56 protein-coding genes (2 of these 56 running past the window's edge) are annotated in these 57,671 nt (G+C 32.2%); 40 read left to right on the plus strand and 16 right to left on the minus strand.

Annotated features, from left to right (window positions below; all coding sequences use genetic code 11):
• The 4 genes from ACP15M_RS12100 to ACP15M_RS12115 all read left to right on the plus strand — a co-directional run.
• Window positions 1-523 carry the 3' portion of a PQQ-binding-like beta-propeller repeat protein gene (locus ACP15M_RS12100; RefSeq protein ID WP_425077470.1) on the plus strand. It extends 1,355 nt beyond the left edge of the window, so 523 of the gene's 1,878 nt are visible here — the last part of the coding sequence; its start codon lies off the left edge, out of view; it ends in the stop codon at window positions 521-523.
• Window positions 524-726: 203 nt separating this feature from the next.
• The gene (locus tag ACP15M_RS12105; RefSeq protein ID WP_425077471.1) at window positions 727-2,670 is read left to right on the plus strand and encodes a tetratricopeptide repeat-containing sensor histidine kinase; all 1,944 of its coding nucleotides are present in this window, start codon (window positions 727-729) and stop codon (window positions 2,668-2,670) included.
• 48 nt (window positions 2,671-2,718) lie between these two features.
• Window positions 2,719-4,527, plus strand: a complete 1,809-nt coding sequence (locus ACP15M_RS12110) for a tetratricopeptide repeat-containing sensor histidine kinase (RefSeq protein ID WP_425077472.1) — start codon at window positions 2,719-2,721, stop codon at window positions 4,525-4,527.
• A 91-nt stretch (window positions 4,528-4,618) separates the two neighbouring features.
• Window positions 4,619-5,269: a response regulator gene (locus ACP15M_RS12115; protein ID WP_425077473.1), complete on the plus strand. Its 651-nt coding sequence runs from the start codon at window positions 4,619-4,621 to the stop codon at window positions 5,267-5,269.
• Here ACP15M_RS12115 and coaD read toward each other — a convergent pair.
• Window positions 5,262-5,717, minus strand: a complete 456-nt coding sequence (gene coaD, locus ACP15M_RS12120; protein ID WP_425077474.1) for a pantetheine-phosphate adenylyltransferase — start codon at window positions 5,715-5,717, stop codon at window positions 5,262-5,264. The two genes, ACP15M_RS12115 and coaD, sit on opposite strands and share 8 nt — an antisense overlap.
• Before the next feature lie 44 nt (window positions 5,718-5,761).
• Window positions 5,762-6,736: a D-alanine--D-alanine ligase gene (locus tag ACP15M_RS12125; protein WP_425077475.1), complete on the minus strand. Its 975-nt coding sequence runs from the start codon at window positions 6,734-6,736 to the stop codon at window positions 5,762-5,764.
• A gap of 158 nt (window positions 6,737-6,894) precedes the next feature.
• Here ACP15M_RS12125 and ACP15M_RS12130 point away from each other — a divergent pair, with 158 nt between their 5' ends.
• The 7 genes from ACP15M_RS12130 to yaaA all read left to right on the plus strand — a co-directional run bounded on the left by ACP15M_RS12130 (window position 6,895) and on the right by yaaA (window position 12,152).
• Window positions 6,895-7,455 (plus strand): PASTA domain-containing protein, encoded by a 561-nt coding sequence (locus ACP15M_RS12130; RefSeq protein WP_425077476.1) that lies wholly within the window; start codon window positions 6,895-6,897, stop codon window positions 7,453-7,455.
• A 2-nt stretch (window positions 7,456-7,457) separates the two neighbouring features.
• Window positions 7,458-8,492 (plus strand): RluA family pseudouridine synthase, encoded by a 1,035-nt coding sequence (locus ACP15M_RS12135; protein ID WP_425077477.1) that lies wholly within the window; start codon window positions 7,458-7,460, stop codon window positions 8,490-8,492.
• 251 nt (window positions 8,493-8,743) lie between these two features.
• Entirely contained in the window at window positions 8,744-9,076 is a 333-nt protein-coding gene (locus tag ACP15M_RS12140) for an ArsR/SmtB family transcription factor (RefSeq protein WP_425077478.1), read from the plus strand.
• Between the two features lie 48 nt (window positions 9,077-9,124).
• Window positions 9,125-9,592, plus strand: coding sequence for a DUF6428 family protein (locus tag ACP15M_RS12145; protein ID WP_425077479.1), 468 nt, complete (start codon window positions 9,125-9,127; stop codon window positions 9,590-9,592).
• A gap of 18 nt (window positions 9,593-9,610) precedes the next feature.
• On the plus strand, window positions 9,611-10,243 hold the full coding sequence (locus ACP15M_RS12150) for a low molecular weight phosphatase family protein (RefSeq protein WP_425077610.1): 633 nt from the start codon (window positions 9,611-9,613) through the stop codon (window positions 10,241-10,243).
• A gap of 3 nt (window positions 10,244-10,246) precedes the next feature.
• Window positions 10,247-11,299 (plus strand): ACR3 family arsenite efflux transporter, encoded by a 1,053-nt coding sequence (arsB, locus tag ACP15M_RS12155; RefSeq protein WP_425077480.1) that lies wholly within the window; start codon window positions 10,247-10,249, stop codon window positions 11,297-11,299.
• 94 nt (window positions 11,300-11,393) lie between these two features.
• Window positions 11,394-12,152: a peroxide stress protein YaaA gene (yaaA, locus tag ACP15M_RS12160; protein ID WP_425077481.1), complete on the plus strand. Its 759-nt coding sequence runs from the start codon at window positions 11,394-11,396 to the stop codon at window positions 12,150-12,152.
• On the opposite strand, the gene ACP15M_RS12165 is transcribed toward yaaA, so the two are convergent.
• Window positions 12,153-12,278 (minus strand): 30S ribosomal protein THX, encoded by a 126-nt coding sequence (locus ACP15M_RS12165; RefSeq protein ID WP_425077611.1) that lies wholly within the window; start codon window positions 12,276-12,278, stop codon window positions 12,153-12,155. It abuts the gene before it with no gap.
• Between the two features lie 85 nt (window positions 12,279-12,363).
• On the opposite strand from ACP15M_RS12165, the gene ACP15M_RS12170 reads away from it, so the two are divergent.
• Window positions 12,364-13,017 (plus strand): uracil-DNA glycosylase family protein, encoded by a 654-nt coding sequence (locus ACP15M_RS12170; RefSeq protein ID WP_425077482.1) that lies wholly within the window; start codon window positions 12,364-12,366, stop codon window positions 13,015-13,017.
• A gap of 9 nt (window positions 13,018-13,026) precedes the next feature.
• Here the strand turns inward: ACP15M_RS12170 and ACP15M_RS12175 are convergent, their stop codons facing one another.
• The 6 genes from ACP15M_RS12175 to htpG all read right to left on the minus strand — a co-directional run bounded on the left by ACP15M_RS12175 (window position 13,027) and on the right by htpG (window position 18,487).
• Window positions 13,027-13,509 (minus strand): DUF1572 domain-containing protein, encoded by a 483-nt coding sequence (locus tag ACP15M_RS12175; protein WP_425077483.1) that lies wholly within the window; start codon window positions 13,507-13,509, stop codon window positions 13,027-13,029.
• 12 nt (window positions 13,510-13,521) lie between these two features.
• Window positions 13,522-14,319, minus strand: coding sequence for a hypothetical protein (locus ACP15M_RS12180; RefSeq protein WP_425077484.1), 798 nt, complete (start codon window positions 14,317-14,319; stop codon window positions 13,522-13,524).
• Between the two features lie 217 nt (window positions 14,320-14,536).
• Entirely contained in the window at window positions 14,537-15,121 is a 585-nt protein-coding gene (locus tag ACP15M_RS12185) for a Crp/Fnr family transcriptional regulator (protein WP_425077485.1), read from the minus strand.
• 135 nt (window positions 15,122-15,256) lie between these two features.
• On the minus strand, window positions 15,257-15,970 hold the full coding sequence (locus ACP15M_RS12190; RefSeq protein ID WP_425077486.1) for a helix-turn-helix transcriptional regulator: 714 nt from the start codon (window positions 15,968-15,970) through the stop codon (window positions 15,257-15,259).
• Between the two features lie 65 nt (window positions 15,971-16,035).
• Window positions 16,036-16,413, minus strand: coding sequence for a VOC family protein (locus ACP15M_RS12195; RefSeq protein WP_425077487.1), 378 nt, complete (start codon window positions 16,411-16,413; stop codon window positions 16,036-16,038).
• A gap of 163 nt (window positions 16,414-16,576) precedes the next feature.
• Window positions 16,577-18,487 (minus strand): molecular chaperone HtpG, encoded by a 1,911-nt coding sequence (htpG, locus tag ACP15M_RS12200; RefSeq protein WP_425077488.1) that lies wholly within the window; start codon window positions 18,485-18,487, stop codon window positions 16,577-16,579.
• Between the two features lie 185 nt (window positions 18,488-18,672).
• On the opposite strand from htpG, the gene ACP15M_RS12205 reads away from it, so the two are divergent.
• Both ACP15M_RS12205 and ACP15M_RS12210 read left to right on the plus strand, forming a co-directional pair.
• A complete protein-coding gene (locus tag ACP15M_RS12205; RefSeq protein WP_425077489.1) occupies window positions 18,673-19,683 on the plus strand; it encodes a 3-oxoacyl-ACP synthase III family protein in 1,011 nt (336 codons plus the stop codon).
• Between the two features lie 9 nt (window positions 19,684-19,692).
• A complete protein-coding gene (locus tag ACP15M_RS12210) occupies window positions 19,693-19,974 on the plus strand; it encodes a hypothetical protein (RefSeq protein WP_425077490.1) in 282 nt (93 codons plus the stop codon).
• Window positions 19,975-20,426: 452 nt separating this feature from the next.
• Here the strand turns inward: ACP15M_RS12210 and ACP15M_RS12215 are convergent, their stop codons facing one another.
• Window positions 20,427-22,913 carry an outer membrane beta-barrel protein gene (locus tag ACP15M_RS12215; protein ID WP_425077491.1) on the minus strand — a complete coding sequence of 829 codons (2,487 nt, stop codon included), beginning with the start codon at window positions 22,911-22,913 and terminating at the stop codon, window positions 20,427-20,429.
• Window positions 22,914-23,084: 171 nt separating this feature from the next.
• On the opposite strand from ACP15M_RS12215, the gene ACP15M_RS12220 reads away from it, so the two are divergent.
• Window positions 23,085-23,447 (plus strand): CoA-binding protein, encoded by a 363-nt coding sequence (locus tag ACP15M_RS12220; RefSeq protein ID WP_425077492.1) that lies wholly within the window; start codon window positions 23,085-23,087, stop codon window positions 23,445-23,447.
• Here the strand turns inward: ACP15M_RS12220 and ACP15M_RS12225 are convergent.
• Window positions 23,444-24,895: a sodium:solute symporter gene (locus tag ACP15M_RS12225; protein WP_425077493.1), complete on the minus strand. Its 1,452-nt coding sequence runs from the start codon at window positions 24,893-24,895 to the stop codon at window positions 23,444-23,446. The two genes, ACP15M_RS12220 and ACP15M_RS12225, sit on opposite strands and share 4 nt — an antisense overlap.
• 161 nt (window positions 24,896-25,056) lie before the next feature.
• Between ACP15M_RS12225 and ACP15M_RS12230 the strand changes: the two genes are divergently transcribed.
• The 4 genes from ACP15M_RS12230 to ACP15M_RS12245 all read left to right on the plus strand — a co-directional run bounded on the left by ACP15M_RS12230 (window position 25,057) and on the right by ACP15M_RS12245 (window position 31,265).
• Window positions 25,057-28,035, plus strand: a complete 2,979-nt coding sequence (locus ACP15M_RS12230; RefSeq protein WP_425077494.1) for a VPS10 domain-containing protein — start codon at window positions 25,057-25,059, stop codon at window positions 28,033-28,035.
• Window positions 28,036-28,118: 83 nt separating this feature from the next.
• Window positions 28,119-28,736 carry a recombination mediator RecR gene (gene recR / locus ACP15M_RS12235; protein WP_425077495.1) on the plus strand — a complete coding sequence of 206 codons (618 nt, stop codon included), beginning with the start codon at window positions 28,119-28,121 and terminating at the stop codon, window positions 28,734-28,736.
• A 7-nt stretch (window positions 28,737-28,743) separates the two neighbouring features.
• Entirely contained in the window at window positions 28,744-29,850 is a 1,107-nt protein-coding gene (locus tag ACP15M_RS12240; RefSeq protein WP_425077496.1) for a glycosyltransferase family 2 protein, read from the plus strand.
• A gap of 80 nt (window positions 29,851-29,930) precedes the next feature.
• Window positions 29,931-31,265, plus strand: coding sequence for a dihydrolipoamide acetyltransferase family protein (locus ACP15M_RS12245; protein WP_425077497.1), 1,335 nt, complete (start codon window positions 29,931-29,933; stop codon window positions 31,263-31,265).
• 91 nt (window positions 31,266-31,356) lie between these two features.
• Here the strand turns inward: ACP15M_RS12245 and ACP15M_RS12250 are convergent, their stop codons facing one another.
• The 3 genes from ACP15M_RS12250 to ACP15M_RS12260 are packed head-to-tail and all read right to left on the minus strand — an operon-like array spanning window position 31,357 to window position 32,551.
• Window positions 31,357-31,608 carry a hypothetical protein gene (locus ACP15M_RS12250; protein ID WP_425077498.1) on the minus strand — a complete coding sequence of 84 codons (252 nt, stop codon included), beginning with the start codon at window positions 31,606-31,608 and terminating at the stop codon, window positions 31,357-31,359.
• Complete coding sequence (locus ACP15M_RS12255) at window positions 31,601-31,999, minus strand: hypothetical protein (protein ID WP_425077499.1); 399 nt, start codon at window positions 31,997-31,999, stop codon at window positions 31,601-31,603. Before ACP15M_RS12255 ends, ACP15M_RS12250 begins: the two co-directional genes overlap by 8 nt.
• 12 nt (window positions 32,000-32,011) lie before the next feature.
• Entirely contained in the window at window positions 32,012-32,551 is a 540-nt protein-coding gene (locus ACP15M_RS12260) for an RNA polymerase sigma factor (RefSeq protein ID WP_425077500.1), read from the minus strand.
• 171 nt (window positions 32,552-32,722) lie between these two features.
• Between ACP15M_RS12260 and ACP15M_RS12265 the strand changes: the two genes are divergently transcribed.
• The 10 genes from ACP15M_RS12265 (at window position 32,723) to ACP15M_RS12310 (ending at window position 39,847) form a co-directional block, all read left to right on the plus strand.
• Entirely contained in the window at window positions 32,723-33,499 is a 777-nt protein-coding gene (locus ACP15M_RS12265) for an exonuclease domain-containing protein (RefSeq protein WP_425077501.1), read from the plus strand.
• A gap of 25 nt (window positions 33,500-33,524) precedes the next feature.
• Window positions 33,525-33,929, plus strand: coding sequence for a hypothetical protein (locus ACP15M_RS12270; RefSeq protein WP_425077502.1), 405 nt, complete (start codon window positions 33,525-33,527; stop codon window positions 33,927-33,929).
• 112 nt (window positions 33,930-34,041) lie between these two features.
• Window positions 34,042-34,653 (plus strand): fumarylacetoacetate hydrolase family protein, encoded by a 612-nt coding sequence (locus ACP15M_RS12275; RefSeq protein ID WP_425077503.1) that lies wholly within the window; start codon window positions 34,042-34,044, stop codon window positions 34,651-34,653.
• Window positions 34,654-34,995: an Hpt domain-containing protein gene (locus ACP15M_RS12280; RefSeq protein WP_425077504.1), complete on the plus strand. Its 342-nt coding sequence runs from the start codon at window positions 34,654-34,656 to the stop codon at window positions 34,993-34,995.
• Window positions 34,995-36,242, plus strand: coding sequence for a competence/damage-inducible protein A (locus ACP15M_RS12285; protein ID WP_425077505.1), 1,248 nt, complete (start codon window positions 34,995-34,997; stop codon window positions 36,240-36,242). Before ACP15M_RS12280 ends, ACP15M_RS12285 begins: the two co-directional genes overlap by 1 nt.
• 171 nt (window positions 36,243-36,413) lie before the next feature.
• Complete coding sequence (rpmB, locus tag ACP15M_RS12290) at window positions 36,414-36,650, plus strand: 50S ribosomal protein L28 (RefSeq protein ID WP_040251681.1); 237 nt, start codon at window positions 36,414-36,416, stop codon at window positions 36,648-36,650.
• Window positions 36,651-36,676: 26 nt separating this feature from the next.
• A complete protein-coding gene (gene rpmG / locus ACP15M_RS12295; protein ID WP_031444791.1) occupies window positions 36,677-36,859 on the plus strand; it encodes a 50S ribosomal protein L33 in 183 nt (60 codons plus the stop codon).
• Window positions 36,860-36,866: 7 nt separating this feature from the next.
• Window positions 36,867-37,019: a DUF4295 domain-containing protein gene (locus ACP15M_RS12300; protein ID WP_008271041.1), complete on the plus strand. Its 153-nt coding sequence runs from the start codon at window positions 36,867-36,869 to the stop codon at window positions 37,017-37,019.
• 145 nt (window positions 37,020-37,164) lie between these two features.
• A complete protein-coding gene (gene ftsY / locus ACP15M_RS12305) occupies window positions 37,165-38,139 on the plus strand; it encodes a signal recognition particle-docking protein FtsY (RefSeq protein ID WP_425077506.1) in 975 nt (324 codons plus the stop codon).
• Between the two features lie 73 nt (window positions 38,140-38,212).
• Window positions 38,213-39,847: an amidase family protein gene (locus tag ACP15M_RS12310; RefSeq protein WP_425077507.1), complete on the plus strand. Its 1,635-nt coding sequence runs from the start codon at window positions 38,213-38,215 to the stop codon at window positions 39,845-39,847.
• A gap of 53 nt (window positions 39,848-39,900) precedes the next feature.
• Here the strand turns inward: ACP15M_RS12310 and ACP15M_RS12315 are convergent, their stop codons facing one another.
• Window positions 39,901-40,884, minus strand: coding sequence for a fibronectin type III domain-containing protein (locus ACP15M_RS12315; RefSeq protein ID WP_425077508.1), 984 nt, complete (start codon window positions 40,882-40,884; stop codon window positions 39,901-39,903).
• Window positions 40,885-41,015: 131 nt separating this feature from the next.
• Between ACP15M_RS12315 and rimO the strand changes: the two genes are divergently transcribed.
• Window positions 41,016-42,317, plus strand: coding sequence for a 30S ribosomal protein S12 methylthiotransferase RimO (gene rimO / locus ACP15M_RS12320; RefSeq protein ID WP_425077509.1), 1,302 nt, complete (start codon window positions 41,016-41,018; stop codon window positions 42,315-42,317).
• Here the strand turns inward: rimO and ACP15M_RS12325 are convergent.
• On the minus strand, window positions 42,314-45,073 hold the full coding sequence (locus tag ACP15M_RS12325) for a putative LPS assembly protein LptD (RefSeq protein WP_425077510.1): 2,760 nt from the start codon (window positions 45,071-45,073) through the stop codon (window positions 42,314-42,316). The genes rimO and ACP15M_RS12325 overlap by 4 nt on opposite strands.
• Window positions 45,074-45,201: 128 nt before the next feature.
• On the opposite strand from ACP15M_RS12325, the gene ACP15M_RS12330 reads away from it, so the two are divergent.
• The 10 genes from ACP15M_RS12330 to bshA all read left to right on the plus strand — a co-directional run.
• The gene (locus ACP15M_RS12330) at window positions 45,202-46,320 is read left to right on the plus strand and encodes an N-acetylmuramoyl-L-alanine amidase family protein (protein WP_425077511.1); all 1,119 of its coding nucleotides are present in this window, start codon (window positions 45,202-45,204) and stop codon (window positions 46,318-46,320) included.
• Between the two features lie 54 nt (window positions 46,321-46,374).
• Window positions 46,375-47,322, plus strand: coding sequence for an MlaD family protein (locus ACP15M_RS12335; RefSeq protein WP_425077512.1), 948 nt, complete (start codon window positions 46,375-46,377; stop codon window positions 47,320-47,322).
• A gap of 12 nt (window positions 47,323-47,334) precedes the next feature.
• The gene (locus tag ACP15M_RS12340) at window positions 47,335-48,648 is read left to right on the plus strand and encodes a 4Fe-4S dicluster domain-containing protein (RefSeq protein WP_425077513.1); all 1,314 of its coding nucleotides are present in this window, start codon (window positions 47,335-47,337) and stop codon (window positions 48,646-48,648) included.
• A 5-nt stretch (window positions 48,649-48,653) separates the two neighbouring features.
• On the plus strand, window positions 48,654-49,445 hold the full coding sequence (locus ACP15M_RS12345) for a (Fe-S)-binding protein (protein ID WP_425077514.1): 792 nt from the start codon (window positions 48,654-48,656) through the stop codon (window positions 49,443-49,445).
• 2 nt (window positions 49,446-49,447) lie between these two features.
• A complete protein-coding gene (locus ACP15M_RS12350; RefSeq protein WP_425077515.1) occupies window positions 49,448-49,642 on the plus strand; it encodes a hypothetical protein in 195 nt (64 codons plus the stop codon).
• 8 nt (window positions 49,643-49,650) lie between these two features.
• Window positions 49,651-50,136 (plus strand): ABC transporter ATPase, encoded by a 486-nt coding sequence (locus ACP15M_RS12355; RefSeq protein WP_425077516.1) that lies wholly within the window; start codon window positions 49,651-49,653, stop codon window positions 50,134-50,136.
• A 258-nt stretch (window positions 50,137-50,394) separates the two neighbouring features.
• Complete coding sequence (locus ACP15M_RS12360) at window positions 50,395-51,948, plus strand: T9SS type A sorting domain-containing protein (protein WP_425077517.1); 1,554 nt, start codon at window positions 50,395-50,397, stop codon at window positions 51,946-51,948.
• Between the two features lie 306 nt (window positions 51,949-52,254).
• Window positions 52,255-53,478 carry a phosphoserine phosphatase SerB gene (gene serB / locus ACP15M_RS12365; RefSeq protein WP_425077518.1) on the plus strand — a complete coding sequence of 408 codons (1,224 nt, stop codon included), beginning with the start codon at window positions 52,255-52,257 and terminating at the stop codon, window positions 53,476-53,478.
• 128 nt (window positions 53,479-53,606) lie between these two features.
• Window positions 53,607-56,564, plus strand: coding sequence for a glycoside hydrolase family 3 N-terminal domain-containing protein (locus tag ACP15M_RS12370; RefSeq protein WP_425077519.1), 2,958 nt, complete (start codon window positions 53,607-53,609; stop codon window positions 56,562-56,564).
• Between the two features lie 135 nt (window positions 56,565-56,699).
• Window positions 56,700-57,671 carry the 5' portion of an N-acetyl-alpha-D-glucosaminyl L-malate synthase BshA gene (gene bshA / locus ACP15M_RS12375; protein ID WP_425077520.1) on the plus strand. Its footprint extends 165 nt past the window's final position, so 972 of the gene's 1,137 nt are visible here — the first part of the coding sequence; it begins with the start codon at window positions 56,700-56,702; the stop codon falls past the right edge of the window.

Raw genomic sequence — 57,671 nt, forward strand, 5'->3', positions numbered from 1 at the left:
AACAGCAGTAGAAGTAAGAGAAGAAGGGATTTTATTAACTTCAGATCAAAACATGATGCTTTTAGATTGGAAAGGCAATGCTTCTTGGCATGAATACCATAGAGCGCCAGGAAAAAGCGCGTTTGGAGCGATACTTGCTGGTGTAACAGCTGTAGCGACTGCAGCTGCTGCTACATCTGCATATCATGCTGCAAATCAAAATAGAAATCGCTTAGGTAATTATACAAGTAGAGGACAGCGATATGCTAATTTAGGTGATGGTATGGCTGCTGCTGCAGGAGCTTCTATAGCAGAAATGCTAAAGCGTTTTAAAGCGACTTCTGCAACTCAAAATGCACAATTTATATTAACTAAACTAGACGATGGAGTAGGATTAGTTAAAGTAAATAAAGATCAAGGTAATGTTGAGAAAGAGATTGTTTTAAAAAATAAAAAACCAGAATACCAAGTCGATGAATTTGGTGGATATCTATATTACAAAGCAAATGACAAGACAATTTACACCTACAATCTTAATAATTAAATCTTGTTGTTGAGATTATGATTAGGCGTAATTTTGTAGGATTACGCTTAATCTTTTTTAATTGCAATTTATCGAAAAAAAGAGAAACCATTCTTATTATGTTATATATTGGTAATGCTATTAATCAATTTTTTAAGAAAGCGTCAGTTTATTATTTTGTCTTACAAAGGCAATTAGTTCTGATGCTTTTTTTATTTCGTAAAATGAAACTTAAATACGCCTTATCAATTCTAGTTGTGTGGTTTTCAAACCTTTCTAGTTCGCAAAATTTAGATAGTTTATTAACTGTAGCTCGTACCACAAAAGACGATTCTACTAAAATTAGAATGTTTAATAAGATTGCATTTAGCTATATTTTTAATGATACAGATAAAGCTATTCGTATTATAAAAGAAGGGAAATCACTTGCTAATAAAGCTGAGTTTAATTTTGGAATAGCTGAACTTACCAATACGCATGGAATCTACATGGACATTACAGGTCAGTCAGATTCTGCAAACTACTATTTTTCTAAAGCACTAAAATTAAGTCGAGAGCATAATTTCAAAAATATTGAAGTTATGTGTATTAATAATTTAGGGATGTTTCATTGGAATAGAGGTGAATTTGATGAAGCACTTCGGTATTTTTTTGATGCACTTAAAATGAATGACATTGATAAAGATGAAAAAGGACGCAGTGTTTATCTAAATAATATTGGTCTTATTTATCAGGAAATGAACCTCAATGAAAAAGCGTTAGAATATCACAGAGAAGCTTTAGAAATTAGAGAGAAGTTCAATTTAGAAAAAGATCAAGTTACCTCATTAAATAATATTGGAATTAACCTTAAAGAACTTGGAAGAATTGATGAAGCTATTCAAACCTATAAAGAAGGATTAGTAATTGCAAAGCATTCTAATAATTTAATAGATTATTATAAGATTTTAGACAATTTGGCTAATGCTTACAATTTGAACGGTGAATTTGATCTAGCAATTTCATATTATTTGAAAGCACTTGATACATCTAGTAACTTTGATGCATCTAATCAAAATAAATTAACAACTTACAGTAATTTAGTATCACTTTATAATGAAATAAATCAACCAAAAGTAGCATTAAAATATGCAGAAAAAGGATTCGATTTAATTAAAAAATATCCACATAACGAAGCCGTATCATATGACTTAAATTTACATACAGCAGAAAGTCATTACATGCTTAGAAATTTTAAAAAAGCTCGTTCATATACCAAACAATTTATAAGTTTAAAGGATTCTATTTTTTCTGAAAAAAATGCACAAGCAGTAGCAGATTTAGAAATTAAATATGATTCAGAAAAAAAGGAAAAAGAAATATTAAAACAGCGTGCAAATTTAGCCGAAAAGGAATTAATCATCCAGAAAAAAAACTACCAAATGTATGGTCTTTTTGGCTTGGCGTTTATTTTAGCATTAATAGGTTACTTGTTTTATAATCAGCAAAAATTAAAAAACAAACAGCTTCAAAAGGAGAATGAACTTAAAGATGCTTTAATAAAAATAGAAACCCAAAATAGACTGCAAGAACAGCGTTTAAGAATCTCAAGAGATTTACATGATAACATTGGCGCACAACTAACCTTTATTATTTCGTCTATTGATAACTTAAAATATGGATTTGATATCAAAGACGAAAAACTAACCGCTAAGCTTAATAAAATAAGCGCTTTTACTTCAGAAACGATTTATGAATTGCGAGATACTATTTGGGCAATGAATAAAAATGAAATCACTTTTGAAGATTTACAAACACGAATTTCAAACTATATTGATAAAGCACATGTGTACGACGGAAATATTAAGTTTTCATTTGTTGTAGACGATAGCGTTAATCTGCAAAGAACACTCACATCTGTTGAAGGAATGAACATACATCGCATCATTCAAGAAGCTATTCATAATAGTTTAAAACACGCTTCTTCAACCAATATTAAAGTCCGAATAACACAGCTTAAAAATCAACTTAAATTCACCATTTCCGATAATGGAAAAGGCTTTCATATAGCAACGGCTAAAAAAGGAAATGGTTTAAATAATATGAATAAACGCGCTAAAAATATTGGAGGTGAACTTGCCATTGTTTCAGAAGAAAACAAAGGCACAGAAGTCATTTTAAAAGTTTAGGGTTCTAATGAAAAGCCGTATCCTAATGTCATTATTATCTAACTATCAATGAAAAATATTTTTACGTTAATTGTCTTCATTGGAAATTTTTGTTTAGCACAAAACTCATCTTATATAGATAGTTTAAAAACTTCAATCTCTAAATATTCAGATGCGCAACAGTTACAGATAATTAACGATGTACCTTATGATAAATACGTAGGAGATATTAAAACATCTGAAAAAATGTTTCATTATGCTTCAGATATCGCTATAAAATTAAATGACAGTTTAGCGCTTGGTGATATGTGTTTTAAGCTGAGTGAAATATATTCCTATAAAGAGAAACCAAAAAAAAGAACAGCATACGCTTTAAAAGCAATTAAAATTTATGAACGTTTAAATAATAATGTAAAAGCTGGTGTAGCGTATGGGCAACTAGGATATAATCTTAAATATAGCGATGTTAATACAGCATTAGATTATATGCGTAAAGGCATAAAACTTTTAGAAAGTGAAGAAAATTTAACAAGCATTGATCCTTTGTATGATAATTATGGAATCATTCAAGCGTTGCAAAAACAATACGATAGTGCTCTTTTTTACAATAATAAATCTCTCAAAATTAAAAAGCATCTAAACGATAGTTTAGGGCTTGGTTTTGGATATGCCACAATTGCTAATGTGTATTCTGAGGTTGGTAAATTTGATTTGGCTAAAGCTTATATAGATAGTTCTTTTGTGATAAGAAGAGCTTTACACGATAATTATGGTATAGCAGCCAATTATACACATACAGCAGATATTTATTTTAATGCTAAACAGTATAAAACCGCTATTGTAAACTATGACAAAAGCCTTAAAATGGCTCAAGAAAACAACTATGTTGCCTTAGAGCGCTATTGTTATCAAATGTTGTCTAATGCTTATGTTGAACTAGAGGATTATAAAAGGGCTTATGATTTTAATACGCAGTTTCAAACACTTAAGGATAGCGTAATAAACATAGAGACTAATGAAAAAGTCCAGCAGTTAAAAATTGAATTTGAAACAGAAAAAAAAGAAAAAGAAATTCTATCGCAACGAGCCGATTTAGCCGAACAAGAATTAGAGTTAAATGAAAAAAACACGCAGCTTTTAGGATTAGGTCTTTTAGCTGTAGTGTTAAGTTTGTTAGGTTATCTATTTTACAATCAACAACGTTTAAAAAACAGACAACTTAAAAAAGAAAACGAGTTAAAAGATGCTTTGCTAAGAATTGAAACCCAAAACAGATTGCAAGAACAACGTCTTCGAATTTCGAGAGATTTGCATGACAATATTGGCGCACAACTCACCTTTATTATTTCATCTCTAGATAATTTGAAATACGGATTTAAATTGCCTGAAAAACTTTCAGAAAAACTTAAAAACATCAGTGAGTTTACTACAACAACTATCTACGAATTACGAGATACCATTTGGGCAATGAATAAAAATGAAATTACTATTGAAGATTTACAGTTGCGAATTTCAAATTTTATTGAAAAAGCAAATATAGCCGCATCACAAATTAAGTTTCAATTCAATTCTAATATTTCAAATGTTGAGCACTTTAAACTAACATCGCTTCAAGGCATGAATGTATACCGAATTATACAGGAAGCCATTAATAATGCCATAAAATATTCCAAAGCAAAACACATTACAATAGATTTTAATTATTCAGATGAACAATTAAAAATTCAAGTTATTGATGATGGAAAAGGCTTCGATATTAAAACAACACAAATGAATAATGGCATTTATAATATGAAAAAAAGGGCTCAAGAGATTAATGGAGAGCTTGTACTGTTATCACAAATAGATAAAGGCACAACAGTAGTTATTAATATTTAAACAGTTATTGATTGTTGTTAAAAATACGTCAAATGACGTATGGTAAACCTTAGAGAATTTTGTAACTTTTTATTCTGAAAAATCTAAACCTATGAGTGTTAAAATTGCTATAGTTGATGACAATACATTTTTGATAAATACAGTTAAAGAAAAGCTTTCTTTTTTTGAAGCGTTTAGCATCAAGTTTACAGCGATGAATGGCTCAGATTTGCTTTCTCAAATTGAAAGCAACCACAATTTAGATTTGATTTTAATGGATATTGAAATGCCAGTTTTAAACGGAATTGAAGCTACTGAAATCGTCAAGCAAAAATATCCTCACATTAAAATTATTATGTTGACTGTATTTGATAATGATGAAAATATTTTTAATGCCATCAAAGCTGGAGCTGATGGTTATTTGCTAAAAGAAATTAACGCAAAAGACCTTCACGATGGAATTTTAGATACTCTAGATGGAGGAGCAGCTATGAATCCTTCAATAGCATTAAAAACGCTAAAACTGCTCAGAAACCCAATGAGTATTGAAAATGAAAAGGATAAGGAAGACATCAAACTTACCAATCGTGAAACTGAAGTTTTAGAGCATTTAAGTAAAGGCTTGAATTATGTTCAAATTGCCGAAAATTTGATACTATCTACAGGAACCGTTAGAAAGCATATTGAAAATATTTACAAAAAATTACAAGTACATAACAAGCTGGAAGCTGTTCAAAAAGCCAAACGAAATAATCTTATTTAAGTCTTACACTATCTGGAACCAATTTAGTGTAATCGCCATCATTTCGTATCACATCTCTTACAATTGAAGATGAAATATACGAGGTGCTTGCAGCTGTAAGTAAAAATACAGTTTCAATAGGAGCAAGGTCTCTGTTGGTATGAGCAATGGCTTTTTCAAATTCAAAATCGGCAGGATTTCGTAAACCTCTCAAAATAAACTCGACATTGTTTTTCTTGCAAAAGTCAACGGTTAAGCCTTTATAAGTTACGACGCTTACTTTAGGTTCATCTTTAAAAGCGTTTTCAATAAATTGTTGACGCTCTTCAAGTGAAAACATGTATTTTTTATCGGCATTAATTCCAATAGCGACAATCACTTCATCAAAAAGCTTTACACTACGTTTAATTATATCGTAGTGACCAAGTGTAATCGGATCGAAAGATCCTGGAAAAATTGCTCGTTTCATAAGGAATAGTTTATGACAAAACTCGTATCAAATATAATTATTAATTATTGGAGTGCTTCTTCAATCGCATTTTCAAACAAATCACTCATACTAATTCCTGCAGCATTTGCTTGTTGAGGTAGAATACTAGCTTCGGTTAAACCAGGAACAGTATTTACTTCAAGTAGATGAGGTACTCCATTTTTAAAAATATATTCGCTTCTGCTAAAGCCTTTTAGTTTTAAGACTTCATATACTTTTTTAGCGAGCGAACGTACTTTGTTAGCTTGTGTTTCGTCTATTCGAGCTGGTGTGATCTCTTGAGATTCGCCTAAATACTTAGCTTTATAATCAAAGAAATCATTGTCTGAAACAATTTCAGTAATTGGTAATACAGTAACTTCACCTTTATAAGTAATTACTCCAACAGAAACTTCAACACCATCTAAATACGATTCAATAATCACTTCGTCATCTTCTTTAAAAGCCACATTTAAAGCATTTTGAAGTTCGTCTTGCTTGTAAACTTTTGTAATTCCAAAACTGCTTCCAGCTCTGTTTGCTTTTACAAAACATGGCAAACCTACTTTTTTAACAATAGCATCTTCATCAATAGCATCTCCTAAATTTACAAAATAGGATTCGGCAGTTTTTATTCCGTAAGGTTTTAATGTACTTAAACAATCACGTTTATTAAAAGTTAAAGCTGCTTGATACATGCCACAACTTGTATGCGGAATGTTTAACAATTCAAAATAACCTTGCATAAAACCATCTTCACCAGGAGAACCATGAATGGCATTAAAGACGCAATCAAATTGAATGGTGTTGCCATCAATATCTACTGAGAAATCATGTCTGTTTACTGGAAACTCTTCATCTAAATCATTAACATAAACCCATTTGTGTTTAAAAACATGTATTCTATAAGCATTGTATTTTGAAGCGTCTAGAGTTTCATAAACCACTTGACCACTTTTTAAGGATATTTCATATTCGCTAGAATATCCTCCCATGATAATGGCAATATTTTTTTTCATAGTAAGTGCTGCAATCGCAGAATTATCATTTTACTTAGATATAAGTGATACAATACAAAAGCAATATTGTAGAACTTTTTCTGTTAAGCTAAAATACCAAATAAACCATTAAGTAAACGTTTTCGTTTTTATATATTTGTCAACAGGTAAATGATATCATGAGTTTAATTCGATTTTTAACAAGCAAAACATTTTTTAAGCAATTAGCATTGGCTGTAGTGGCTTTAATTGTATTTGTATTTATTATGATGTGGTGGTTAAGAAGCACAACTAATCATGGTGAATTTATTGAAGTTCCAGATTTAAAAGGAAAAACAATTGAAACCGTTAAGATTGAATTAAACGACAATGATTTGGTTATGGAAATTCAAGATTCTGCAAACTTCAATCCTAAGTATCCAAAATATTCTGTAATAGAACAATATCCTGAAGCTGGTAGTCAGGTTAAAGAAAATCGTAAAATTTATCTTATTTTAAATCCGTCAGGTTTCAGAAAAGTAGCAGTCCCAAATATTGTTCGTCGTACATTTCGTCAAGCAAAACCAACACTAGAAGCTTTAGGCTTTGAAGTTGGCGAAATTACTTATGCAGACGATATTGGAAAAGACGAAGTACTTTCAATAAAACATCAAGGCGAAACCATAAAAGCAGGAACGATGTTACCATTAACATCTAAAATAGATCTTGTTTTAGGTAACGGAAATAGAGCTTCAAATTAAAAATGACATCGATTCCAATTTCAGAAGACCAGAATGACGACGAGTTATTCGAACATCATTCATTTGTTGTCGATAAAGGACAAGCACCTTTGCGAATCGATAAGTATTTAATGAATCGCATCGAAAATGCAACACGAAATAAAATTCAATCGGCTGCAAAAGATGGAAGCATTTATGTAAATGGTACTCCAGTTAAATCTAATTATAAGGTAAAACCTCTTGATAACATTCGTGTGCTCTTAGAGCATCCTCCTTATGAATACTTACTCACTCCAGAAGACATTCCTTTAGATATTGTTTATGAAGACGATGCCTTGTTGGTAGTTAACAAACCCGCAGGAATGGTTGTGCATCCTGGTCATGGTAATTATTCGGGAACGTTGATTAATGCTTTAATCTACCATTTTGAAAACTTACCTAATAATAGTAGCGACAGACCAGGTTTGGTTCACAGAATAGATAAAGATACAAGCGGATTACTCGTCATTGCCAAAACCGAACAAGCCATGACACATTTGTCAAAACAGTTTTTCGATAAAACCAGCGAGCGTGAATATGTTGCTATTGTTTGGGGAAATATTAAAGAAGACGAAGGTACAATTGAAGGTCATATAGGTCGTCATCCTAAAAACCGTTTACAAAACACAGTCTTTGAAGGTGACGAACAAGATAAAGGCAAACCAGCAATCACGCATTTCAAGGTTTTAGAGCGTTTAGGTTATGTGACTCTAGTGTCTTGTAAGCTCGAAACAGGTCGTACACACCAAATTCGTGTACACATGAAACATATTGGTCACACACTTTTTAACGACGAACGTTATGGAGGCGAGCGCATTTTAAAAGGAACAACATTTACAAAGTACAAGCAGTTTGTAGACAATTGTTTTAAAATTTTACCACGCCAAGCGCTGCATGCCAAAACCCTCGGATTTATTCATCCAACAACAGGAGAAACGATGCAATTCGATTCGCCAATTCCAGACGATATGCAACAATGTATTGCAAAGTGGCGACATTATGCTACACATATGCAATAAAGCAATCACTTCAAGTATGGTATTGTTTACAATTCAAATATCGAGAAGTTGGACGTTACCTTTTAATACATTACAGTATTAAAAGGTCGCGCTTTCATTACTCGCTTCCTGAGCCTAAGCTTCAGGAGAGCTCAAACATGCCATTCAATCGCTAACGTATTTTAAAACAGTACTTTAAATAAATTAACAAGAATTTATATGAGTATTTCAATTATTAATCGTAATATTGCAATGAAACAATTAAGAGAATTATGGGATTAGCAAAAACTGAAATGTTTACAGATCAGCAAAATGAGATAGCACTTTTTGCCAAAGTGTTTGGTCATCCTGCTCGAGTGGCAATTTTACAACACCTATTTAAAATTGATAGTTGTGTTTGTGGTGATTTGGTTGACGAAATCGGTCTTGCTCAATCTACCATTTCTCAACACTTAAAAGAATTAAAGCATTTAGGTTTAATAAAAGGAAATGTTGAAGGGACAAGTGTGTGCTATTGTATCAACACCAAAAATTGGACGACTATGAAAGAGACAATGCTCGAGTTTTTAAACCAAGATAGTTCTGAAAATAAAACCTGCTGCTAAAAAATTTTAAATCTATTAATCGTATAATCGCAATAAACAAATATAGTTATGAAATTATCTGAAATCAAACAAGCTTTAAAAGGTTCCGAAGTCATTAGTTTTCAATTGCCAAATGGAGAATTAGTACCTGAGCATTTTCATGTTACCGAAGTTGGTAAAATCACAAAACATTTTATTGATTGTGGCGGAACAGTAAGAAATGAGGAGGTTGTAAACTTTCAACTTTGGAATGCAAATGATTACAATCACAGATTGCATCCTGAAAAACTACTGCATATTATTGAACTTTCTGAAAACACTTTAGGAATTACTGATGCAGACATTGAAGTAGAATATCAAGGACAAACCATCGAGAAATTCGGATTAGATTTTAATGGAAAAACCTTCTTGCTTACTTCTAAACAAACCGATTGTTTGGCAAAAGATAAATGTGGTATTCCAGTTGAAAAACCTAAAGTAAAATTATCCGATTTAAACCAAGAGCCTTGTTGCTTACCTAACGGAAACTGTTGCTAATTAGATACACTTTAAATGATGATGACAAAACAGCCAACGCTATTTAAAGCAATTGATGAATTCATCAAGACTTTAAAACCTGAAACCATTTCAGACGAACGAAAAGCGACTTTAAAACCATTAACAGATTTTATTCAGTTTAAGGTTTCAAATAAACAAGCCATTCGACTTAATTTTATCTGTACACACAATTCGCGACGAAGTCATTTGTCGCAAATTTGGGCACAAACGATGGCTTACTATTTTAAAATTGACAATGTATTTTGTTATTCGGGAGGAACAGAGGCAACAGCACTTTTCCCTATGGTAGCTAAAACCTTAATAAATTCTGGTTTTCAAGTTGAAAAGTTGTCCGAAGGCAATAATCCAGTCTATAGCATTAAGTATGCAGACGATGAATATCCTGTCATTGGATTTTCTAAAACCTATGATGATCGATTCAATCCAAAATCTCAATTTGCAGCCATAATGACTTGCTCTCAGGCAGATGGTGGATGTCCATTTATTGCTGGAGCCGAACAACGTATTCCTATAACTTTTGAAGATCCAAAAGTGTTTGATAATACACCACAGCAAATTGAAAAATATAATGAAAGAAGCCTTCAAATTGCTACTGAATTATGGTATGTGTTTTCTCAAATAAAATTCTAAAACATGGCAGCAAAAAAATTAAGTTTTCTAGATAAAAATTTAACACTTTGGATTTTTGTAGCGATGGCTATTGGTGTTGGGTTGGGTTATTTTATACCAACATTTCCTCAATTCATAAATTCATTTAATAGCGGAACAACAAATATTCCTATAGCAGTAGGTTTAATTTTAATGATGTATCCACCTTTAGCAAAGGTGAATTATTCACTGTTACCTAAAGTATTTCGCAATACCAAAATCTTATCAATTTCACTTATTTTAAACTGGATTATTGGTCCTGTGTTAATGTTTATTTTGGCAATTACCTTTTTACGAGAGTATCCAGAATATATGGTTGGATTAATTTTGATTGGTTTAGCACGTTGTATTGCTATGGTTTTAGTATGGAATGATTTAGCCGAAGGCAGTAGCGAATATGGAGCTGGTTTGGTAGCTTTAAATAGCATTTTCCAGGTGTTTGCTTATAGCTTTTATGCTTGGCTTTTTATTACTGTACTTCCACCATATTTTGGGTTTGAAGGTGCTATTGTTGATATTTCTATTGATACCATTGCAGAAAGTGTAGCCATCTATTTAGGAATTCCTTTTTTATTGGGAATTGTAAGCAGACAGGTTTTAGTAAACTTAAAAGGAGAAGATTGGTATACCAATAAATTCATTCCAACGATTTCTCCAATGACATTGATTGCTTTACTGTTTACTATTGTTGTTATGTTTTCACTTAAAGGAGAATTAATTGTCCAAATCCCAATGGATGTTGTCATTATTGCAATGCCATTACTTGTTTATTTTGCTGTCATGTTCATCATTGGCTTTTTCTTTACAAAGGCTACAGGAGCAGATTACGATAAAACAACAGCTGTGGCTTTTACAGCTGCAGGAAATAATTTTGAATTGGCTATTGCTGTTGCTATTGCAGTGTTTGGACTTAACTCTGGTCAGGCATTTGCTGGAGTAATAGGTCCATTAGTAGAAGTGCCAGCACTAATATTATTAGTTCGCGTGTCCTTCTGGTTAAGAAAAAAGTATTATGCAAAAACTAAGACTATAAGCTAGATATGTGATTATTCTCAACTCAAATAGTGTTTTAAAATATTAAAGTTGAAAAGTTATGTATTGTGTTGTAAATTTGAATACAAAACTTTGATGCATGAAACTCGTTTTATCTCCAGCAAAATCTTTAGACTACGATAGCAAATTACCAACAACAAAAACTTCTGAAGCTTGTTTTTTAAGTCAGGCAGAACGTTTAAATAAGTTGTTAAAGAAGAAGTCTGCTAGAAGCTTATCTAAACTAATGCATATTTCTGATAATTTAGGTCAGTTGAATTTTGAGCGTAATCAACAATGGAGCTTACCATTTACAAAAGACAATGCAAGGCAAGCGGTTTATGCTTTTAATGGAGATGTGTATAGAGGTTTAGATGCTTATACAATAGAAACTAAAAAATTAAACAAACTTCAAGACACAGTTCGTATTTTATCGGGATTGTATGGTGTTTTAAAACCCTTAGATTTAATGCAACCTTACCGATTAGAAATGGGAACCAAATTACCTGTTGGTAAAAACAAAAACCTATATGAATTTTGGAAAAAACAAGTCACTCAAGCTTTAAATGAAGAGTTGAAAGATAATGAATTGTTTTTAAATTTAGCAAGCAACGAATATTTTAAAGCTATAGATACTAAAGCTTTAAAAGTACCTGTGGTGTACATCAAGTTTCAAGAACTAAAAAATGGAAATTACAAAACCATCGCTATTTTTTCAAAGTTAGCAAGAGGATTAATGGCGAGATATATTATTGATACTAATGCTAAAACCTTAGAGGATATCAAAGGGTTTGATTATGATAACTATCGATTTACTGAAAAGTTGTCTTCAGAAAACGAATTGGTATTTACGAGATAATTATCGCTTTTTGTTTGGATTAATTTTATCTTCAGTTTTTGGTCGTTTTTTAATTCTTGGTCGACGAACACCAAAAGTACCTTTATGAATTTTTCCTCGTTTTGATTTTTTATCGCCTTTTCCCATTTTTATAGCTTTTGTTACTTTTATAAGATAATGAAAAAACTTGAAACTTTTATTTGTCATTCCCACAAGAATAGGATTTTAAAATATGTTTTTACACCAACATCCATACCAACCGTTTATTAATCAGGACACCACAAAATTAATTGTTGGTACTTTGCCTCCTCCACGATTTTCAACAGGAGAGCTTTTAGAAAAGGATGTCGATTTTTGTTACGGAAGCTATTACAATTCACTTTGGTTATTTATTGATAAAATTCATAATCTAGGTTTGCGTTATGATAATTCTCAAGATGCTATTAATGAACGAAAAGCATTTCTTATTAAACATAAAATTGGTGTTTGTGATATTGTAGAAAGCGCAGAACGCGATAAGATAGATGCTTCAGATTTAGGGATGAAAAATATTAAACTGCGTAATATTATTAAGTATCTAAAAGAATATTCAAATATCGAAACGCTTTTGTTTACAGGAGGAAACAGTAAAAACGGACCAGAATATTTTTTCAGAAAACACATTAAAGATTACAATTTAAAACTAGAAGTATTGTCTAATGAAGTGCCAAGAATTCATCAGTTTGTTTTAAATGAAAGAAACATCAAAACAGTATCTTTAACTTCAGGTTCTGGAGCAGCAAATATTTCAATAAGTCGATTGCCACTGTATAAGCAGTTAAAAGCTAAAAATCCTAAGTTTAATACGTTCGATTTTCGTGTGATGCAGTATCGTGAGTTTCTTTAAAGAAAAGTCTTAAATTTTCTTTTCAATTACCAGCTTCTTTAGTAACGATAATTGACCAAAATGGTAATAACTGTGTTCGATTAAACCTTCAATATTTCTTCTGTAAGAACCATAGGTTTCTTTAACAAATGTAGATTCCAACTCAGCTTCAGACATGCTTTCAATATGTTTGGCAAACGCTTCAGCATTATTAAAAAGCGAATTTTTTAAAGCATTCCAATCTGCTTCAGATAATAATTCTGGAGCATCAAAACTAAATTGATCACGAATTGTTAATTCACCTCCATGAAGTACTTGTAAAACGCCTTCAACATAATAGTTAATGTGAAACGTAAGTATAGCAATCGTGTTTAATGATTGCACTTTTTGTGTTGCTTGTTGCCAAGTGATATCAGACAATAATTCTTGATAATTAGTATTGGCAATCCACTTACCATTTAAGAAAAGTTCTCTAAATCGTTGTGCTAATTGTTTCGAAAAATTATGTTCCATTTTTATATGAAATTAAGGTTTAGGGTAACCCATAATATAATAGCCTAAGGTTTTTCCATTCGATTTTTTTGCATCTTCAATTACCCAAACATAATGGTCCTGTTGTTCAGGAAGGATCGTTTTGATGTCATCAAAGGTATAAGTTCGCATTAATGATGCTTGTCCATCCCAAGCATAAGTTATTGGGATTATAGGAATAATGTAAGTGAAAATAATTTGAGTAAGAGATAGTGGTCTTACAAAAAGAGTCATAACTAACGACATTGCAATAAGAATAATTAGCGATAAAGGAAGTAATAACCACCAAATTAAAGTAGGAATATTGTTTTTTGCTATTTCATAAATTAATATTGGGCTTTTATTATCTTGAGCAGACTGAAGAATTTTTTTAGCAATCTTAGGTTTCATATGATGAAAGCTAGCAATCATGGTTTTTAAACCTTTAGGCGCATTGTTAATATTTGTAGCATTTAATGAGGTTTCTTGATAGCTTACGTGTTCGAGTTTTTTAGCATTGATTTTTTCAACAGTTTTAGGATTAGGATATAGATCTGTTAAAATTAAATGTAACTTATTTTTGTTTAGGTCTAACCTTTGCATGACATCCAACATTGGTCCACCAGAACCAGAGCCTAAATCAATAACTTGATCAAAAGCACACTTTTGTTTAATATGTAAAATGAGGCTTGTAATTACATCGGCAGTTCCCATAGCTCGATGTAGAATTACGATAAGTTTTGTTAATCCAGACCTTATAAAATCAGGTAGCCAATTATAGTCTTCAAATTCAAATAGTTCTAATCTTTTCACACTATTAATTTAGAAAAATCTTCGGCAAAAATACAATTTTTATAGCAGACAACTGATCTGAAAAGCAACGTCTAATAAAAAAGGCGGAAGTTGTTAAACTTCCGCCTTTTTTGCTATTAATCATAGGGATTTATAAAGGTTATATCTAATCTTTAGAAATTATGGGTGCAAATATATGGCAGTCAGTACTTAAAAAAATTGATGTATGGTAAGAAATTTAACTTTGTGCAAGGTCTTTTCTAATTCTGCTTAAACTTTCTGTAGTAATACCTAAGTAGGAGGCAATGTGATAATTTTTAATTGATTTTTCAATATTTGGATAAGTATTAATAAAATCTAAATAACGCTCTGTAGCAGTTTGTGATAAATTAGCTAAAATTCGTTTTTGAAATGCTGCAAAAGCACGTTCGAGTTTTTTTCTGAAGAATGTTTCAATAATAGGAACTTTAGAATAGAGTATTTCTTTATCTTCTTTTGAAATTCTATAAAGTGTTGCATCTTGAATCACTTCAATAGTCATGATGGCTTTAGTTGAAGAAAAAAAAGCCGTATAATCACTAATCCACCAATCTTTAACTCCGAATTGAATTGTGTGTTCTTTGCCATGATCGTCAACGTGATATGAACGTAGGCAGCCATTTAAAATGTAATATTGAAAATCTACATTGTCGTTGGCTTTTAAAATAACATCACCTTTTTTATAGTTGACTTTATAAAATACCGATTCTATAACTTTAATCTGTTCTTCAGAAAAAGTTAAATCTTTAAAAATCTCTTTGATTTTTGAGTTATCAGAACGCATTTATTTACCAATGACTTATATGCTATATAAAATACGAAAAAGAGAAATAAGAATGAATTTAAGTCGATGTTCTAATTAAAAATTAGTTTATCTGATACTTTTTAACAGGAAACTACCTAGAAAACATCTATGTGCTTAACTATTTTTAGTTACCTGTTGATTTGAGTCATAAGGACAGGATTGAAAATAGGCTTGTAAATTAAATTTCCGATCTGTAAAGTGTTCATTTAAAATTTTGAAGGATTGAATTCGGTCTAGTCTAAATGCCCTAAAATCATCACGTAGGTAGCACCAAGCTATTAGAATCCATTTGTTATTTGTTGAGAATAATGCATAAGGCTCAACTTTTCTAAAGGTTATATTTGGGTCTTCAGCCTTTCGATAATTTAATTCTACGTAATTGAAGTTTATAATGGCTAATTGAATTTCTGATAAAGCATCACTAGAGATATTTTCATAATTTGTGTCAAATACATAAATTTTACTAGCTAATAATTCGCTTTTTTCTTGAACAGATGTGCGAAATACAGACTTAATTTTTGTTAGTGCTTCATTAAAATCTGTTGTAAATGACGAATCATTGGTTTGATGCACTAATAACTGAGCAGTAATAAGAGCGTTGGCTTGCTTTTCGGTAAACTGAACAGGCGACACAGCATAGCCTTCCATAAGTGAATAACCTCTACCTTCAATAGTCATTACTGGTACTCCAGCGTCTTCAATTTTTCTAATGTCTCTGTAAATAGTTCTTACACTTACATCAAACTTTTCTGAAAGTTCAGTTGCAGTTAAAAGTCGTTTTGAACGCAGTAAGGTTAATATCGATATTAAGCGTGAAAGTTGAGACATGATAACAAAGATAGCGAACTACAAAAAGCAATTCGCTATCTGTTCGTTTTTTGATTGATTTAAAGTTACATAAACGAATGTAAAGCGATACGATTGCCTTCAGTATCAATAAATTGAGCAATAAAACCAAATTCACCAATATCAGTTTTTGGCATTACTACTTTTCCTCCAGCAGTTTCTACTTTATTTAAAGAGGTATTTAGGTTTTTACCTCCATTTAAATAAATAGTTGCACCATCTTGTGTAGGATTTTGTCCTTCGGCTTCAATTATAGCTCCACCAACACCATTGTTGTCTACGTCATGAGCAAACATGCCATATTTAGTGTTTTGCTCTGGCATATGGTGATCTTTAATTTCTGAATCCATAACGGTTTCATAAAATTGTTTTGCTCTGTTGTAATTGGTTACTGGAATTTCAAACCAGTTGACTGCATTTTTCATTTTTTAATTGATTTTATAGGTTAAACTTAGTGCAAAGATATTTGGGTGAGTGTCAAATTATGTCAGAGGTATATTTTTATTAAAAAAAAAACCACCTTGCGTTAACAAAGTGGTTGAAATTATTTGTGAGATGCTGAAACAAGTTCAGCATGGCGTAATTAGACTATTTAATCATATCATAGCTTCGCTTGATGAAATTGGTCAATTCTTCGCCTTTTAGTAAACCTTGTGACAATCGCGCTAAATCTAAACTTTGATTGATTAAGCGTTCTTGTTTCTTTTTGGTTTTCGTATTCAGGATTTCACCTACGAGTTCAGAATTGGTATTCACGACAAGATTATACATCTCTGGCATATTACCCATTCCAAACATTCCGCCTCCACCAGTTTGCTGCATCTCTTTCATACGACGCATAAATTCAGGTTGAGTAATAATAAAAGGAGAAGCATTGCTATCCATAGCTTCTAGTTGCACCATGAATTTTTCTGAAGGAACAAGTTCTTTAAGCAGCTCATCTAGTTTTGTTTTTTCGTCTTCCGAAAGTTTAGAAATAGACGTATCCTCTTTTTTAATTAAATTATCAATATGGTCACCATCTACACGAGCAAAAGAAATATTTTCTTTAGTCGTTTCTAATTTCTGAATTAAATGCGATACGATTGGAGAGTCTAATAATAAGACTTCGTAGCCTTTAGCTTTTGCAGTTTCGATGTATGAATGTTGCGCATCTTTATCTGAAGCATATAAAATAACTAGCTTGTCGTCTTTATCAGTTTGTTTCGCTTTAATCTTATTGTACAATTCTTCATAAGTATAGAAGGTTCCATCTACTGAAGGATATAAAGCAAAGGCATCGGCTTTTTCAAAGAATTTTTCTTCAGAAAGCATTCCGTATTCAATAACGATTTTGATATCATCCCATTTCGCTTCAAAATCTTCACGATTGTTATTAAATAGTGATTTTAATTTATCGGCTACTTTACGCGTAATGTAAGATGAAATTTTCTTTACAGCACCATCAGCCTGTAAATAGCTACGAGAAACGTTTAACGGAATATCTGGAGAATCAATCACACCACGTAACATGGTTAAAAATTCAGGAACAATGCCTTCAACATTATCGGTTACAAATACTTGGTTTTGGTATAACTGAATTTTATCCTTTTGAATGTTTAAATCGTTTGTCATCTTAGGGAAATACAAGATTCCAGTAAGATTAAACGGATAATCTACATTTAAGTGAATGTTAAATAAAGGCTCTTCAAACTGCATTGGGTACAGTTCTCTGTAAAAGCTTTTGTAGTCTTCATCTTCTAAATCTGTTGGTTGTTTTGTCCAAGCAGGATTAGGATTATTGATGATATTATCTACTGTGATTTGCTTATGAGGTTCAGTTGTTTCTTTGCCTTCAGCATCAGTAGTAGTTTTTGGTGTAAAGTCTGGATCGTTAATTTCCTTTGTTCCAAATTTAATTGGAATAGGCATGAACTTGTTGTACTTTAATAACAATTCACTAATACGATTGTCTTCTAAAAATTCTGTTGAGTCTTCAGCAATATGAAGGATGATTTCTGTACCTCTTTCGGTTTTGTCAGCTTCAACTAAAGTAAATTCCGGAGAACCATCGCAAGTCCAATGTGCTGCTGGTTCATCTTTATGAGATTTTGTAATGATTTCTACTTTTTCAGCAACCATAAATGCAGAGTAGAAACCTAGTCCGAAATGCCCAATAATTCCAGAATCTTTAGCAGTATCTTTATACTGATCTAAAAACTCTTCAGCACCAGAAAAGGCAACTTGGTTAATGTATTTTTCAACTTCTTCAGCAGTCATCCCTAAACCTTGATCGATAATATGAAGCTTTTTATTTTCTTTATCAATCTTTACTTCAATTTGCGGAGTTCCGTATTCGCTTTTAGATTCACCAATACTAGCTAAATGTTTAAGTTTTAGTGTTGCATCAGTTGCATTACTAATCAACTCACGTAAAAATATTTCGTGGTCACTGTACAAGAATTTTTTAATGAGCGGAAATATATTTTCAACCGATACATTAATGTTTCCTTTTGTCATGATATGTGTGTTTTTAATATAATTATTATGATGTTCATGTAATGACAAAAAAAGTACCAAGACCAATAAGGTGACAAACTGGCATTTTTGAGATGCTATGCATGCATAACGATTAGGTTTCAGTTTAAAAAAAAGTCTTACCGAAATGGTTAAATTGCAAGACTTATTTAATGCTAAATGTTATTATGTACAATTCTAAAATAATAGGTTTAGGACATTATGTTCCTAATAATGTGGTTACTAATGATGACCTGTCTAAAATGATGGATACTAGTGATGAATGGATTCAAGAACGCACAGGAATTAAAGAACGTCGTTGGGTAAAACCAGGATCTGATGATACCACTGCTACAATGGGAGTTAAAGCCGCTAAAATTGCTATAGAACGCTCAGGTATTGATAAGGATGATATTGATTTTATCATTTTTGCAACGTTAAGTCCTGACATGTATTTTCCTGGTCCAGGAGTTCAAGTTCAGCATGCTTTAGATATTAAAACAGTTGGAGCATTAGATGTACGTAACCAATGTTCAGGTTTTGTATATGCCATTTCTGTAGCCGACAATTTTATAAAAACAGGAATGTATAAAAACATTCTTGTTATTGGGAGTGAATTACATTCTTATGGATTAGATAAAACGACTAGAGGTAGAGGTGTTTCTGTAATTTTTGGTGATGGAGCAGGAGCAGCTGTATTGACTAGAGAAGAAAATACTAGTAAAGGCATTTTATCGACACATTTACATTCTCAAGGCGAGCATGCCGAAGAATTAGTCTTGATTGCTCCAGGAATGGGTAAACGTTGGGTGAATGATATACTAGCAGAAAATGATCCTAATGATGAAAGTTATTTTCCGTATATGAACGGACAGTTTGTGTTTAAAAATGCAGTGGTTCGTTTTAGTGAAGTTATTATGGAAGGTTTAATGAAAAATAATCTTCAAGTAGATGATATTGATATGTTGATTCCTCATCAGGCTAATTTACGAATCGCTCAATTTATTCAGCGTAAATTTAAATTAGAAGATAGTCAAGTATTCAATAACATTCAAAAGTATGGAAATACAACTGCAGCGTCTATTCCAATAGCTTTAACCGAAGCATGGGAAGAAGGTAAAATTAAAGAAGGCGATACTGTGGTATTAGCCGCTTTTGGTAGTGGCTTTACTTGGGGAAGTGTGATTATGAAGTGGTAAATTACTCAAGTGAAACTCTATTTTAAAATTGCGTTTTTACTTCTAATATTCGAAATTTTATTAGGCATTACAGATTCATATTTTTTTATGAATGACGTTTCTGTTCTTGGAGTTAATTTAAGTGATGTTACAGGGTTTGGAATTTATGTATTGAGTATGCCAATTGCTTTGTTTGGTAGAGATTTACCTTTTTATCACAGCGAAACATGGATTGCAATTGTGCTAACAGTTTTAAATATAGCAATACAATCTTTTGTGATTTTGTATATATACAGAGCCTTCAAAAACTAAAAAAAAATCCGAAACTTTGCAGTTCCGGATTTTCTCGCTATTAACCAATTATCACTAACACTAAAACTATAAAACAGTGATATATTAAACTGATTAATTTTAAAACTTATCACATATACTTAGACGCTAAAATTTTACTTTTATTATACTCAAATTCACTTTTAACGTTAATTAACATAAAAAAAAGTCCGTAAGTAAAACCTACGGACAATTTGCTATCAATCAATTTAAAATTTTGTATTTATATAAGGCTTTTAACAACTAAAAAACTTATATTATGAGGTTTTAGTCGTTATGAAATAGAGTGTATTACATTAACTACTAGTTTTAACATAATTTCACAAAAAAACCCGAAGCTTTTAGGCTTCGGGCTGTAGCACTTAATAACTAAACTTAACACTAACCATCAACTATTATGTAAGCTATTAAGTGTACGTAGATTTATTGGTTTTTTATATAAATCCGCCACTTGCAGATTTTTCATTGTTATCTCTATTTTTACGTTGAAGCGCTCTGTATTTTCCACCACCAAATCGGTAAGACAATGCAATGTTCCAAGTGTTACTTTCCCAATTAAATTCTCCAACTTGACGATAAGGTCTGTCACCTTCAAATTCAAATTTCATAGTGTTAAAAATGTCACTATAATTAAAACTAAAAGTAGCTCTGTTGTCTTGTAGGAAACTATAACGCAAACCAGTATTGACCATAAACATTGGTTCTCTAGTAAATTGTAATCCTTTTTCTTTACCTCTATACATAGTAAATACAGAAAGATTTAAACGCTTTGTAGCTCTAAAGTTGTTAAACAATCTAAAGTTGTAAACTATATTGTCAACTTTAAAAGTTGTACGTTCAATATCATTAGCTGTAGCTTCAGTTAAGGGTTTTGTTAAGTATTCTGCAACTCCCTTTTGTTGTCTTGCAAATAAATCAAAACTAGCATTTAAGTTCCACCATTTTGTAGGTCTGTAGTTACTACTAAGCTCTATACCATAAGCAGTTGTGTTTTCAAAATTATCATAGGTTAAAATGTTTTTATTAATGTCTAATCGATCAATAAAAGTAGCTCTATTGATTTCATCTTCAACTAATCTAAAAAACACACCACCAGTAACGCTTCCTTTTTCAAGTTTACGAGTGTAATTAAATTCGACAGAGTTTGTAAATTGAGGTTCAAGTTCTGTGTTTCCAAATGAAGATACTAATGGTGTACTCCATTCTCTTATTGGATTTACTTGCTGTAAACCAGGTCTATCAACACGACGACTAACACTCATTTGATATGTGTTTTTTTCGCTAGGAGAATAGCTTACAAATGCCGAAGGATAGACTTGAAAGTATTCGTTATCAAAAGGATTGTCTTCAAGTCCGTTAACCGATTGACTTAAAGCTTTGGCTTCTTCTTTAACAGTTTCTGCTCTTGCTCCAACTTGATAGCTCCATTTGTCAAAGGTTTTACCATAAGTTACATATAAGGAATAAATATCTCTTTTATACGTAAAATCTGTGCTTGGTGTTGGGATATATTCATCACCATTATTATCAATCATATCCTGTAAAGGATTTACCGAAAGTCCAGTAGAATTGTAATCTATATTAGTTTCAAATAAACGAGCTTCAGCACCAATTTCTAATTTTGTATTGTCACTTAAAGGGTTGGTATAATCTAAATTTATAACGGTTTGATCTCTGTTAGTATCAACATTATCGATATAGTTTGGAGGAAACGGAATGTTAGTAAACCTAAAATTAGCAATCTCATCTTGACTAAACGTACTGTAGTCGACTTCTAAATCTAGTTTTTCACCTTCTTTTTTAAATTTATGATTGTAAATACCATTGTATTGCGAAACTCTATTTTCTGTTTCGTTGTTAAAGTTCTGAAGCTGTAAAGGTACATTTGGGTATTGTATAGCTGTACGACCAGTTCCTTTCCCATCAAATAAGTTTTGATTGGTGAAAAAAGAAATGGTATTGTTATCATTCATATAAAAATCAAGACCAACTTTATATAAATGAGATTTATTTTTATTTCCGAAGTTGAAGGCTTGTGTTGTTTCAGAATCTAATCGTTCAATATTTCCAAAGTTATCGTACTCACCAATATTGTTTCCGTAGTTGCCATAAAGGTTAAATTTTCCGTTGCGGTAATTCATATCTATTGAACTATTAAATTTTGCATAAATCTCTTTAGTTAGTCCAACATTAATATTACCATTAAAACCAATATTTGTGTTTTTATGAAGAATAATATTGATAATTCCACTCATACCTTCAGGATTGTATTTTGCTGAAGGGTTTGTAATCAATTCAATTTGTTTAATTGACGTTGAAGGAATTTGCCTTAAAAGTTGTGCAATTGGCACATTAGATAGCTTGCCATCAACCATAACACGAACATTTTCGTTTCCACGCAAGCTAATGTTACCAGTTTGTTGATCGATATTTACCGATGGAAGATTATTCATAATATCACTAGCAGTAGGACCAGCAGTTGTTAAGTCTTTACCAATGGTAATCACTTTTCTGTCTACCTTTTGTTTGATTGTGCTAACTTCGGCAACGACAGTAACTTCATCTAAGCTTGCAACATCTTCTTCAAGATAAATATCACCTACATTTACTTTGTAATTTCCTTTGCTTACTGTAACGGTTTTAGAACTTGTTTTAAAGCCAATAAACTGAACACTTAAAATAACTGTACCTTCTGGTATGTTTTTAATTTCAAAAGTACCATCATCTTGAGTAATTCCGCCTGTTATGGTATTGTCTTCAGAATCTTTTATAATAACATTTACGTAAGGTAAAGGCTGCTTCAATGAAGCATCGATAACTCGACCTGAAATTGAACCTTCTCTAGCTTTTAAATTAGCTGTTGGATTTGCATATGAAATTACAGAACATAATAACAGACATAAAAGTGTGATTTGTTTCATTTTTTGATTGATTAAGTTAAAAGTTATTCTTTTCAGAATAGATTGTTACCACATAGACGCTTATTTTTGGACTGTGTTACTACTTTTAACATTACTTAACACGCTTTTAACAAATAACTTAATTGATTTGCGACAAAGTTATAGTTGAGCAGTTTAATTAAATAAAAAAACATGTCGAAGAAAACATTAGTTATAGGAGCTTCATTAAAGCCACAACGCTATTCTAATATAGCGATCAATAGATTAGTTAATTACAATCACGAAGTTGTAGCTTTCGGCTTAAGAGAAGGTGAAGTAGCAGGCATTACTATTGATACCAATTTATTACCATATAAAAATATTCATACAGTTACTTTGTATTTAAATCCTGAACGTCAAAAAGCATTCTATGATTATATTATTTCACTAAAGCCTGAACGTGTGATTTTTAATCCAGGAACAGAAAATACAGAGTTTCAAAATGTATTAAAACAACATCATATCTTTTTTGAAGAGGCTTGTACATTAGTTTTGCTTGGCACTAATCAATACTAGTTTGTGTTTTTTTTAGAAATAAATAATAATCCGATAAAAGTTAGTAGTCCATTCACAATTAAAATTTCAAAACCAATTTTGTAGCCATTAAAGAGGTCTGCTGAATACATGTTAATTAGATATGATACAATAGGTGCAACTATAGCTATAATCCATACAAATTGATCTTTAATGTGTTTTTTAGTTAGTATTCCAAAAGCAAATAAACCAAGTAATGGTCCGTAAGTATATCCAGCTGCTTTAAATAATTCCCAAATAACAGACACATCTTTAAACAAAAGGTCAAATAAAATAATAACAACAACTAGTACAAAACTAAACAGAACATGAATTTGCTTTCGAACTCTTTTTTGATCTTGCTGAGGTTTTTTGTCAAGTTCAATAATGTCTATACAAAACGAAGTGGTTAATGAAGTAAGAGCACTATCTGCACTGCTATAAGCAGCTGCAATTAATCCCAATAAAAAGAAGGCAGAAGTAATAACACCAATTTCTGGTAGCATAGCTATTGTTGGAAATAAATCGTCTTTTTTAGCTGTAATGCCATGTTGCGCTGCATATTGGGTGAGTAGTAAACCTAAGGCTAAAAATAGGATGTTTACAAAAACCAAAATAACACTAAAACTCACCATATTTTTTTGCGCTTCTTTTAGATTTCTACAGGTTAAGTTTTTTTGCATCATATCTTGATCTAAACCAGTCATCGTAATTGTTATGAAAATTCCTGCAAGAAAACTTTTAATAAAATATTGCGGATCATTTGAATCTTCAAAAAAGAAAATTTTACTCAGTTTGCTATCTGTAACATTGGAGTAGATTTCTGAAATGCTATTCAAATCTAAAGCACTGGCTAAAAATGAAATTGTAACAACCACAGAAATCAACATGAATAGGGTTTGAAGCGTATCAGTAAAAATAATGGTTTTTATGCCACCTTTAAACGTGTACAGCCATATTAAAGCTATGGTTATAATAACAGTAATTGGAAACGGAATTGAAAAACTATCAAAGATTAACAACTGCAATACTTTTGCGACTAAAAATAATCTAAAAGCAGCTCCAACTGTTCTTGAAATTAAGAAAGCAACAGATCCAGTTTTATAGCTAGTATTTCCAAATCGTTCTTTTAGGTAAGTATATATAGAAGTTAAATTCATTTTGTAGTACAACGGAAGCAATACATAAGCAATAATGAGGTACCCAAAAAAGTAGCCCAAAACCACTTGAAAATATCCAAACTGTTTTGTTTCTACTGCTCCTGGAACCGAAATAAATGTCACGCCAGATAGCGAAGCACCAATCATTCCAAATGCAACTAAATACCATGGAGCAGATTTATTAGCCTTAAAAAAAGCATCGTTTGAATCTTCTTTCCCTGTGAAATAGGAAATTATAATGAGTACACCAAAATAGGCTAGAATGAGTAAAATAATAGCGTTCGTTGACATAGTTTAAGTTTTAACAAATGTTTTTTAGTGAAAAGCTTATCTTAGCAAAAAAAAATTGTAAACAATAATAGGTAATTATATTGTGAAAAAGTAATGTTCTAGAGTTTAGAATATTCAATTCACAAATTTAAATTACGTATGCCTTCCTAAAATAGTTTAAAATGAAAAATTATCATCTTCTAATTGTTTTTTTACTTTCAGTTAGTTTCTCATGGTCTCAAGAATATAGACAAATGATAGCAAAAGGGACTTACACAGTACAAGAGATTCAACAAAGTGCTGAAGCTTACTTTGCCCAAGTAGGTACTGAACGAGGAAAAGGATATAAACCATATAAACGCTGGGAATATCAAGCCCTTCAAGATATGGATGAGAATGGAATGTTACCATCACCTGAGTTTTATTTTAATGAGCTTGAGAGTTATAATAATTATGTAAATCAAAATTTTGGAGCTGCTAGAACAACAGTAGGAGCTTGGCAACCGCTTGGACCAGATTATTGGAATCAAACTTCTGGTTGGAATCCAGGTGTAGGTCGTGTTACCTCTATTGCTGTTGAACCATCAAATCCTAATCATATTATTGTTGGAGCCAATACTGGTGGTGTATGGAGAACTATTGATGGAGGAGCTAATTGGACAGTGCTTACAGATAATTTGTCGACATTAATTGTAAGTTCTCTAGCAATGGATCCAACAAATACGTCTACTTATTTTTGGGGTTCAAATGGAGGAACAATTTTTAGGTCAACAGATTCAGGTGCAACATGGAATTTTTATTCTGATACAGGAAGCGGAAGTGTAAATAAAATATTAATTGATCCTACTAATACAGACAAAATGTATTGCTCTGTTGAAGGTGGAGGGATTTATAAATCTATAGATGCAGGACTTAATTGGACCATAATTAATAACAATGCTACTAATGGTTACGATGTTGAGTTTAAACCAGGTGATACCAATACAATTTATGCCTCAGGAAATGAGTTTTTTATGTCTACCGATGGAGGAGTTACTTTTACAACTCCAAACGGATTAACAAATTGGACTCAAGACTATGTTTCAGGAACAAATGATTGGACTACAAATGGATCTAATCAAAATAATACAGTAACGCCTAGAACAGGCAATAACATGGCGCTTTGTTATGTGAGTGACTTTTCCTCACCAGTGACAAATTTAATTACACCAAGTCTTAATCTTTCAGGAGCTTCAAATCCTATTTTAAATTTTTATTACACTAATGTAAATTGGGAAGGCGATATAGATACTTTAAGAGTGTTATATAAAACGTCTGCAGTAGGCAATTGGACCGAATTAGCGAGCTATAATACTGAGGCTGCAACTTGGACCAATGTTATTTTAAACCTTCCAAATGCGAGTTCAGATTATTACATAGCTTTTGAAGGTACTGCTAACTATGGTAGAGGTTTAACGCTAGATGATGTATCTATTCAAGACGCAACATTAGGGATTGTTTTTCAAGACGGATTTGAGCTTTCATCAAATTCTTTTTCTGGTGGACCAAAAATGATTGGTGTTTCGGCTCAAAATCCAAATATGGTTTATGTTATTGAGTCTTCAGGAGGAATTTTTGAAGGTCTTCATAGGTCTTCAGATAGCGGAAACACATTTATAGAGTTAGATCACACTGGAAAAAACTACTTTGGTTATAGCTCGTTAGCAGATGATAATTCAGGTCAAGCACCACGAGATATGGACATTGTTGTTAATCCAGAAAATGCTATGGATGTTCATATTGCTGGTATTTTGTCTTGGCGTTCTACCGATGGAGGTCATAATTTTAACGTCACCTCACAATGGGTTCCTGGAACTGCTGCTTTTGAAAACATTGGTTATAACCATGCAGATATCGATATCATGGAATATGTTGGTAACCCAACTGATGGATATAAACTATATACAGGAACCGATGGTGGGATTTTTGTCGCTGATGATCCTTTAAATGTGTCGAGTTCATATTATCGTGATTTAACACCTGGTTTGGGAATACGACAATTTTATAGAATTGGAATAAGCCAAACAGATCCTGTTATAGTTTCTGGTGGTTCTCAAGATAACGGAACATCTGTATTGGGATCTGATGGTATATGGAGAGATTGGTTAGGAGCAGATGGAATGGAATCATTTGTGGATAAATCTAATCCAAATATTATTTATGGAACCTCTCAAAACGGAACACTGTACAGGTCAATTTCTGGAGGAAACAATCAAAACAATATAGCTTCTCCTGAAGGTAAAGCAGGAAACTGGGTTACACCTTTTGAACAGGATCCTAATCTTTTAAATACTATATATGCAGGCTATGATGAAGTATATATGTCAACAAATTCGGGTAATAATTGGGTGTCTATTTCGCAAAATTTTGGCGCGAATTTGAATCATTTAAAAATTGCATCAAATAGTACAACAATGTATGCCTCTATAGGCGGTTCTTTGTATAAAACTACAACTGGAGGAGCTGCTGGAAACTGGAACTTGTTATCTGGTTTTAATGGCTCAATAAACTCAATAGCGATTCATCCTTCAGATCCTCAAAAAATAGCGATTGCAACGACATCTTCTAGTAAAGTTTATGTGTCGTCTAATGGTGGAAGTAGTTGGACACCTTATTTATTTAATTTGCCAAACTTTAGTGCACGAGCTTTGGTTTGGGATGATAATGGTAATGATGGATTGTACCTTGGAATGAATTATGGCGTATTCTATATTGATAATACATTTACAGAGTGGCAACCTTTTAGCAATAACCTTCCTAATGTTAGTATTTCTGAATTAGAAATTAATTCGGTTCAAAATAAATTATATGCAGGAACTTATGGTCGCGGACTTTGGGTGTCTAATCTTTTTGATGATACATTAAGTACAGAAAATTTTGAATTAGATAATTTTACAATGTATCCTAATCCAGCTAAAAATCAAGTAAGTTTAACTTGGAACAAAGGTGAGCAAGTATCTGTTAAGATTTATAATTCTTTAGGTAAATTAATGTACTATGCTAGAGAACAAAGCTTGTTAGATACCTTAACAATTGACACGTCGCAATACAGTTCTGGACTGTACTTTGTTTCTGTTAATAGTATTGATGGTTTGGTAACAAAAAAACTTATCATAGAGTAGGCTCTAGATTATCAAATTATAAAACCATTTTCTGCTTTGAAAGTGGTTTTTTTTGCTTCATATTAAATCGTAATTTCGCAACTATGGAATTTTCCTCAAAATTACTTGAAAATGCAGTCAACGAAATGTCGCAATTACCAGGTGTTGGTAAACGAACAGCATTGCGTTTGGTACTTCATTTACTGCGTCAGCCAGAATCTCAAACATTAAATTTAGCTCAAGCCATAAGTGCTATGAGAATCGAAATTAAATTCTGTAAAAGTTGTAATAATATTAGCGATACAGAAATTTGTGACATTTGTGCAAATCCGCATCGTGTAAAAGATGTTATTTGTGTAGTTGAAGATATTAGAGATGTGATGGCTATTGAAAATACGAGCTCGTTTCGAGGTTTGTATCACGTACTTGGTGGAAAAATTTCTCCTATGGATGGTATTGGGCCTAATGAACTCAACATTAAATCACTAGTAGATAAAGTTAAAAACGGACAAGTAAAAGAGCTTATTTTTGCTTTAGGTTCAACGATGGAAGGTGATACTACTAACTTTTATATCTATAAACAAATACAAGATTATGAGGTTATTACATCAACAATTTCTAGAGGTATATCTGTCGGAAACGAATTAGAATACACCGATGAGGTCACTCTTGGCAGAAGCATTATTAATAGAATTCCGTTTGAAGCCTCTCTAAAATCATAAATGACCTTTGAAGTTATCGGTTGTCATATTAAATTATAATGTGCGTCATTTTTTAGAATTATGTCTTAAAAGTGTTGAAGCAGCATTGGTTAATATTAACGCTGAAATTATTGTGGTCGATAACCAATCTTCAGATGGTAGTTGTGACATGGTAAGCACGTTGTTTCCTGAAGTAAAACTGATAGCAAATTCTGAAAATTATGGTTTTTCTAAAGGAAATAATATAGGAGTTACACAGGCAAAAGGTGAGTATGTTTGCATCTTAAATCCAGACACTGTTGTGGCAGAAGATACTTTTGAAGAATCATTGAAACACATTGAAAACACATCTAAAATAGGAATTTTAGGTTGTAGACTTATTGATGGTCAAGGTCAATTCTTACCAGAAAGTAAACGATATGTTCCGTCACCTAGTGTAGCCATAAAAAAAATGCTAGGCTTTACCGATACCTATTATGTTAAGACTTTAAACGAATTGTCATTTGGTGAAGTTCCAGTTTTAGTTGGTGCATTTATGCTTGTGAAAACAAACATCTACAATGAGGTTAGTGGTTTTGATGAAGACTATTTTATGTATGGAGATGATATAGATTTATCTTACAAAGTTGGCAAAGCTGGATATCAGAATATGTATTTTGGAAAGACTTCTATTGTACATTTTAAAGGAGAAAGCACGCTTAAAGATAAAATTTATGCTAAACGATTTTATGGTGCAATGCAAATTTTTTACCATAAACATTTTAAATCTAATCTGTTGTTTAATACAATGGTTTGGTTTGGCGTACATTTAGCAACATGGTTTCAAAAACCTCCTAAGTCTGTTGAAAGTAATCCAAACCATATTGTTTATGTTTCTAATGCATCAAATGAAAGACTCAAAAAAATGTTTGGAGATAAGTTTACAGCTGTGAGTCAATTTGATACCTATTCAAATGATACGGAATACATTTTAGACAATAATTACCTCAGTTTTAAGTCAATCATCGAAATCTTATCCAATACACCTAAAAATTGTAATGCGACTTTCAAAATTCTTCCAAAAAATTCTAACTTTATCATCGGAAGTAATAGCTCTAAAAGCAGAGGAGCTGTTATTCAAATTGATAGTAATTAATTAAAAAAATCGCAACAATTGTGTTCGTTTTTCATTAATTTTGCAACCGTTAAACGAAATATTGACGCTAGATTACAGATATGGCAAAATTTGAACTAAAGCTTCCTAAAATGGGAGAAAGTGTTGCTGAAGCAACAATAACATCTTGGTTAAAAGAGGTTGGAGATACTATTGAAGCAGATGAAGCAGTCTTAGAAATTGCAACAGATAAAGTAGATAGTGAAGTGCCAAGCGAAGTTGATGGTGTATTAGTTGAAAAACTATTTGAAGTTGATGATGTCGTTCAAGTTGGACAAACCATTGCTGTAATTGAAATTGATGGTGATGATAGTGGTTCTGCTGAAGCACCAAAATTTGAACCAGCAAAAGTTGAAGCAGTTAAAGAAACAGTCGCAGTCGCTGAAGTTGCTAAAACTGTTGTTGCTGCAAAGGAAACTGCTGCTCCAATTGTGAATTCTGGAGATCGTTTTTATTCGCCATTAGTTAAAAATATGGCTAAGCAAGAAGGAATTTCACAAGACGAATTAGATAGCATTACTGGAACAGGAAAAGATGGTCGTGTTACTAAAAATGACATGCTGTCTTATATTCAAAACAGAGGAACTCAATCTCAAGAGGTTTCTACTAAAACAGAGGAAGCTCCAAAAGCAACTCCTGCTAAGGCAACCCAATCTAAATCTGCACCAACTCCAGTTGTTGCTAGTGGTGATGATGAAATTATAGAAATGACTAGAATGGGCAAACTCATTGCGCATCATATGGTTGAATCTGTTCAAACATCTGCTCACGTGCAAAGCTTTATTGAAGCTGATGTGACTAAAATTTGGAATTGGCGTAAAAAAGTTAAAGATGAATTCTTTAAACGTGAAGGTGAGAATTTAACTTTTACTCCAATCTTTATGGAAGCCGTTGCAAAAGCATTACGTGATTTTCCTATGATGAATATCTCAGTTCAAGGTGATAGTATTATTAAGAAAAAACACATCAATTTAGGAATGGCTGCTGCTTTACCTGATGGAAATCTTATTGTTCCTGTAATTAAAGATGCAGATCAGCTTAACTTGGTTGGGATGACCAAAAAAGTAAACGATTTAGCAGGTAGAGCACGAAATAATGCGTTAAAACCAGACGATATTCAAGGAGGAACCTATACAGTTACAAATGTTGGTACCTTTGGAAGTATTATGGGAACACCAATTATCAATCAACCGCAAGTTGGAATTTTAGCACTTGGAGCAATTAGAAAAGTACCAGCTGTTGTTGAAACTCCTGAAGGTGATTTTATTGGTATTCGTTATAAGATGTTTATGTCACATTCTTACGATCATAGAGTTGTTAATGGAGCACTTGGTGGACAATTTGTTAAGGCCGTAAAAGACTATTTAGAAGCTTGGGATTCTAATAGAGAAATTTAATCATAATGTTATTCCGACCAAAGTGGAGGAATCTCAAATATAAAAAAGCACAATCTTAAGATTGTGCTTTTTGTTTATCATAATTCCTACTTTATTTTAGTTCTTCGCATATAAAGCCTTCAGATATTATTTTGTTTATAATATCTTTTTCATTTAATCTTTTATGAGCTTCAATTCTTAAGACATTATCAATGTCTTCTAAGTCAATTGATAATTGTTTTATTTCTAGACTAGAGCTTAGTAGTTTTTTTAAGCGATTAGCTTCTGCCTTGGTTTCTATATTTGTTTTAAAAATATGGATGTTAATATGGTTTTTTCGTTTTAAATAAAATGGACTAATCATTAGATTCTTCTTTATTGGTTATACGATTTACATAATCTTCATAGGCTTTGTTTCCTTCTTCTTTCCAAAAGTTGTCATAATGTTTCCATTTAGAGAACTCTCCTTTAGATTCATTTTTACAATTTGAATTATTTGAAGATGATTTATCTTTTCCTCCAAATCCACCACAACCTCCTAGTAGAATTTTAAATAGAATAAATACACCTACTGCTTCCCAATAATTTAATGTTGGAAGTCCAAAGATCATTGGCATTAACCAATTCCAAAGCCACATAATAATAAAGCCAAACAGTATAGCTAATCCAGCTATAAATATGGCGCCAAAGATTATCATTCCTATAATCTCTCCTGGCGATTTACCTCGCATTTTGTGTTTAAAGTAATTTGACATGTTTTTTTGTTTTTAACTAATTGTTTCTTGTTTAGGTTTTAAGTTTTTATATAAAAGAGAAATGGCTCTGTGTCTTCGCGACATTAATGTGCCAATCGGAATTCCTGTTTCTTGCTCTATCTCTTTATAAGTATAGCCTTCAAAATCTATAGCTATTATAATGTCTTTGTAATTTGGTTTAAGATTAATAATTGCTTTTTTTAATTCTTCTGTCATTTGTTCGGGATATACATTTGAAGATGTTTCATAAATTAAAGATGCAAATTCATTTAGCTTTACTTCATTATTAGAGTAATATTCTGTTTTGTGCTTATTAGTCCTCAAAATGTCTATTATTTTGTTTCGCATAGCACGATATACAAAGCCAGCTACATTGTTTATAGGTGAATATCTATCAGCACTTGTAAACAATTTTAAAGCAACATCTTGAATGATATCTTCTGCATCTTTGTTAATACTCGCCTTGAGGTTAGAGCTTACATAAGACTTAAGAGAAGAATATTCTTCTTTAAAAAAGGTGTTTAATTTTTCGTTGTTTTCAGATTGATTCATTGTGCTTTTTTGCAGCTCTCAATTATAAAGACGTAACTTTTTTAATCTATTGCATTTTTTTATTATTAATTGACGAATAACTTTTACAACTGTTTCAGAAATTAAAAGTTAATTTTAGTCATTGAGCATATATTCATTAATCTAATTACCTTTGTGAAAAATTAATAATACATGCAACTCAATCTTACTAAGCCCATTTGTTTTTTCGATTTAGAAACCACAGGAATCAATATAACCAACGATAGAATTGTAGAGATTTCAATTTTAAAAGTTCATCCAAACGGAAAAGAAGAAACCTATACGCAACGTGTAAATCCAACGATTCCAATTCCGATAGAAGTCACAAAAGTTCATGGAATTTCTGATGCAGATGTGGCAGATAAGCCTACATTTAAAGAGGTTGCAAAAGAGATACATCATTTGATAAAAGATTCCGATTTAGGAGGTTTTAATTCTAATCGTTTTGATATTCCTTTGTTAGCCGAAGAAATGCTTCGTGCCGAAATAGACTTCGATATGAAGAACACACAATCTATTGACGTGCAAACCATTTTTCATAAAATGGAACAACGTACGTTAAGTGCAGCCTATAAATTTTATTGTGATAAAAATCTCGATGATGCACATAGCGCTGAAGCTGATACAAAAGCCACTTACGAAGTGTTAAAAGCACAATTAGATAGGTATGATGTTTTAGAAAATGATTCTAAGTTTCTTGCCGAGTTCAGTTCGCGTAAAAAGTTTGCAGATTTTGCTGGTTTTATAGCCTATAATAAAGATGGTCTAGAATGTTTTTCCTTTGGGAAACATAAAGGAAAATTAGTAACTGAGGTACTTGAAAACGAACCAGGTTACTTTGGTTGGCTACTTAATGCAGACTTTCCTCTGTATACAAAAAAAGTATTAACCTCCATCAAACTAAGAGCATTTAATAATAAGTTGCTATAATAGTAAGTTAGCAAACATAAACGAAATGACAAAAATCAGATATTCAAAAGAGAGGTTAAAAAGTAATTTAAGAATGGCAATATTCTTTGTAACTATCGGAATTGTTCTCGTTTTGTTGTCTTTTATTATTATAGAATGGAAAGAGGTTTCACTCTCATCAATAGGAATTGGACAAATTGGAGCTGGAATCCTTATGTTTATGATATATTACTTTGAAAACAGAAAACAATATTTGACTTTGAAAAACGGAGAATTAACAAAAAATACTCTATTTCCAAAAAGAATAAAATTAGCTGAAATTAAATCAGTAAAGGAGTTTGCTGGAGACTTAAAATTGATCACACAAAAGACTGAATTGGTAATTGATACTCAAATCATTGAACCAAATTCACTAACGGAATTAAAAACTGAACTGAAAAACTATATCTGAATTAAAAGTACGATTTGATAACAACGCGTATAGTCAAAGCAACAAGCTAAACACAAACAAGGTCAAACACATCTAATAATCTAATCGTCTAACCATCTAAGTAGTCTAAAATATGAAACTTATCTGCATTGGTCGAAACTACACAGAACATATTAATGAGTTGGAAAATGAAAAGCCAACAGAGCCTGTCGTGTTTTTAAAGCCAGACACATCAATTTTATTGAAGAAGCAACCGTTTTTTATTCCAGATTTTTCTGAAGATGTCCACCACGAGGTAGAGGTTTTAGTTAAGATTAATAGAGTAGGAAAGCATATTGCTAAAAAATTTGCTCATAAATATTACAGTCATATAGGTTTAGGGATCGACTTTACAGCTCGTGATTTGCAATCTAAATTAAAAGCCAAAGGCTTGCCTTGGGAAAAAGCAAAAGCCTTTGATGGTGCCGCTGTTATTGGAGAGTGGATTGCTAAAGAGAATTTTAAAGACCTTAATAATATTAACTTTAGTTTGCAAAAAAACGAAACAATTGTGCAACAAGGTAATACAACTTTAATGCTCTATAAAATTGACGAAATTATCGAATATGTCTCAAAATATTTTACTTTAAAGATTGGAGATATTATATTTACAGGAACTCCAGCAGGAGTTGGCAAAGTTATTGCTAATGATAAATTAATCGGATTTATAGAAGACCAACAAGCGTTTTCAATTACAGTAAAATAAATGGAACAACATTATAAATTATACAGAGTAAAAGAATTAGCAGACAACGATATGGATTTTGTTAAGTCTTTAGCAGAAGCCTTTTTAGAAGAAGTCCCAGTAGATGCTGAACGTCTAAAAAAAGCGGTTGCTGAACAAGATTTTTATAACGCATATCAAGCTGCTCATAAAATGAAACCAACAGTAGATTTATTCGAATTGGGTGTGCTTCAAGATTTAATCGTTGTTCAAGATTGGGGAAAGTTTGAAAAAGAAGGCGAAGATTGTACTAGAGAACTAGAACTTGTGCTTTCAGCTGTAGAAAAGGCGACTGCAGAACTAAAAGCAGATTTTAGCCTCTAATGCAAGCCGAAATAATTACCATTGGCGATGAAATTCTCATTGGCCAAATTATAGATACAAATTCGGCATTTATAGCGAAGCAACTTAATAATATTGGTGTTTCTGTATATCAAATTACATCTGTTCAAGATGAGCGAGCGCACATTTTAAAAGCTTTAACAGAAGCCGAAGCAAATGCAGATATCGTAATTCTAACAGGAGGTTTAGGACCTACAAAAGACGATATCACAAAAAAAACAATAGCAGATTATTTTGGAGATACTTTAGTTGAAGAGGTTTCCGTTAGAAAAAATATCGAACACCTTTGGAAAGTTCACGTTAAAAAGCCTTTAAAGCAAGTCAATATCGATCAGGCTTTAGTGCCTTCAAAAGCTTCCGTTTTGATGAATGCCTACGGAAGTGCTCCTGGTATGTGGATAGAACAAAATAATACTGTTTTTATTTCGTTGCCTGGAGTCCCTTTCGAAATGAAAGCTTTAATGATAGATGAGGTCATTCCGAAGTTAAGAACCCAATTTAAGTTTCCTTATATTCAGCATAAAACATTTTTAACCTATGGTTTAGGCGAAAGTACACTAGCCGAACGTATTGAAAGTTTTGAAACCGAATTACCAGATTTTATCAAACTAGCCTATTTGCCAAGTTTAGGTCGCGTTCGATTGCGTTTGTCTGCTAAAGGGAATGATAAAGTAGTTGTTGAAACTGAAATGCAAAAGCAAATCGATAAGTTGTTACCTCAAATTCAAGATATTTTTGTTGGATTTGAAGATGACATTTCAATAGAAGCAATTATAGGGAAGTATCTCACTAAAGTAGGAAAAACAGTTGCTACAGCCGAAAGTTGCACAGGAGGTTTAATAGCAGAACGATTTACTGCCAATGCTGGAGCATCAAAATATTTTAAAGGAAGTATTGTAAGTTATACTAAAGAAACTAAAGTAAATGTGCTTAAAGTTTCTGAAGATATAATTGACACTTATTCAGTGGTTAGTGCCGAAGTTGCTGAAGCGATGGCCAAAAATGTATTAGAATTAATGCATACCGATTATGCAATAGCAACAACAGGTAATGCTGGTCCTACAACAGATGACACAGATGAAGGCTTAGGAATTGTATTTATAGCCATTGCTACAAAAGATAAAGTCTATTCAGAACAATTTAGTTTTGGAAACCATCGTGTAAAAGTGATTAACAGAGCAGCAAATAAAGCCTTTGAAATGCTACAAAAAGAAATTTTAAAAAAGTAACACTTTTAGTTTGTTGATATTGTAAAGATTTCTTAAATTTGCAGCCTGTTTTGAAATATCCATATTTGGTTTTTAAAATTAAAGAGGAATTATACTTTGGATATTCCTTCTGATGTTTGAAAAACAATAGGAACTATCAGAAAGAAATAACATAATTAAAGTCAGAGAGAAATGTCAAGAGTTTGTGAACTTACAGGAAAAAAAGCGATGGTTGGAAACAACGTGTCGCATGCGATGAATAAAACAAAACGTAAATTCAATGCGAATTTAATTAAGAAACGTTTCTTTATTCCTGAAGAAGATAAGTGGGTTACTTTAAAAGTATCGACTTCAGCATTAAAGACAATCAATAAAATTGGTATCTCTGCTGCATTAAAAGAAGCAAAATCTAAAGGATTTTTAAAATAATAGCATAACGCTTAAAGTCACTTAAAATGGCAAAAAAAGGAAATAGAATACAGGTTATATTAGAATGTACAGAGCATAAAGAGTCTGGAATGCCAGGAACGTCTCGTTACATTACAACAAAAAATAAAAAGAATACGCCAGATAGAATGGAGATTAAAAAGTTTAATCCAATCTTAAAGCGTATGACAGTTCATAAAGAGATAAAATAATTAAGTCATGGCAAAGAAATCAGTAGCATCATTACAAACAGGATCTAAAAGACTTACAAAAGCGATAAAAATGGTGAAATCACCAAAAACAGGCGCTTACATGTTTGTGGAGTCAGTAATGGCACCAGAGTTTGTCAATGATTTTTTAAACAAAAAATAAGAACCCTTTTTAGGTTTAATTTAGAACTGCTTTCAGATTTGAAAGCAGTTTTTTTATGGCTATATTTGAGCGAATTTCTGCCAATATAGCAGTATGTTAAGTTCGGCTTAAAATTTGACTACAACCAACCAAATATGTAATACGAATGAGTTTTTTTAAAAAAATATTTTCTTCAGATAAAAAAGAAACCTTAGATAAAGGTTTAGAGAAGTCTAAAACATCCTTTTTTACTAAGCTAAACAAAGCTGTAGCAGGAAAATCTAAAGTAGATGATAGTGTTCTTGATAATTTAGAAGAAGTTTTAGTAACAAGTGATGTTGGTGTAAATACAACGCTAAAAGTTATTGAACGCATTGAAGAGCGCGTTGCTAAAGATAAATATTTAGGAACGTCTGAGTTAAACAAAATTCTTCGTGAAGAAATCGCTGCACTTTTGTCTGAAACAAACTCAGGTGAAGAAACCGATTATGTCATTCCTAATTTGCCACGACAAGACAATGGTTCTAAAACACCTTACGTTTTAATGGTAGTAGGTGTTAATGGTGTTGGTAAAACAACAACCATAGGTAAATTGGCTTATCAATTCAAAAAGAAAGGTCTTAAAGTTGTTTTGGGAGCAGCTGATACGTTTAGAGCAGCTGCCATAGATCAGCTTCAAGTTTGGGCAGATCGTGTAGATGTACCTATGATTCGTCAGGAAATGGGAAGTGATCCTGCAAGTGTGGCTTTCGATGCTTTGCAATCTGGAGTTAATCAAGATGCAGATGTGATTATTATTGATACAGCAGGACGATTGCACAATAAGATTAATTTAATGAACGAGCTCACCAAAGTAAAGCGTGTCATGCAAAAGGTTGTTGGTGATGCGCCTCATGATGTGTTATTAGTGCTTGATGGTTCTACAGGTCAAAATGCTTTTGAGCAAGCCAAGCAGTTTACTGCAGCTACCGAAGTAACTTCCCTTGCTGTGACTAAACTCGACGGAACAGCTAAAGGTGGTGTTGTGATTGGTATTAGTGACCAATTCCAAATTCCAGTCAAATATATTGGAGTAGGAGAAGGCATCGAAGATTTACAAGTATTTAATAAGTACGAGTTTGTAGATTCTTTCTTCAAATAAAAGTCTTTCTTAAACAAAAATAGCTTCATTTAGGTAATTGTCTGTTTTCCGTATTTTTATAAAAAATAAAAATATGAGATATGTATTGATTTTTATTATGATATTGCTTATTGTGTCTTGTAAAAAAGACGAAAAACTACCAGAAAAAGACGTTGAAACTTCTGAAGACATAAGCGCTATTTCAACAAAGGATTTTACTGAGTTTAAAGTTTTAGATTCCCAAATCATTACAAATGAAGACATCTGGAAATCCTTAGATCAGCAATTGCAGGACTTTTCAGAAGAAAAATATAATGCTCTTAAACCCTTCGTTTTAGATCAAGATATTCCAACACTTCAAGGTCATATAACAAGTGGTAAACTGAGTTACGAAGTCTTAACTAAATTCTATTTATATCGTATAAAAACCTTCGATAGGGAAAATGATTTATCTTTAAATTCAGTCATTTCTTTAAATCCTAAAGCTATTGAAGAAGCTAGAAAAAAAGATCGCGAATTGTTAAATAAAAAACTGAAGCATCCTGTGTTTGGGATACCTATTTTATTAAAAGATAATATTAATGCTTCTGGTATGGCAACTACTGCTGGTGCATTAGCTTTAATGAAAAATACAACTAATGATGCTTTTATTACGCAAAGACTCAAAGAATCTGGAGCTATTATTCTTGGTAAAGCAAATCTTAGTGAATGGGCTTACTTTTTCTGTGGTGATTGTCCTAGTGGTTATTCTGCTGTAGGCGGACAAACTTTAAATCCGTATGGACGAAAAATCATGGATACAGGAGGTTCAAGTTCTGGAAGTGGAGTAGCAGTTGCTGCAAATTTTTGTGCTGCTGCTATAGGAAGCGAAACAGCTGGTTCAATTCTGTCTCCTGCTAGTCAAAACTCTGTTGTAGGATTAAAACCAACTGTAGGTTTGCTAAGTCGAACTGGTATCATTCCAATTTCTTCAACTTTAGATACGCCTGGACCAATTACAAAAAATGTGATGGATAATGCCATTGTTTTAGATGCTATGAATGGTTATGATAAGAATGACTTTAAATCTGTAAAATCAAATTCAAAACCATACTTTAATAATATTTCTGAGATTAGTTTAAAAGGAAAACGATTCGGTGTGTTTAAAAAATTAAAAGAAGATACATTGTATGTAAATGCTATTGATGTTCTTAAAAATCAAGGTGTTGAAATCATTGAAATTTCAGAAGAAAATATTGAATTGCCTGACTTTTTAAGATTATTAAATTTAGATATGAAGGTTGACTTAGCATCTTATTTTGAAACTTCAGCTAGTGAAGATATTTCATTCAAAACTACTGAAGATGTTATGGCGTTTAATGTGTCAAATTCTGATAAAGCGATGCCTTATGGACAAAAGTTATTTGAAGGTGTTTCAAAAGATAGTAGCTCTAAAGCTGAATTTGATGCTATTAAAAATATACTAAAAACTAATGGGAAACAGTTTTTTGATGTGCCAATGAAAACACATGATCTTGATGCAATTCTATCGGTAAATAATTTTCATGCGGCTGAAGCTGCTGTTGCAGAGTATCCTGCTCTTTCTGTTCCTATGGGTTATACAGCTGAAGGTGTTCCAAAAGGCTTGACTTTTATATCAAAACCATGGTCTGAACATTCATTACTAGAATGGGCATTTGGCTACGAACAAGCTTCAAAAATGAGACTAGCTCCTAAGGTTTATAATTAAAAAAAAAAGCCTTTTGAAAAAATCTAAAGGCTTTTTTTAAATTATATAATTTATTATGGTCCAGTAATAGTAATTGGTCCAACCCAATCACTATAACCATCTATGCCACAGTTTGCTCTAACATAAAAATCATAAACGACACCTGTGGAAGTATAATTTGTTAGTTGAATTGGATTGTAGCTTGTATCTAAAGTAGTACCAGAACCTATCGGATTTCCATTAACAGTTTGGTGAATCTGCCATGTGTTTTCACCATTCATTTCGTCCCAACTAAATACTAATATATCTGAACCACCAGTAGTTGTATAGATTTGATCTAATGTGAAATTAAGTGGATCTATACAATTTGGATTTAAAGCTTCTTCTAACGTGCTTTGAGTAACTGGTCCAATCCAAGAACTGTAACCAGTATCTCCACATTGATTACGTACATAAAAATCATAAGAAGTATTTGCATTTAGACCATCTATTCTAGCATTACTTGGGTAAATAGTATCATCTATTATTACTATTGTACCATTTCCTATAGTAAAACCTTCAATGCCATACTGAATTTGAGAGCCATCAAAATCACCATCAGACCAAGATAAGTCTATATGATCATGAGTCACCGAATCATTGTATGGTTGTACGTATAAATTTGAAGGATCTTCACAATAAGGATTATTATCTAAGGTTACAAAGGCATAAGGTCCAGCCCAATTACTATAGCCATTAGTTGATTGGCAAAATACTCTAACATAAAATGAATATTGAGTAGTAGGTGTTAAATTTTCAATATCGAGATATGCATTTGGTACCGTTTGACGAATTCCGCTTCCTTGAGAAAAACCAATAATACCATACTCAACATCATATAATGAGGATTGTACTTGTGATGACCAATCCAATCTTACAGTTGTGTTAGTTAAACTATTGATGCTTAAAGATGTTGGTTGGGGGCAAGGATTATTATCTCCACCATCATCATCAGAACTGTCACTTGAGCAACTAAATATTAAAATTGATAAGGCTAAAATCGATAATAATTTTTTCATGATTTAATTTTTTGTCTTTGCGAATATAAGATACAATAATTTAGAATGCAAGAATATAATTGTCAAGCATTTTGAGTTTAAATGAGTTTATCACAAATCATTATGTATCTTTGCAGACTTAAATTTGTAGGATGAGAACGAGGTCGCTTAAAAAAAACAAAATCAATGTGGTTACACTTGGCTGTAGTAAAAATGTTTACGATAGCGAAGTGTTAATGGGACAGCTAAAAGCCAACGGAAAAGAAGTAGTTCATGAGGAAGAAGGTAATGTTGTTGTCATTAATACCTGTGGTTTTATAAATAATGCAAAAGAAGAAAGCGTAAATACGATTTTAGAGTTTATGCAGAAAAAAGAAGCTGGCGACGTTGATAAGGTTTTTGTAACAGGATGTTTAAGTGAGCGTTATAAGCCAGATTTAGAAAAAGAAATTCCTAATGTTGATCAATATTTTGGAACAACCGAATTGCCACAATTATTAAAAGCATTAGGAGCAGATTATAAGCATGAGCTTATTGGAGAGCGACTAACAACGACACCTAAAAATTATGCTTATTTAAAAATAGCAGAAGGTTGTGACAGACCTTGTAGCTTTTGTGCCATTCCTTTAATGCGAGGCAAGCATAAGTCTACACCAATTGAAGATTTAGTGATTGAAGCTGAAAAATTAGCAGCTAATGGTGTAAAGGAACTCATATTAATTGCTCAAGATTTAACTTATTATGGGCTTGATTTGTATAAGAAAAGAAATCTTGCCGAACTACTTGAGCACTTAGTTAAAGTTGAAGGTATAGAATGGATTCGTTTACATTATGCGTTTCCAACAGGATTTCCTTTAGATGTGTTAGACATAATGAAGAAGGAACCTAAAATATGTAATTATTTAGACATTCCGTTGCAACATATTAGTGATTCTATTCTAAAAAGTATGCGTCGTGGAACTACTAAGGAAAAAACAACAAAGCTTCTGAAAGAATTTAGAGCTAAAGTTCCAGAAATGACCATCAGAACGACCTTAATTGTTGGTTATCCTGGTGAAACTGAAGACGATTTTGAAACGCTTAAAAATTGGGTACAAGAGATGCGTTTTGAGCGTTTAGGTTGCTTTACCTATTCGCACGAAGAGAATACTCATGCTTATAATTTGGAAGACGATGTGCCTGAAGAGGTTAAAATTGATAGAGCCAACCAAATTATGGAAATTCAATCTCAAATTTCATGGGAATTGAATCAACAAAAAATCGGACAAGAATTTAAAGTGGTTATTGATAGAAAAGAAGGAAACTATTTTGTTGGTCGAACAGAGTTTGACTCTCCAGATGTGGATAACGAAGTGCTTATTGATGCTACAAAAACCTATTTAAAAACAGGAGAGTTTGTGACAGTTAAAGTGATTGAAGCTGAAGATTTTGATTTATACGCTGAAGTAATTTAAAGTCTTTGGTCACGCTGTCTACGTTTATCATATTTGATGTCTTTAAGTAGACTCGATTTAATTCCTATAAAGAAATTCCAAGAGTTGTAAGTTCCAAAAGGAACCCAACTAAAATTCATTCGCCAAGACAATAGATCACGTTCAAACCTTAATTGTGTTAGAGTGAAACCTTGGTTAACAAAATCATAACCAGAAGATGCTCCAATAGCCCATCGAGGCGATAAATCTATATCACCAGAAAACATAAGAGAATGTGAAGAAATTTCATTTTGTCTAGTGCTATTTGAGTAATTTACAGCGTAAGCCAAACGTAAGCTCCATGGTATTTTATAATTGTAGAATTCGGTAGATTCCTCTTTGTTTTGTTTTGATTTGTCTTCGTCTGAAAGTCTTCGATCTGCAAAATCTTGAGGCTTTCCAAACAAGTCGTCTGCTCGACCACCACTTCTTATAGATTCTTGTATGGCTGGATCATCTTCTTGTTTAGTGTCGTCAAATGTTTTACTTGAAAGTGTATAACTCATATTAATATTGGCAGATGTTAGTCTAAATAAACTTCCTCCATTATCGATATTGAATTGGTTAACTCTTCTATTATTGTTATCAAGTGCATAAGGGTCTAATGTAGCTCCAAAATTAATATTCATTTTGTCATTAAGAACAGTAGTTCCTCCAGAGACTCTCATCGGACTCCAGCGAAGAGAATCTGCCGCAAAATTATACGACGTAGAAAAGTTTAAATTGTTAAGCAGTTTTATTTTTTTTGGCTCTGTAGCAGTGCTGTCACTATCTCTTACTTTAGCTTCAAAATTATTGCCTAGAGAAATTCCTAATGAACTAGAAAAATTTTGATTTGGAGCTCCAAAAATTGAACTTTGAAAGCGTGTGTATTCTTCTTTTGTGGTTCCATCAGCATCAATGACTTCAAATGAATCATAATATTGATCAAAAGCTGGATTTATATTATAACTAATAGATGGTCTAATAACATGGCGTATGGCTTGTATTTTTGGGTCTTTTCCTTCTTTTTCAAAATTGAACATACCATAAATTGTAGTACCAATACTTGTTCCAAAGTTATAAGTTAAAAAACGGTCAAAACCTTTGAGGTCTTCGGTAATGATTTCGCCATCTTCATTTTGAAATTTATTAATCGTATTGTAAGTCCAATTCTCTTCTAAATTAACATTAGCACTCATGCTAAAATATTTAAACACTTTAAAATTGGTTGATACTGGTATAGAGTGTAAAGCTCCAATTTTAGCTTCATCAAACATTTCACTTTTAAAGAAAAGCGAATCTGTAGTTTGAATTCTATTTTCTGCCCTTACATTATACTGAAAATTAATATTCTGAATAACTCCTTTTTTGCTGCCTGTTTTTGGTGCAAACGGAAACACACGACTCACACTTCCTTGAAATGTAGGTAAAGTCATATTGATAACTTCGGTATTGGTGTTTTGCGAGTGTGTGGCTGTAATACTTGTATTGACTTGAGGTTCTCCTTCAAAAGATTTTGAGTACGAAATTGAAGATGATAAAGTGTTGTTTTGAGAGTTTGAAAGGTTAAGTTGATTAATAGATTGTCTAAAATACGTACTACTACCTAAGTTAACCGAAGCTGAAAATCTTGAACTCGGATTGGCTTTAGCGTCTTGACTATGTGACCATCTTATATTGTAAATAGTAGATTTTGAATAATCAGGAAACCCTCTTTCGCTATTAATTAGGTTTTCATATCTTAAGCTTAACTTTCCATTATATCGATATCGTGTGACATAGTTTGTTTCAAGTCGTAATCCGTAACTTCCATTGGTGTAGTAGTCACCAAGTACAGCTAAATCAATATAATCACTAATAGCAAAATAATAACCACCATTTTGTAAAAAATAACCTCTATCGTTACCATTATCTTCACCAAAAGAAGGAAAAATAATTCCAGAAGTTTGTTTGTCACTCATCGGGAAATAAGCAAACGGAACACCAATTGGTGTTGGCACATCGTAAATAAACATGTTTGCTAAACCAGTAACTACTTTTTTTCCAGGAACAATTTTGGCTCTTCTCATTAAAAAGTAATATTCGGGATCGTCTAAGTTTTCAGATGTTGTATATTTTGCGTTTTTCACAAAATAAACCGAATCATTTTCTTTTTTTGTAACCTCAGATATGATTGTGCCTCCACTTTGTTCAGTTCTTGAATTAAAAATAAGGGCCTTTTTGGTAACGGTATTAAAAATAATAGAATCTGGTTCAACAACATTTGCACCTTGAGTAAAAACAGGTGATTGTGTGTAAACTCCAGCTGTATCTTTAAGACGTCCAGCATATACCAAATCTTTATTGTGATCTATTATAATAATGCCAGAAGTAATGTTCATGTCTCCATAGTTTACTTCGGCTTCATTATAAAGTGTTGTTTGCTGTAAACGTTGATTCATAGACACGTAGTCTTTAGCTTTATACTTAACAATGTCTGTGAGAAATTCTTTCTTTTTTGGTACAGAATCTTTTTGAGTACTATCAATCTCTTTGATAGGGGTTGGTAAACCAATAATAGAATCTGTCTTTACAACTGTAGTATCAGTGATGGGTTTTGGCCTTATAGGATCTTTAGGTTTTGGCAATTCCTGAGCAAAGCAAAACATGTTAATAAACACGGTAAAACTTAAGGTAAAAAGTATATGAAAGCTTTTTGTACGCAATGCTTTTAAATGTATTTTTGCTAAAGTATGGCTCGGTTTTTGAATTGCCAAAATTACATATATTTTTTATGATTAGTTTATAATTTAAGTCTATTTATGAAAAGCGTTGTAAGTCAATTATAATAAGTGTAAAAAGGCATTTTTAAAATAAACCAAAAGTATTAACCGTTAGCACAAGTATGAAAACGAACTTACATTATATAATCGTATCAATAACCTTAATATTTACATGTTTTTTAACATCTGTAATAGCTCAAAATAACGACAAAGATAAATTTGTAGTAGTCCTTGATGCTGGACATGGAGGTCATGACTCTGGTAATCTTGGAAGTGGATATAAAGAAAAAGAAATTGCGCTTAAAATTGTGTTGGCTGTTGGAAATGAACTGAAGAAGAATAGCGATATTGAAGTCATTTATACTAGAAAAACAGACACCTTTGTTACCTTAAGAGGACGAGCTAAAATTGCAAATGATGCTAATGCAGATTTGTTTGTGTCTGTACATTGTAATGCGCATAATTCATCAGCACACGGAACTGAAACATTTGTTCTTGGACTGCATGCAAACCAACGAAATTTTGAAATCGCTAAAAAAGAGAACGAAGTTATATTCTTAGAGGCAGATCACGAAAAACACTATGAAGGCTTTGATCCTAATTCTCCAGAATCACATATAGGTTTAACTTTAATGCAAGAAGAATACTTAGATCAAAGTATAAAGCTTGCACGATTAATTGAAGATAGCTTTAAATTTAAAAGAAAACGAAACAGTAGAGGTGTAAAACAAGCTGGTTTTTGGGTGTTGCACAATACATACATGCCAAGTGTTTTAGTTGAAACAGGGTTTTTAACCTACAAAAAGGAAGGCGCATATTTAAATTCTAAAAATGGGCAGTCTAAAATGGCGAGCTCTATTATTGAAGCGATATTAGAATATAAAAAGAGTTTAGATCAAAACGTAGGAGAAAATATTTATAACGATTCTGCTTCAAATGCTGATGATCTATCAAATGAAAAGGAGCTAATCTATCAAAACATCACTTTTAAAGTTCAAATTGCTGCAAGCTCTAGAGATTTAGAACCTAAATCATATAATTTTAATGGGCTTTCAGAGATTTCAAAAGAAAAAGTAGGAACGCTTTACAAATATTATTACGGAAATACTTCAGATTTAAATAAAATACGACGTTTAGAAACAGTTGCTAAACAAAAAGGATATACCACAGGTTTTGTTGTTGCCTTTAAAGATGGAGTGCAAATTAATCTTTCAGAAGCCTTAAAAACTAGTACAAATTAGACACTATCTTTATATATTTATTATTAAGTTTGTTATAACCAAATATTTGTCGCATTGAAAATCTCTAGAGAAGTTAAAACAGCAGTATTAGTCATTTCTGGTATTCTACTATTCATTTTCTTATTCAATTACCTTAAAGGAGAAAATATATTAGACTCTTCACGTACGTACTATGCTGTCTATGATAATGTTGAAGGTCTTGCATCATCAACACCAGTAACTATTAATGGTATGACTGTTGGAAAGGTCAAAGATATTACTTTTAAAGGTGATGGTTCGGGAAAGTTAATGGTTACGCTTCTAATTGATAGCGATTTTCAATTTTCAAAAAATAGTAAAGCACAATTATATGACTTAGGTTTAATTGGTGGCAAAGCTGTGGCTATTATTCCTGCTTTTGATAATGATGAAAATGCTAAATCAGGTAGCTATTTAGAAACCACAGTAAAAGCTGGTTTAACAGAATTAGTAAATCAACGACTTACACCTCTACAAGAAAAAATTGAAGTTGTAATGACAGATGCCGATTCGGTATTAGTTAATGTAAATGAAATTTTAGATAAGGATACAAAAAAGAACTTAAAGGAAGCCATTTCAGAATTAAATGCCACAATAAAATCGTTTAAAAACACATCAATGTCTTTAAACAAATTGATTGCTTCTAATGAAGAAAGTTTATCAGCAACCTTGTCTAATTTTGAAAACATGTCAGCTAATTTTTCGACATTATCAGATTCGATTTCTAAAGCTAATCTTCCTCAAACCTTAAAAGATTTACAATTGTTAGTAAATAACTTTGATGTAATCATGTCTGGCATTAACAAAGGAGAAGGGACTATTGGAAAATTATTAAAAGAAGAAACCTTATACGACAACCTTGAAGCAGCATCAAAAGAAATTGAAGAATTGATTCGAGATATAAAGTTGCATCCTGCTCGATATAGACGTATTTTATCTAAAAAAGAAATACCTTATACACCTTCTGAAAAAGACCAAAAATAAGCGTACTGTAAAATGGAATACTTACCAAACATATTATTTGCCATTATCCTCATAGCTGGTATTGGTTATTTTGCTAACAACGTAAAAAAACTAGTTAGAAATATAAAACTAGGTCAAGATATTGACGTTTCTGACAATAAATCACAACGCTGGAAAAACATGACCATGATTGCTCTCGGACAAACCAAAATGGTAAAGCGTCCTATAGCTGGATTTCTTCATGTTATTGTTTATGTAGGTTTTATTATTATTAATATTGAAGTTCTTGAAATTATTATCGACGGACTCTTCGGAACGCATCGTATCGGACTTAAAGTTTTGCCAGAATCTGTTTACGGATTTTTAATTGGTGCTTTTGAAGTATTAGCCATATTAGTTTTAGTTGCAGTAATTGTGTTTTGGTTACGACGAAATGTAATTAAACTGAAACGTTTCTTAAGTGCTGAAATGAAAGGTTGGCCTAAAAGTGATGGTAACATTATTCTGTACTTTGAAGTCGTACTCATGTGTTTATTCTTAATAATGAATGCAACAGATACTACGTTTCAAGCAATGGATTCAGGTAATGTGACGAGTCAATTTATTGCACCTTGGTTTAGTGCATTGCCAGAAAGCACACTTCACATAATTGAACGTTCAGCTTGGTGGTTACACATTGTAGGCATCTTAATCTTCTTGAATTATTTATATTTTTCTAAGCATTTACATATTTTATTAGCATTTCCAAATACTTACTACGGAAAACTAACTCCTAAAGGTCAGTTTCCTAATCTAGAAGCGGTTACAAAAGAAGTCAAAATGATGATGGATCCAAATGTTGATCCTTTTGCAGCACCTCCTGAAGGCGCTGAAGCTGCTGTGCCAGCAAAATTTGGAGCTAGTGATGTGCAAGATTTAAGTTGGCTAAACTTACTTAATGCTTATACCTGTACCGAATGTGGTCGTTGTACGAGCGAATGTCCAGCCAATCAAACGGGTAAAAAATTATCACCTCGTAAAATCATGATGGATACGCGTGATCGTCTTGAAGAAGTTGGTAAAAATATTGATGCTAATAAAGGCGAATTTAAAGATGATGGAAAACAACTTTTAGGCGATTATATTACTAATGAAGAACTTTGGGCATGTACCACCTGTAATGCTTGTGTTGAAGCTTGTCCTGTAAGTATAGATCCACTAAATATTATCATGCAAATGCGTCAGTATTTGGTTATGGAACAAAGTGCTGCTCCAATGGAATTAAATAACATGATGACCAACATCGAAAATAATGGAGCACCTTGGCCATACAATCAAATGGATCGATTAAACTGGGTAAATGAATAAAGATTATGAGCAACGAACTTAAAGTAACAACAATGCAGCAGTTCATGGCTGAAGGAAAGCAACCAGAAATTTTATTTTGGGTCGGTTCTGCAGGAAGTTATGACGATAGAGCAAAAAAAATAACCAAAGCCTTTGTTAGAATTCTCAATAAAGCAAATGTAGATTTTGCCGTTTTAGGTGCTGAAGAAAGCTGCACAGGAGATGTTGCAAAACGCGCTGGAAATGAATTTTTGTTTCAGATGCAAGCTATGATGAATATTGAGGTTTTAAATGCTTATGAAATTAAGCGAATTGTCACTTGTGATCCACATTCGTTTAATTGCTTAAAGAACGAATACCCAAATCTTGGCGGAAATTACGATGTGGTTCATCATACACAATATATTGAAGAACTCATAAATGCTGGACGATTAACTATTGAAGGAAACACATTTAAAGGCAAACGTATTACATTTCATGATCCTTGTTATTTAGGTAGAGCAAATAAAGTGTACGAATCACCTAGAAGTGTTCTCAATAAAACCAATGCGAGTATTATTGAAATGAAACGTCATAAAAGTACTGCGTTATGTTGTGGAGCTGGAGGAGCACAAATGTTTAAGGAGCCAGAAAAAGGTGATATGGATATTAATGTAATGCGAACTAAAGATGCTCTAGAAACAAATCCGAATATTATTGCAACAGGTTGCCCTTATTGCAATACGATGATGACAGATGGCATTAAAGCTCATGAAAAAGAAGGTGAAGTTAAAGTCATGGATATTGCTGAAATAATTGCCAGCTCAGAACAATTGTAACTATGGCCAAAGTAGATAAAAAACAAGTACTAATTGCTGCACTGGTTGGTGGAGCAATTTTTTGTTTAATTGTATCACTAATAGATTATATTTTAGGACGAGGCTTTTCTTGGCCACGTCTAGGATTCTACTATATTTTTGCAACCATCATGTATGGGTTTTTAACCTATCGTAATTTTAAAAAACATAAAAAATAAGGCATTTTATGCTAGTTAATTTTAATACCTTACCAGAAGAATCTAGAGTCTGGATCTATCAAGCTAATCGTTCGTTTACAGAGCAAGAGCTTTCAGAAATAGAAGAAAAGCTAAATACGTTTATTGGAAATTGGACAGCTCATGGTAGCGATTTACAAGCTGGTTTTACTATAAAATATAAGCGCTTTATTGTTATAGGTTTAAACCAAAATTTGAATAAAGCCACAGGTTGTAGTATTGATGCTTCAGTACATTTTATTCAGCAGTTAGAAAAAGACTACAACGTTGATTTAATGGATAAAATGAATGTCTCTTACAAACAAGGCGAATATATCGCATATAAGTCGTTGTTAGATTTTAAAAAGATGGCTAAAGACAAAGCGGTTTCTAAGAATACTATTGTTTTTAATAACATGGTGACTAACGTGGCAGAATTCAACGAAAATTGGGAAGTTCCTGCAAGTGAAAGCTGGCATTCTAGATTTTTGAAATAATCCTGAAAACTTTCGATACTGAATGACGTTACGATGTCATTGCGAGACTGACTTCACAGAGGCTCTCGAAGTGCAGTCGTGGCAATTTATATATTTAGATTCATCACTTGACTTTGATTTGTTCTTTATAATAGTTTTTTATTATGTAGAAATTTTCAAGGATGACAATGAATCTCTTTTTAGTAGCACAAAATTTAAATTTATTTACTCTACAAAAGTGAAGTAATTTTTCTATATTTGTTTTTAAGCTATTAAACTATGAAACAATTTTACCTTATATTTATTTTCTTTTTAACATCATATTTTAGTTTTGGGCAATTCACATCTATTACTCTAGATTCTCAAGTTGATGTTGATGCGTTTCCTGTAGATTACCCAAATTATACTGAAGTAGACTTTTTAACTATTAGTGGTGATGATATTGTAGATTTAACACCATTATCACAAATCACTTCTATTAATTTAGATTTTAATATTTCATATAACCCAATATTACAGAATTTAAATGGTTTTAATTCATCGTTATCTGTAAATAAACTTAGTATAATAGGCAACGCTTCATTGACAAACCTTCAAGGTCTTTCTAACATAACAAATGTCTCTGGTATTAATGAAATTGTTATTCTTGGTAATCCTGCATTAATTAGTTTAGATGGAATACAAGGTTTTGCTATTCAAAACCCAGAGAATATAACTATTAATTCAAATCATTCACTTTTAAATTTGGAAGGATTTGAGAGTTTAACATCTACATTTAGTTTTGAAATATATAATAATCAAAATTTATTAAATCTTACAGGTTTAGAATCTTTAGAGGAAGGCACGATTAATCTGGACGATAACCCTTCTTTTCAGGCTTTTACAGGTTTAACGAGTGCGTTTGAAGGTTCTATTTTTTTATCAGGTTCTAATATTGAAAGTCTTATAGGATTGGAAGTTTTAAACTCACTAAATTGGCTTTCAATAAATAATAATAATTTGTTGACAGATATATCTTCAATTGAGAATATTTCAACAATTCAGGTTCTTTCTATAAGAAACAATCCAAACCTCTCAATCTGCGATAATCAAATGGTATGTAATACTATTAGTAATATGTTGCTGGGAGCAGTTGTTGCTATAAGTAACAATGCCCAAGGCTGTAATAGTGTTTCTGAAGTTGCTTATGGATGTGATATACCACCTGTAAATGATGAATGTTCTTTAGCTTTCAATATTCCTCTTTTACAAGAAGAACTTGGTTATATTATTGATGGTACACAATCTTCTCAAGTACCAAGTTGTAATGATAGCGATGGTAGAATTGACGTTTGGTTTAGATTTAATTCATATGATTTAGATGAGATTGATATTATAGTTGATGGAGGTAATTATAACTTGCAGTTATGGGAAGGCGATTGTGCAAACCTAACTCATGTTCCTAATGCTTGTGGTTTAAATACTTTAGAAAATATTAGTGTTACTACAGGCACAGAATATTACATACAAGTTTGGTCAGATGATACAACAGATAGAGGTGCTAGTTCAGATTTATTTAGTATTAGTGTTCAAGATGCAACATTGTCAATAAAAGAAGATGTATTTAATTCATTTACATTGTATCCTAATCCAACAACAACTAGACTGCACTTTAAAGGAATAGATGTTGTAAACACTATTACTATTTATAATGCTTTAGGACAACAAGTCACTTCTTTAACTCCAAATATTAATAATGGTACAATTAATACTTCAATGCTTAGTTCTGGTTTGTATTTTGTAGAGGTTTATGTTAATGATCAATCTAAAACATTTAAAGTGCTTAAAGACTAGTTATCAAAACTTATTCATCATTACAATTTGGTTGGTTCATAGTGGCAATCTATATATTCTTTCTTAGAGATTCATCGCTTTACCTCGTTTCATTCTGAATGACAAGTTCATGTCATTTCGAGTGATTTCAACGTGTTGAAATTGCCTGCCTGCAGTAGGCAGGTATCGAGAAATCTTACACGCTACAGTTTTTTCTTCAATAGAAAACCCAAAAATTATAATCTCAATAATTAATATTCAAATTCTGAATATTTCTTTTTTAATTAAAATAGAATGCTCATTTTTACAGCCTTAAGCGCAAAATGAATGGCAAAAGAGATTTTTTTAATGAACATTTCTGGGCAAGATAAACCTGGATTAACCTCGAGCTTAACTAAAGTCCTCTCTCAATATGAAGCAAAAATATTAGATATTGGTCAAGCCAATATTCATGATACCTTGTCACTAGGTTTTATGTTCGAAATTGAATCTGGACATAACTCTGCTTCAGTGTTAAAAGATTTATTATTTAAATCGTACGAGTTAGGTGTTACTGCTAAATTTACACCAATTACGCTTGAAGATTACGAAAATTGGGTTCAGCTTCAAGGGAAAGATCGTTATATCGTTACCATTTTAGGAGAAAGATTAACTGCCGAACAAATTGCTCAGGTCACTAAAGTTATTTCAGAAAAAAACTTAAATATAGATGCGATTAAGCGATTAACAGGAAGAACATCATTGGTTAAAACTGAAGCGTATCCTCGAGCTTCTATTCAATTGTCTATTCGTGGGAAAATTGATTGTAAGACAGATTTTACTGAAAAATTCATGCAGATTTCTAGAGAATTAGACGTTGATATTGCCTTTCAGGAAGATAATATTTACAGAAGAAATAGACGTTTAGTGTGTTTTGATATGGATTCTACACTCATTCAAACTGAAGTTATTGACGAGCTTGCAGAACGTGCTGGTGTTGGTGAAGAAGTTAAAGCGATTACTGAAGCAGCAATGCAAGGCGAGATAGATTTTCAGGAGAGTTTTAAAAAGCGAATGAAGCTTTTAAAGGGTTTATCAGAAGAGGTGCTTCACGATGTGGCTGTAAATCTTCCCATTACTAAAGGTGCAAAACGATTGATTGATGCTTTAAAAAGTTACGGATTTAAAACTGCGATACTTTCTGGAGGTTTTACTTATTTTGGTGATTACCTAAAGCAAGAATTAGGCATTGATTACGTTTATGCAAATCAGTTAGAAATTAAAGATGGACTATTAACAGGTCGTTATATTGGTGCTATTGTTGATGGTAACAAAAAAGCAGACTATCTTAAAGAAATAGCTGTTAAAGAAGGTATTGATATTAGTCAAACTATTGCTGTTGGTGATGGCGCAAACGATTTACAAATGCTTAACCTAGCTGGATTAGGGATTGCGTTTCATGCGAAACCTACAGTAAAAGACAACGCACAAAATTCGATATCAAGTATAGGTTTAGATGGTGTACTTTATTTATTAGGCTATCACGATAGACATATCGATTTAATTGAATAGAAAACTATTCGATTTTGTTTACAACCTTCTTTATAAATCTATCTTAAAGTCTTTATTCTTCGTTTTAAAAATACTATTTTGGCATAGTTTTTAGTTCTATTTATTAGACCTTAACATGTAATTGATTTATGCGATATATTCTGTCCCTCATCACTTTTATTTTAGTTTCAAATACGGCAACATCCCAAGACGCAAATCATCCATTGGCTGCTCAAGATATTCAAGCGCAAAAAAAATGGGTAGATAGCCTTTATAATGTGATGCCTTTAGAGGAAAAAATCGGACAACTATTTATGGTTCAGGTCTTTTCTAATCAGGATAAAGCTACCGAAAACAAAATAGCTCAACTTATAAATGACCATCATATTGGTGGATTAATTTATTCTAAAGGAGGTCCTGTTCGTCAAGCTAAACTCAACAATTTATATCAGGCCATTTCTAAAACACCATTATTAATTGGCATGGATGCAGAATGGGGTTTAAGCATGCGTTTAGATTCAACCTATGCCTTTCCTTGGAATATGACACTTGGAGCTATTCGCGATAATAAATTGATTGAACGAACTGGTTATCATATTGGCGAACATTGTAAACGTATAGGTGTGCATTTTAATTTTGCGCCTGTTGTCGATATTAATACTAATCCGAAAAATCCTATTATTGGTAATCGTTCGTTTGGTGAAGATCGTGATAATGTTACCGAAAAAGCTTTGGCTTTTATGAAAGGGATGCAAGATGCTGGAGTATTAGCAAATGCGAAACATTTTCCTGGTCATGGTGATACCGAAAGTGATTCACATAAAACCTTACCTACCATTAATTTTGATGAAAAACGAATTGATTCTGTAGAACTGTATCCTTACAAAAAGCTAATTAAAGAAGGCTTGAGTAGTGTTATGGTAGCACATTTAAACGTGCCAAGTTTAGAGCCTAGACGTGGCTTTCCTTCATCTTTATCTAAACATATTGTAAGCGATATTTTAAAAGATTCACTTCAGTTTAAAGGCTTAATTTTTACTGATGCTTTAGAAATGAAAGGCGTTGCAGATTATATTCAAAAAGGAATTGATGGTAATAGTATGAATACAGTTCCTAAAGAAGGCGACATTGATTTGATGGCATTTTTAGCAGGAAATGATGTCATGTTAATGTCTGAAAACCCAAAGCAAGCCATTCAAAAATTTGTGACTGCTTATAAAACTAAAGTCATTACAGAAGAGCGTTTATCGCATTCGGTTAAGAAAATATTAATGGCAAAATATAAGGTTGGATTACATGATTATAGTCCAATTGGTACTGCGACTTTACATGATGATTTAAATCGGATTATAGATGATGCGCTTTATGAAGAATTAATGGAAAATGCCATAACTGTAGTTAGAAATAAATCTGATGTATTGCCTCTTAGAAATCTTCAGACGAAAAAAATTGCTTATGTACAACTAGGAGACGACACTGGTTCAACGTTTTATAATGAGTTAAAAAAATACACGAAAGTACATCAGATAAAAGCTGAAAAGCTTGATGAAATGATTACGAAACTTCAAAACTACAATACTGTTATTATTGGGTTTCATCGTTCTAATGCCAATCCTTGGAAAAGCTATGAGTTTTCAGATAAAGAATTGGTTTGGCTCTATGAAATTGCGAGAACCAATACTGTAGTTTTAGATGTATTTACGAGACCTTATTCGCTTATTGATTTAAAAACAGTTGAAAATATTGAAGGCATCGTTATGAGTTATCAAAACAGTGATATTGCCCAACAAAAATCTGCTCAAGCTATTTTTGGTGCTATTCCAGCAAAAGGAACATTACCAGTTTCTACAGGCGAATATTTTAAAGTTAACGATGGTACTACTTATAATGCGCTCAATAATTTAAGCTATGGATTGCCAGAACGTGTAGGTATGAGTTCTGAAGGTTTAAAACGTGTCGATTCTATTGCGCAATATGCTGTGGATAATAAAATGACACCTGGAATTCAATTGCTTATTGCTAGAAAAGGGAAAGTGATTTACAATAAAAATTTTGGATACCATACCTATGATAAAAAGCAAGCTGTAAAGTTTGATGATATTTATGACGTGGCTTCCCTTACCAAAATTTTAGCAACGTTACCATTAGTAATGGAGCTGGAAGAAAAAAAGATTGTTTCTTTAAACTCTAAGCTTTCAAGTTTGCTTCCAGAATATAAAAATTCAAACAAAAAGAATGTGACTCTTAAACAAATGCTGTCGCATTATGCGAGATTAAAACCTTGGATTCCGTTTTATATTTCAACATTAGATTCCGTTACAAAACAACCAGATTCTAAATATTATCGAAAAACCTTTAGTCCAAAGTTTAATATTAAAGTAGCCGAAAAGTTATATTTACGTAAGGATTATCCTGATTCTATTCAAAAAATCATTAAAGAAAGCGATTTGTTATCTCGATTACGTTATCGTTACAGTGACATGCCGTATTATATTTTAAAAAAATATATTGAAAAGTATTATGATAAACCTTTAGATCAATTGGTGCAAGATCATTTCTACCAATCTATTGGAGCAAATTATACCACGTATAATCCATCGGTAAAATTCAGTAATTTAAATATTATTCCAACCGAAGTAGACGATTATTATCGCTATCAAAAAATTCATGGTTATGTACATGATATGGGAGCAGCCATGCAAAATGGAGTAGGAGGTCATGCAGGAATTTTTAGTAATGCTAATGATGTGGCTAAACTCATGCAGTTGTATTTACAAAAAGGCTATTATGGTGGAAAGCGTTATTTTAATACAGAAACACTTGATAAATTCAATACCTGTTACTATTGTGAAGATGATAATAGACGAGGCATCGGATTTGATAAACCACAATTAGGTGATGAAGGTCCAACTTGCGGTTGTTTGTCAATGACTAGTTTTGGTCATTCAGGCTTTACAGGAACTTATGCTTGGGCTGATCCAGAAGAAGAAATTGTTTACATCTTTTTAGCCAATAGAACCTATCCAAAAGCTGGAAAAAATTTACTTCTAAGAGAAAACATTAGAACCAATATTCAAGAAGCTATTTACGAAGCTATAATTGAATAAATACATTTTATCTTTCCAAAATGTTAAAACGTTTCTAACTAAGGCTGATTAATCTTTATCTTTACATTAATCATATTAAATTATATGTTGTTAGGTTCTGAATGGTTTTCAGACCTATTCTATAAAACCAATTAAATGAAAATAGGAATTGTATGTTACCCAACATTTGGAGGTAGTGGAGTTGTTGCCACAGAGTTAGGATTGGAACTGTCAAAGCGAGGTCATGAAATTCATTTTATAACCTATAGTCAACCCGTTCGATTAGAATTGTTGAGTAATAATGTGCACTATCATGAGGTTACTGTTCCTGAATATGCACTATTCTTATATCAGCCTTATGAATTGGCTTTATCGAGTAAGTTAGTCGATATGGTCAAGCTTCATGGTATTGAAATTTTGCATGTGCACTATGCAATACCACATGCTTATGCAGCTTATATGGCAAAAAAAATGCTGCAAGAAGAAGGCATTTACATACCTATTGTAACGACACTTCATGGAACAGATATTACTTTAGTTGGTAGTCATCCATTTTATAAAACAGCTGTGACTTTTAGTATCAATAAATCAGACGCAGTAACCTCTGTATCTCAAAGTTTAAAGGAAGATACCTTGCGTTTGTTTGATATTAAAAATAACATTAATGTGGTGCCTAACTTTATTGATATGAGCAAATACGAAAATCATTTTACCGATTGTCAACGTGGTATGATGGCAAGTGATGATGAAAAAATTATCACGCATATCAGTAATTTTAGAGAAGTAAAGCAAATTCCAGATGTGATAAAAGTATTTTATAACATTCAAAAGAATATACCTGCAAAATTGATGATGGTTGGCGAAGGTCCAGAGCGTGAACCTGCTGAACAATTATGTGCTAAACTAGGTATAAGTGATAAGGTGGTTTTCTTCGGAAACAGTAATGAAATTGATAAAATACTTTGTTTTAGTGATTTGTTTTTATTGCCTTCTATAACTGAGAGTTTTGGATTAGCAGCTTTAGAAGCCATGGCTTCAGGAGTTCCTGTAATTTCAAGCAATACAGGAGGAATACCAGAAGTTAACTCGCATGGTGTTTCAGGATATTTAAGTAATGTGAATGATATT

The sequence above is a fragment of the Psychroserpens sp. S379A genome, from assembly GCF_049800755.1.
In the GTDB taxonomy this organism is placed as follows: domain Bacteria; phylum Bacteroidota; class Bacteroidia; order Flavobacteriales; family Flavobacteriaceae; genus Psychroserpens.

Coding starts and splice junctions, on each gene's coding strand:
- ACP15M_RS12285 (WP_425077505.1), top strand. CDS start 34,995: ATGCAAGCCGAAATAATTACCATTGGCGATGAAATTCTCATTGGCCAA.
- htpG (WP_425077488.1), bottom strand. CDS start 18,487: ATGACAAAAGGAAACATTAATGTATCGGTTGAAAATATATTTCCGCTC.
- rpmG (WP_031444791.1), top strand. CDS start 36,677: ATGGCAAAAAAAGGAAATAGAATACAGGTTATATTAGAATGTACAGAG.
- ACP15M_RS12340 (WP_425077513.1), top strand. CDS start 47,335: ATGGAATACTTACCAAACATATTATTTGCCATTATCCTCATAGCTGGT.
- ACP15M_RS12225 (WP_425077493.1), bottom strand. CDS start 24,895: ATGTCAACGAACGCTATTATTTTACTCATTCTAGCCTATTTTGGTGTA.
- ACP15M_RS12345 (WP_425077514.1), top strand. CDS start 48,654: ATGAGCAACGAACTTAAAGTAACAACAATGCAGCAGTTCATGGCTGAA.
- ftsY (WP_425077506.1), top strand. CDS start 37,165: ATGAGTTTTTTTAAAAAAATATTTTCTTCAGATAAAAAAGAAACCTTA.
- ACP15M_RS12255 (WP_425077499.1), bottom strand. CDS start 31,999: ATGTCAAATTACTTTAAACACAAAATGCGAGGTAAATCGCCAGGAGAG.
- ACP15M_RS12350 (WP_425077515.1), top strand. CDS start 49,448: ATGGCCAAAGTAGATAAAAAACAAGTACTAATTGCTGCACTGGTTGGT.
- ACP15M_RS12130 (WP_425077476.1), top strand. CDS start 6,895: ATGAGTTTAATTCGATTTTTAACAAGCAAAACATTTTTTAAGCAATTA.
- yaaA (WP_425077481.1), top strand. CDS start 11,394: ATGAAACTCGTTTTATCTCCAGCAAAATCTTTAGACTACGATAGCAAA.
- ACP15M_RS12270 (WP_425077502.1), top strand. CDS start 33,525: ATGACAAAAATCAGATATTCAAAAGAGAGGTTAAAAAGTAATTTAAGA.
- rpmB (WP_040251681.1), top strand. CDS start 36,414: ATGTCAAGAGTTTGTGAACTTACAGGAAAAAAAGCGATGGTTGGAAAC.
- ACP15M_RS12280 (WP_425077504.1), top strand. CDS start 34,654: ATGGAACAACATTATAAATTATACAGAGTAAAAGAATTAGCAGACAAC.
- ACP15M_RS12165 (WP_425077611.1), bottom strand. CDS start 12,278: ATGGGAAAAGGCGATAAAAAATCAAAACGAGGAAAAATTCATAAAGGT.
- ACP15M_RS12245 (WP_425077497.1), top strand. CDS start 29,931: ATGGCAAAATTTGAACTAAAGCTTCCTAAAATGGGAGAAAGTGTTGCT.
- ACP15M_RS12315 (WP_425077508.1), bottom strand. CDS start 40,884: ATGAAAAAATTATTATCGATTTTAGCCTTATCAATTTTAATATTTAGT.
- ACP15M_RS12220 (WP_425077492.1), top strand. CDS start 23,085: ATGTCGAAGAAAACATTAGTTATAGGAGCTTCATTAAAGCCACAACGC.
- ACP15M_RS12355 (WP_425077516.1), top strand. CDS start 49,651: ATGCTAGTTAATTTTAATACCTTACCAGAAGAATCTAGAGTCTGGATC.
- ACP15M_RS12170 (WP_425077482.1), top strand. CDS start 12,364: ATGTTTTTACACCAACATCCATACCAACCGTTTATTAATCAGGACACC.
- ACP15M_RS12330 (WP_425077511.1), top strand. CDS start 45,202: ATGAAAACGAACTTACATTATATAATCGTATCAATAACCTTAATATTT.
- ACP15M_RS12275 (WP_425077503.1), top strand. CDS start 34,042: ATGAAACTTATCTGCATTGGTCGAAACTACACAGAACATATTAATGAG.
- ACP15M_RS12230 (WP_425077494.1), top strand. CDS start 25,057: ATGAAAAATTATCATCTTCTAATTGTTTTTTTACTTTCAGTTAGTTTC.
- coaD (WP_425077474.1), bottom strand. CDS start 5,717: ATGAAACGAGCAATTTTTCCAGGATCTTTCGATCCGATTACACTTGGT.
- ACP15M_RS12185 (WP_425077485.1), bottom strand. CDS start 15,121: ATGCGTTCTGATAACTCAAAAATCAAAGAGATTTTTAAAGATTTAACT.
- ACP15M_RS12145 (WP_425077479.1), top strand. CDS start 9,125: ATGAAATTATCTGAAATCAAACAAGCTTTAAAAGGTTCCGAAGTCATT.
- ACP15M_RS12115 (WP_425077473.1), top strand. CDS start 4,619: ATGAGTGTTAAAATTGCTATAGTTGATGACAATACATTTTTGATAAAT.
- serB (WP_425077518.1), top strand. CDS start 52,255: ATGGCAAAAGAGATTTTTTTAATGAACATTTCTGGGCAAGATAAACCT.
- ACP15M_RS12250 (WP_425077498.1), bottom strand. CDS start 31,608: ATGATTAGTCCATTTTATTTAAAACGAAAAAACCATATTAACATCCAT.
- ACP15M_RS12110 (WP_425077472.1), top strand. CDS start 2,719: ATGAAAAATATTTTTACGTTAATTGTCTTCATTGGAAATTTTTGTTTA.
- ACP15M_RS12370 (WP_425077519.1), top strand. CDS start 53,607: ATGCGATATATTCTGTCCCTCATCACTTTTATTTTAGTTTCAAATACG.
- rimO (WP_425077509.1), top strand. CDS start 41,016: ATGAGAACGAGGTCGCTTAAAAAAAACAAAATCAATGTGGTTACACTT.
- ACP15M_RS12190 (WP_425077486.1), bottom strand. CDS start 15,970: ATGTCTCAACTTTCACGCTTAATATCGATATTAACCTTACTGCGTTCA.
- ACP15M_RS12260 (WP_425077500.1), bottom strand. CDS start 32,551: ATGAATCAATCTGAAAACAACGAAAAATTAAACACCTTTTTTAAAGAA.
- recR (WP_425077495.1), top strand. CDS start 28,119: ATGGAATTTTCCTCAAAATTACTTGAAAATGCAGTCAACGAAATGTCG.
- ACP15M_RS12360 (WP_425077517.1), top strand. CDS start 50,395: ATGAAACAATTTTACCTTATATTTATTTTCTTTTTAACATCATATTTT.
- ACP15M_RS12195 (WP_425077487.1), bottom strand. CDS start 16,413: ATGAAAAATGCAGTCAACTGGTTTGAAATTCCAGTAACCAATTACAAC.
- ACP15M_RS12105 (WP_425077471.1), top strand. CDS start 727: ATGAAACTTAAATACGCCTTATCAATTCTAGTTGTGTGGTTTTCAAAC.
- ACP15M_RS12125 (WP_425077475.1), bottom strand. CDS start 6,736: ATGAAAAAAAATATTGCCATTATCATGGGAGGATATTCTAGCGAATAT.
- ACP15M_RS12205 (WP_425077489.1), top strand. CDS start 18,673: ATGTACAATTCTAAAATAATAGGTTTAGGACATTATGTTCCTAATAAT.
- ACP15M_RS12135 (WP_425077477.1), top strand. CDS start 7,458: ATGACATCGATTCCAATTTCAGAAGACCAGAATGACGACGAGTTATTC.
- ACP15M_RS12140 (WP_425077478.1), top strand. CDS start 8,744: ATGGGATTAGCAAAAACTGAAATGTTTACAGATCAGCAAAATGAGATA.
- ACP15M_RS12300 (WP_008271041.1), top strand. CDS start 36,867: ATGGCAAAGAAATCAGTAGCATCATTACAAACAGGATCTAAAAGACTT.
- ACP15M_RS12310 (WP_425077507.1), top strand. CDS start 38,213: ATGAGATATGTATTGATTTTTATTATGATATTGCTTATTGTGTCTTGT.
- ACP15M_RS12175 (WP_425077483.1), bottom strand. CDS start 13,509: ATGGAACATAATTTTTCGAAACAATTAGCACAACGATTTAGAGAACTT.
- ACP15M_RS12150 (WP_425077610.1), top strand. CDS start 9,611: ATGATGACAAAACAGCCAACGCTATTTAAAGCAATTGATGAATTCATC.
- ACP15M_RS12215 (WP_425077491.1), bottom strand. CDS start 22,913: ATGAAACAAATCACACTTTTATGTCTGTTATTATGTTCTGTAATTTCA.
- ACP15M_RS12265 (WP_425077501.1), top strand. CDS start 32,723: ATGCAACTCAATCTTACTAAGCCCATTTGTTTTTTCGATTTAGAAACC.
- arsB (WP_425077480.1), top strand. CDS start 10,247: ATGGCAGCAAAAAAATTAAGTTTTCTAGATAAAAATTTAACACTTTGG.